This window comes from Pseudomonas sp. S44, from assembly GCF_016624805.1.
Lineage (GTDB): Bacteria > Pseudomonadota > Gammaproteobacteria > Pseudomonadales > Pseudomonadaceae > Aquipseudomonas > Aquipseudomonas machongensis.
In genome coordinates this window covers 1-43,119 of record NZ_JACVTY010000041.1, presented here as the reverse complement: position 1 = coordinate 43,119, position 43,119 = coordinate 1, and the positions used below count along the sequence as shown (strand labels likewise).

33 protein-coding genes and 1 tRNA gene are annotated in these 43,119 nt (G+C 63.1%); 11 read left to right on the top strand and 23 right to left on the bottom strand.

What is annotated here, in order from left to right; all coding sequences use genetic code 11:
• Positions 1-80: 80 nt before the first annotated feature.
• The 16 genes from IAE40_RS23225 to flgB form a co-directional block, all read right to left on the bottom strand.
• Positions 81-1,016 carry a ketoacyl-ACP synthase III gene (locus IAE40_RS23225; protein ID WP_054891892.1) on the bottom strand — a complete coding sequence of 312 codons (936 nt, stop codon included), beginning with the start codon at positions 1,014-1,016 and terminating at the stop codon, positions 81-83.
• Between the two features lie 217 nt (positions 1,017-1,233).
• Positions 1,234-4,764: a glycosyltransferase gene (locus IAE40_RS23220; protein ID WP_200603932.1), complete on the bottom strand. Its 3,531-nt coding sequence runs from the start codon at positions 4,762-4,764 to the stop codon at positions 1,234-1,236.
• 122 nt (positions 4,765-4,886) lie between these two features.
• A complete protein-coding gene (locus tag IAE40_RS23215) occupies positions 4,887-7,607 on the bottom strand; it encodes a glycosyl transferase (RefSeq protein ID WP_200603931.1) in 2,721 nt (906 codons plus the stop codon).
• 56 nt (positions 7,608-7,663) lie between these two features.
• Positions 7,664-11,239: a glycosyltransferase gene (locus IAE40_RS23210; protein ID WP_200603930.1), complete on the bottom strand. Its 3,576-nt coding sequence runs from the start codon at positions 11,237-11,239 to the stop codon at positions 7,664-7,666.
• 116 nt (positions 11,240-11,355) lie between these two features.
• Complete coding sequence (locus IAE40_RS23205) at positions 11,356-12,918, bottom strand: flagellar hook-associated protein 3 (RefSeq protein WP_063545692.1); 1,563 nt, start codon at positions 12,916-12,918, stop codon at positions 11,356-11,358.
• 13 nt (positions 12,919-12,931) lie between these two features.
• Positions 12,932-14,977: a flagellar hook-associated protein FlgK gene (gene flgK, locus IAE40_RS23200; RefSeq protein ID WP_112898870.1), complete on the bottom strand. Its 2,046-nt coding sequence runs from the start codon at positions 14,975-14,977 to the stop codon at positions 12,932-12,934.
• A 12-nt stretch (positions 14,978-14,989) separates the two neighbouring features.
• Positions 14,990-16,183, bottom strand: a complete 1,194-nt coding sequence (gene flgJ, locus IAE40_RS23195; protein WP_065862064.1) for a flagellar assembly peptidoglycan hydrolase FlgJ — start codon at positions 16,181-16,183, stop codon at positions 14,990-14,992.
• An 11-nt stretch (positions 16,184-16,194) separates the two neighbouring features.
• Positions 16,195-17,304, bottom strand: a complete 1,110-nt coding sequence (locus tag IAE40_RS23190; RefSeq protein ID WP_065862324.1) for a flagellar basal body P-ring protein FlgI — start codon at positions 17,302-17,304, stop codon at positions 16,195-16,197.
• Positions 17,305-17,316: 12 nt separating this feature from the next.
• Positions 17,317-18,012 carry a flagellar basal body L-ring protein FlgH gene (gene flgH, locus IAE40_RS23185; RefSeq protein WP_054891899.1) on the bottom strand — a complete coding sequence of 232 codons (696 nt, stop codon included), beginning with the start codon at positions 18,010-18,012 and terminating at the stop codon, positions 17,317-17,319.
• 60 nt (positions 18,013-18,072) lie between these two features.
• On the bottom strand, positions 18,073-18,858 hold the full coding sequence (gene flgG / locus IAE40_RS23180) for a flagellar basal-body rod protein FlgG (protein ID WP_063545695.1): 786 nt from the start codon (positions 18,856-18,858) through the stop codon (positions 18,073-18,075).
• 48 nt (positions 18,859-18,906) lie between these two features.
• The gene (locus IAE40_RS23175; RefSeq protein ID WP_054891901.1) at positions 18,907-19,647 is read right to left on the bottom strand and encodes a flagellar basal body rod protein FlgF; all 741 of its coding nucleotides are present in this window, start codon (positions 19,645-19,647) and stop codon (positions 18,907-18,909) included.
• Between the two features lie 209 nt (positions 19,648-19,856).
• The gene (locus IAE40_RS23170; protein ID WP_054891902.1) at positions 19,857-20,039 is read right to left on the bottom strand and encodes a hypothetical protein; all 183 of its coding nucleotides are present in this window, start codon (positions 20,037-20,039) and stop codon (positions 19,857-19,859) included.
• 72 nt (positions 20,040-20,111) lie between these two features.
• A complete protein-coding gene (gene flgE, locus IAE40_RS23165) occupies positions 20,112-21,470 on the bottom strand; it encodes a flagellar hook protein FlgE (RefSeq protein ID WP_063545696.1) in 1,359 nt (452 codons plus the stop codon).
• Between the two features lie 30 nt (positions 21,471-21,500).
• Complete coding sequence (gene flgD, locus IAE40_RS23160; protein WP_063545697.1) at positions 21,501-22,187, bottom strand: flagellar hook assembly protein FlgD; 687 nt, start codon at positions 22,185-22,187, stop codon at positions 21,501-21,503.
• 16 nt (positions 22,188-22,203) lie between these two features.
• A complete protein-coding gene (gene flgC, locus IAE40_RS23155) occupies positions 22,204-22,647 on the bottom strand; it encodes a flagellar basal body rod protein FlgC (protein WP_054891905.1) in 444 nt (147 codons plus the stop codon).
• Between the two features lie 2 nt (positions 22,648-22,649).
• A complete protein-coding gene (gene flgB, locus IAE40_RS23150; protein ID WP_054891906.1) occupies positions 22,650-23,057 on the bottom strand; it encodes a flagellar basal body rod protein FlgB in 408 nt (135 codons plus the stop codon).
• A gap of 341 nt (positions 23,058-23,398) precedes the next feature.
• Here flgB and IAE40_RS23145 point away from each other — a divergent pair, with 341 nt between their 5' ends.
• Entirely contained in the window at positions 23,399-26,008 is a 2,610-nt protein-coding gene (locus tag IAE40_RS23145; protein WP_200603929.1) for an autotransporter family protein, read from the top strand.
• Positions 26,009-26,123: 115 nt separating this feature from the next.
• On the opposite strand, the gene cheR is transcribed toward IAE40_RS23145, so the two are convergent.
• Together cheR and IAE40_RS23135 are read right to left on the bottom strand one after the other, a co-directional pair.
• Entirely contained in the window at positions 26,124-26,951 is an 828-nt protein-coding gene (cheR, locus tag IAE40_RS23140) for a protein-glutamate O-methyltransferase CheR (protein ID WP_054891907.1), read from the bottom strand.
• A gap of 49 nt (positions 26,952-27,000) precedes the next feature.
• On the bottom strand, positions 27,001-27,930 hold the full coding sequence (locus tag IAE40_RS23135; protein ID WP_063545699.1) for a chemotaxis protein CheV: 930 nt from the start codon (positions 27,928-27,930) through the stop codon (positions 27,001-27,003).
• Between the two features lie 67 nt (positions 27,931-27,997).
• Between IAE40_RS23135 and flgA the strand changes: the two genes are divergently transcribed.
• From flgA to IAE40_RS23115, 4 genes are all read left to right on the top strand, one after another.
• Positions 27,998-28,750, top strand: coding sequence for a flagellar basal body P-ring formation chaperone FlgA (gene flgA, locus IAE40_RS23130; RefSeq protein WP_200603928.1), 753 nt, complete (start codon positions 27,998-28,000; stop codon positions 28,748-28,750).
• A gap of 199 nt (positions 28,751-28,949) precedes the next feature.
• Positions 28,950-29,264, top strand: a complete 315-nt coding sequence (flgM, locus tag IAE40_RS23125; protein ID WP_153774601.1) for a flagellar biosynthesis anti-sigma factor FlgM — start codon at positions 28,950-28,952, stop codon at positions 29,262-29,264.
• A 46-nt stretch (positions 29,265-29,310) separates the two neighbouring features.
• The gene (locus IAE40_RS23120) at positions 29,311-29,778 is read left to right on the top strand and encodes a flagella synthesis protein FlgN (RefSeq protein WP_054891911.1); all 468 of its coding nucleotides are present in this window, start codon (positions 29,311-29,313) and stop codon (positions 29,776-29,778) included.
• Between the two features lie 81 nt (positions 29,779-29,859).
• On the top strand, positions 29,860-30,603 hold the full coding sequence (locus IAE40_RS23115; protein WP_054891912.1) for a flagellar brake protein: 744 nt from the start codon (positions 29,860-29,862) through the stop codon (positions 30,601-30,603).
• 88 nt (positions 30,604-30,691) lie between these two features.
• On the opposite strand, the gene IAE40_RS23110 is transcribed toward IAE40_RS23115, so the two are convergent.
• The 3 genes from IAE40_RS23110 to bkdR form a co-directional block, all read right to left on the bottom strand.
• Entirely contained in the window at positions 30,692-32,032 is a 1,341-nt protein-coding gene (locus IAE40_RS23110) for an MFS transporter (protein WP_054891913.1), read from the bottom strand.
• A gap of 126 nt (positions 32,033-32,158) precedes the next feature.
• On the bottom strand, positions 32,159-33,400 hold the full coding sequence (locus IAE40_RS23105; RefSeq protein ID WP_200603933.1) for a glutamine synthetase family protein: 1,242 nt from the start codon (positions 33,398-33,400) through the stop codon (positions 32,159-32,161).
• A gap of 193 nt (positions 33,401-33,593) precedes the next feature.
• Positions 33,594-34,079, bottom strand: a complete 486-nt coding sequence (gene bkdR / locus IAE40_RS23100; protein ID WP_054891915.1) for a Bkd operon transcriptional regulator BkdR — start codon at positions 34,077-34,079, stop codon at positions 33,594-33,596.
• A gap of 197 nt (positions 34,080-34,276) precedes the next feature.
• Here bkdR and IAE40_RS23095 point away from each other — a divergent pair, with 197 nt between their 5' ends.
• The 5 genes from IAE40_RS23095 (at position 34,277) to IAE40_RS23075 (ending at position 40,015) form a co-directional block, all read left to right on the top strand.
• Complete coding sequence (locus IAE40_RS23095) at positions 34,277-35,509, top strand: 3-methyl-2-oxobutanoate dehydrogenase (2-methylpropanoyl-transferring) subunit alpha (protein WP_063545704.1); 1,233 nt, start codon at positions 34,277-34,279, stop codon at positions 35,507-35,509.
• 1 nt (position 35,510) lies between these two features.
• Positions 35,511-36,569, top strand: a complete 1,059-nt coding sequence (locus IAE40_RS23090) for an alpha-ketoacid dehydrogenase subunit beta (protein ID WP_054891917.1) — start codon at positions 35,511-35,513, stop codon at positions 36,567-36,569.
• Positions 36,570-37,838, top strand: a complete 1,269-nt coding sequence (locus tag IAE40_RS23085) for a dihydrolipoamide acetyltransferase family protein (RefSeq protein ID WP_200603927.1) — start codon at positions 36,570-36,572, stop codon at positions 37,836-37,838.
• Positions 37,839-37,840: 2 nt separating this feature from the next.
• A complete protein-coding gene (gene lpdA, locus IAE40_RS23080) occupies positions 37,841-39,220 on the top strand; it encodes a dihydrolipoyl dehydrogenase (RefSeq protein ID WP_197892949.1) in 1,380 nt (459 codons plus the stop codon).
• Positions 39,221-39,451: 231 nt separating this feature from the next.
• Positions 39,452-40,015 carry a hypothetical protein gene (locus IAE40_RS23075; RefSeq protein ID WP_234465226.1) on the top strand — a complete coding sequence of 188 codons (564 nt, stop codon included), beginning with the start codon at positions 39,452-39,454 and terminating at the stop codon, positions 40,013-40,015.
• Between the two features lie 132 nt (positions 40,016-40,147).
• Here IAE40_RS23075 and IAE40_RS23070 read toward each other — a convergent pair.
• A tRNA-Arg gene (locus IAE40_RS23070) sits at positions 40,148-40,219 on the bottom strand.
• A 628-nt stretch (positions 40,220-40,847) separates the two neighbouring features.
• On the opposite strand from IAE40_RS23070, the gene IAE40_RS23065 reads away from it, so the two are divergent.
• A complete protein-coding gene (locus IAE40_RS23065; RefSeq protein WP_029613963.1) occupies positions 40,848-41,174 on the top strand; it encodes an Arc family DNA-binding protein in 327 nt (108 codons plus the stop codon).
• Positions 41,175-41,262: 88 nt separating this feature from the next.
• On the opposite strand, the gene mgtE is transcribed toward IAE40_RS23065, so the two are convergent.
• On the bottom strand, positions 41,263-42,705 hold the full coding sequence (gene mgtE / locus IAE40_RS23060; RefSeq protein ID WP_054891920.1) for a magnesium transporter: 1,443 nt from the start codon (positions 42,703-42,705) through the stop codon (positions 41,263-41,265).
• Between the last annotated feature and the right edge of the window lie 414 nt (positions 42,706-43,119).

The following is a 43,119-nucleotide window of genomic DNA, read 5'->3' as shown; positions in this document are numbered from 1 at the left end:
AAATCCAAAAAACCACTTAAAAATTGCAACCCCGCTCACCGTATCCGGGTGGGGCGCTTTTGCAGATACCGCGACAACACTCAATCAGTGCGTTCGATGATCGCCGAACCCCACGACAAGCCGACGCCAAAGCCACTGAGAGCAACACGCTTGTGGGTCGAACCCAGCACATGCTTCTCCAGCAGCAACGGAATGCTGGAGGAAACGGTATTGCCGGTCTCGACCATGTCCTTGACGAACTTGCCCTTGTGCGCGCCCTCATCGAAGCGCGCCGACACCGCATCGACGATGGCCGCGCTGCCCTGATGCAGGCAATACAGGTCGATGTCGTCAGCCTTGAGCTGGCTGGCCTCGAGCAACTGGTTCAGGTGCGCCGGTACCTTGACCAGGGCGAAGTTGTAGACCTGACGACCGTTCATGAAGAACTTGCCATCGGTGGTGCGCAGGTGCTCGGCACCGGCACCGTCGCTACCGAACAGCGACTTGCCCAGTTGCCAGGCCGCGCCCTCGCCCATCCAGGTCGCAGTGGCGGCGTCACCGAACAGCATGGTGGTGTTGCGGTCTTCAGGGTCGACGATCTTCGAGTACGGATCGGCGGTGATCAGCAGGCCGTTCTTCAGGCCCGCAGCTTCCATGAAGCCCTTCATCGCGTACAGGCCGTAGACATAGCCCGAGCACCCGAGCGAAACGTCGAACGCCGCAACATGGGTCGCAAGCCCCAGCTTGTGCTGAACGATGGCGGCGGTGTGCGGCAGGCCCTCGGCGTCGCCATTCTGGGTGACGACGATCACCGCATCGATGCTGGCAGGGTCGAGCGAAGGATTGGCGGCGAACAGATTGCGCGCGGCCTCGACACACAGGTCGGAAGTTTCCTGCTCGCTGTCCTTGCGCGGCAAGAACGTGGAGCCGATCTTGCCGAAGATGAAATCCTGATCCTTGCCGAATTTTGCGCCCTGGGCGTAGTTGTCTACCCCTTGAGTCGGCAGGTAACTGGCGATGCTTTTAATGCCAATCATGTGGCTTCCCGTTCAATAACAGCGAAGTAGCCCACGGCGTACGCAACGACGAAACGCCAGGAAACACGGGACGCCCCTGTTCCTGACCACGTTTTGGCTGCGCGACGGCGGCTCCTAGTTTGGACAATATACAGTGAAGATGCGCGAAGTGACTCTCAAGTCACGCGTTTTTTGTCGAATGGACACCGCAGCGTCACATCCTCACTGCGGCCCCCCCTCAATCGGGTAACCAGGCGCGGCGCCAGCTCTCCAGTCGCGTCCCTTCGAGCATCCACTGCCCACGCACCGCCGCCTGCAACGCATCACCCAATGCCGCCGACGCGTCGCGGTCGGACAAGTGCAGACGGATCGCCTGCAGCCACTCGTCGGGCTGGTTGCCCGCACGCGACAGCGGCAAGGCATCGCCTGCGGCAAAGCCCGGCACTCGACTGCAGATCACCGGATGACCACAGGCCGCGTGCTGCAACACGCGCATGTCGCCAGAGCAGGCGTTTTCCATCGAGTCGGCCATGGGCACCAGAGCCAGATCGAGATTCAACGCCGCCAGGGCCTCGCCGAGACGCCCTGGCTCGACCGCTGGGTGCGACTCGCTGACGAACGGCTTCAAGCTACCGGGACACTCACCCAGCACCACCCACTCGACTTCATCCGACAAGGCCGGCACTACCTGTTCGAGCATCTCGTCGTCCTTGCCGGCGATCCAGCCAAGACGTGGCAAGTCTCCTGCGCGTCGCTCGCCCTTCAGGCGGCCCCAGCCGACCGGCAAGGCGCTCTCCAACACCCGGATATCGTGGTGCAGCCCCTGCAGCCGCTCGGCCAGCACGGGGGTCGACACCAGTACCCGGTCAGCGTGCATCAACGCCGCCTGCAGGCGCTGCAGCAGATCCTCGCTGGACTCGAACTGTGCAAGCGCGGGATAACTGTCGAGCACCACCACTTTCAGCGCCCGGGAGAATGCACTCAGCCGACGCAGGGTCAGCAGCCCTGCATCATCCAGCGGTCGCTGCAGGATCACGCTGGTCGGGGCAAAACGCTCCAGCTCCACCGCAGACAACAGCCCGACGGTCGCGGCACCGTCGAGCAACGCGTTTTCGCACATCGCACCCAGCGGATGGATCAGACGCGACAGAGCCTGCTCATCCTGCTCGGCAATGCAAGCCAACACCCGCGGCACCTTGCCGAGCAGCGGTCGCCAGCTCAGATCATTGCTTTGCAGCACGAAACCTTGCCCGGCACGCAGCGAGAAATTGCCGTTGTAGGCCGGGTCATGTGCCAGACGCGGCAACCAGCGTGCATATAACGCGTCGTGCTGCTCTTCGTTGGCCAGCGCATCGCGTGGCGCATCCAGCAGCAAGCGCGCATGCGGCGTCCAGACATTCAGATAGCCGGCCTGATGCAGCTTCAGGCACAGGTCGACATCGGCCCAGGGCGCCAGCAACTCGCTGGCATCGAAGCCGCCTGCCTCGTGGAACAGTTCGCGCCGCAGCATCAGGCACTCGCCACCAACAGCAGCGAAGTTCTGCTCCAGCCCCACGCGCGCCATGTAGCCCGCAGACTGCGCAGGCAGGCCGGCGAACGCCGGTCCCACAGAGCCGTCGATCCCGAGCAGCAAGCCGGCCTGGCGTACCGTGCCGTCACCAACCAGCAACTTGCCACCGACGGCACCGACTTCGGGGCGCTGGGCATGATTGAGCAGCGCCGCTAACCAGTTGCCATCGAGCACCGCGGCGCGGCCGTCGAGCCAGACCAGATAATCACCCCGCGCCTCCTGCGCAGCCGCGTTGCACAACGCAGCCCATGGCTGGCCTGGCATGTAGCGCAGCACCTGGAAGCGCCCATCGCCGATCTGCCCCACCATATCCAGCCATTCGAGCAGTGCCGGGTCTTCACTGCCCGCCTCGATCAGCAACACCTCGAACTGCTCATGGGCGGTGTGCGTGAGCAGGGTTTCCAGGCAGCGCTGGAAGTCGACCAGTTGCCCGCGCAACGGCACCATGATGCTCACGGACGCGACATGCGCATGGCCGTAGTCGATGCGATAACCGCCCGGCACGTCGTCAAGGGCCAAGACCTGCGCCCGTTCATAGCCGCGCAGGCGCAGGTGATGCTCGATGACCATCTGTTCGTCGGCACAGGCCGCCAGCGGCTCGCCATTGCCGATCAACAGAGGCTCGGCGACATGCATGACACTGCCCAACCCGCGCTCAAGCAACAAACTCAACTGAAGGCCAAGTTCGAAGGCTCGCCCGCAGTCGCTGGCGAACCCTGCCGCCAGCGCCTCGCGCCGATAGATCCAGTGCCGCGACAGGCTGCCCGGCATGGCCAGCAGCAGGTCGAGGTTAAGGTCCGGACGCAGCGCCAGCTCGATTTCCCCTCCCTCGCGGCGCAGCCCTTCGTCGGCGTACACCGCCTGGCAGTCATCGGCCGCATCGAGCAAACGCACCGCCAGCGCCAGCAGCCCGCTGGCGACGAAGGTCTCGCCAGCCTCGACCAGCAGGCACCAGTCACTTGCGCTATCGCTCAGCACCGTGTTGATCGTCGCCACCGGCTCACGTGGATCGCAGGCATGCCATTGCACACCGACACGCTGCGGGTCGCACTCACCCAGCACATGCACCTGCAACTGTCGATACAGGCCACGGTCAAGACTCTCCAGGGTATGCAGCAGTGCCTGGCGGTCACCATGATCACGCACCAGCACGGCAAGCTTGGGCGCCTGTGGCCCGGACAACGCCTGCTGCAGGCGCTGTACCTGGGCGGGCAGCGGATAGCGCTGCCGCAGCCAGTCGAGCATACCGTGCCGGTTGCCCGCGGCTTCACGCACGGCTGCGTCCTGGGTCTTGGCGATGAAGGTGTCCAGCTGCTGCCAGAACGATGCGGTACGTTGCACATAACGCTGCAGGCCATCGCCAACGGTGGCCCGGGCCTGTTCGAGGGCGTGCGGCTGGTCGGCCATGGCAAAGCCGACGCAACCGAAGAAGCTGTTCTCGAGCACCTGCTGATCCACGCCATGCCCCGGCATGAACAGCACGGGGCAACCACACAGCACCGCGATCACGCAGGTCATCGACCATTCGTAGGTGTACAGCACCTCGGCATGGCGCAGCACCTCGGCCAACTCCACCAGGCTCAGGGCATTGGCCACGCTGAGCAGGCGAATGCCGGCAGGCAACTGGTCGTAGTCGATCATCTCCAGCGGGTGGCGGTTCTGGTAGAGGTAGGCGCCCTCGCGAGCACAATCGGCAGCGCCGGCGGCGAACAATTCGATGTCAATGGTGGGCAGGCACAGCAGGTCGACGTTGACATCGCCACGGGCCTCGGCAAGGCGTTCGGCGTAGTAGAAGATCAAGTCGGTCGCCGCCGCATTCATGCTCTTGCCGCTGATGAAGCTCTCGAAGTTGAGCATGTAGCGCGCCACCACCGGGCACTCCAGCGGGTTGCCGCTGACCACTTCGGGATAGACCGCGATCGGCACCTTGCCCTCGGCCAGGTGGCGGCGGGCGACGGCCGGGTCGAACAGCGGCGTCTTCAGGTCTGGATTGACCACATCGGTGCCGTAGATGTATGCCTCGCGGCCATTGAGGTTGAGCATGTGGCAGAGGTAGTGCATCGAAACGATACCGGAGGAGGTATCGCGGTAGGCAGGCGCCAGCAGGTAGTAGGGATGCCCCGGCTTGGTGAACATCAGGCGCAGGCGCGTCAGCGCCTGTTCGAGCGAAAGAGCATCCAGCTGCGCAGCGGTCGACATTGGGGGGCGAACTCCAGGATCAGGACAGGCCGCTGACCATCACGGTGGCGGCCTGTCAATAATTTGCCAGCGGGCATGAAAAAGCCGGGCTTAACCCGGCTTTTTTGCAATTAGCGCGCCAGTCACCCCAGCTGTGCCAGCCACTGCGGCGCACCCGCGGCGCTCTGACCGTCGAGCCGCGCAACCCCCTGGAACGCGCCGGGCCATTGCTCGGCCAGCGCCTGCACAGCTTGCCCGGCAGGCACCACCAGCTCGTTGCCCATCAGCCTGGCACGCGGCGTCCACACTACCATCAGACCGTTGCTGCGTACCGCCAGGCACAGGGCCAGGTCCGCCGCACCCGTTGTCGGCAGGCCACCGCACTGCTCGAAGGTCTCGCGGCCGATCATCAGGCAATCGCCGGATACCGCCGGGCAATCACGGACCGACAGCGGCCAGCGCGCCGCGGCGCTGCGTGCCGCCGAGGCACCGGCCCACGGTGCATTGACCTGGCCGCCGTCGAGCAGCTCGTAGCCAGCATGCAGCAGGACCTCGCCGCGCCCCCACAAGCTGGCCCCGACGATCCCCACCTCAGGGCGCTGGGCCTCGTTGAGCAGCGACTCGATCCAGGCCGGAGTGATTACGTGGCAGCGCTCGGACAGCAGCACCAGGTAATCGCCACGCGCCTGCCCGGCGGCCAGCGCCAGCAGTTGCTCGCGCGAGGCATGCGCCTCACCGGCAATCAGCCGCACGCGTGTGCCAAAGGTCTGGGCAATCGCCGCCTGCCCTGCGCTGTCGTGCCCCGGCAAGGCCACCACCACTTCGAAGCGCGGATAACGGGTGCGCTGGAAGATCCCGGTCAGCGACACCTGCAGTTGCGCGGTATCGCCCTCGCCCGCCAGCAGGATGCTGACCAGCGGCGTGGCGGTATGACGGAAATCGATGGTCAGGCCTGCACTGCCCTGGTCGCTGATCTGGGCGCGGTAGCCCAGCTCGGTCAGGTGGCGGTTGAGGACCTTGGCCGCTTCGTCGGTCAATGCCTGCTCGGGCTGCTGACCGATGACCAGGTAGTCGTCCATGTGCGCGAGACAGCCGACACCCTGCTGCTGGACCAGACGCAGCAACAGGTCGTACTCCAGCGCATGACGATAGGACTCGCTGTAGCCACCCAGATCGACCACGGCCTGGCGACGCACCAGCCAGTGCCGCGACATCAGGCCTGGTTGGCTGCGCAGCAGGTCCAGGTCACTGCCCGGACGGGTCACGTCAAGCAGACGGCCTTCGCTGTCGCGCTGCACTTCATCGGCAGCGATCGCCTGGCAGCCCGGCGCCTGGGCCAGCTCGACAGCCAGGCGCAACAGGCCACCGGCCAGCAGCACGTCGCCAGCATCGAGCAGCAGCAGCCACTCGCTGGAAAGCTGTTTCACCACCTGGTTCAGGTGGGTCGCCCAGTTGCCTTCGTTGACCTGGATGAAGTGCAGGGTATCGCGCGCGGTGGTGATAGCCGGGGGCTTGCCGCCCTTGAGCACCACCAGCTTGAAGTTGCGCAGGCCGCTGGCCAGCAGGCTGTCGAAGATGGCCTGCAGCGCCTGGTCGTCGTTTTCCAGGTCCAGCACCACGAAGGCGATCTGCGCAGCCGGGTGGCGCGCCAGGAAGCGCTGCGCGCGAGCACGGTCGGCTTCAGCCGGGGTCGCGGCAGCAATGGCGGCCAACACCTTGCCGGACGGCGTCGTCTCGAGCAATGCGCGGGCATCAGGTGCCGGAACGCTGCGCAGGCGCACCAGCCAATCCTGCATTTCGCGAACATGGTGGGTGTCTTTGGCGCCGGTCAGCAGCGGCACCAGGCGCTGACATACGTCCTGGTTGAACAGGCCCAGGCCCAGCGCTTGCAGGTAGCGCTGCTGCAGGCTGTCGTTGGTGTCGTTCGGATGCACTTGCAGCAGGTCGTGCTGGCGCACCCAGGCGCCTTCGAGCGCATGCAGATGACGCTCGCCAGTCGGCCAGGCATGGCAGAGAAACTCTATTTCGCTCAGACGCTGGAACAGCCTGCCGTTGTAGTACGGCAGCTCGACATACTGGCGCGGCTCGAAGGTCTGTTCAGGGTCGTCGATCACGCTGGCCCAGTCGGAGCTGAACAGCAGCGGCGTCTCGCCCTGATCGTAGCTGCTGCGCACGAAGCGGTTGAGCACCACGAAACCTTCTTCGCCGGCACACACACCCGCCGCTTCATCCCACTGGCGCAGGCTGCGCACGGTCTGGGTCAGGCGCTCTTCGCGGGCGGCTGCGCCCAGGTCGTTGCTCAGCAGTTCGCAGACCACATCGGTCTGCTCGAGGCTGCCGATCTCGCCTTGCAGCAGGATCGCGTAGCCCAGCGCCACACGCCAGCCCGCGGCATCCAGCGCTTGCGGCAGGCCTGCCAGCGCGGTCTGCAGGGTAGCGACACGCAGCACCGCGCGCCAAGCCTGTTGCCCGCTGTGACCATAACGGCGCACGCGCGCCAGAGCGTCCTCTGCGGCCTCGGGCGCGGCGAATGCACCCAGCTTGTGGTAGCTGAGCTTGCAGTTGCCCGCCGCATAGGCCAGGGCATGCCCCTGTACACCCTTCAACTGGGGCTGTGCAGCCAGAGAGGCAGCAGCCTTGCCCAGCGCATCGGCGAGAACGAAGTCGGCATCCAGCGCCAGACAGACGAAAGGCGTTTTCACCCGCTCGAGCAGTTCGCCGAGTTGGCCTGCCGGCTCCAGCGCCAGGCACGCAACGCCTTGACCGGCGTAGTAGTGGAGTGCGCGGGCGCGGTGATCCGCCTGGTCATGCCCAAGCAGGACAACGGTCACGTCGGTGTGCGAGCCGGTTGCGGTATCGATCATAAGGCACCTGTTCAAGTGTTCGGTTCTGCGCAAGGCCTGGGCCCGGCGCCTGGATTTCAGTCAGCCAGCCAGGCGTTGGCCCAGTGCTGCAGATGATGTTCGGTGAGGACGTAGTCGCTCAGTACCGCCTCGCGCAGAGCATCGCCCTGGCGATAGCTGGCAGCCGGGTCGTCGAGGTGCATGCGGATCGCTTCCAGCCACTGCGCCGTGGTGTTGTCTGCCACGCGGGTGCACGGCAGGTAGCCGGCATAAGCCTTGGTGTCGGTGCAGATGACCGGGAAGCCGCAGGCGCCATATTCGAGCAGCCGCAGGTTGCTCTTGCAGTCGTTGAACAGGTTCTGCTCCAACGGTGCCAGGGCCAGGTCAAGGTTGAGGCTGGCCAGCTTGCGCGGGTAGTCACCGAACGAAATGGCCGGGTGAAACTCCTTCACGTAAGGCAGCAGCATCTCGGGGCACATGCCGAAGAACACCCAGTCGACTTCGTCGGCCAGCGTGCGCACCACCTCCAGCAGCAGTTCCAGGTCACCGCGGTGGCTGGTGCCGCCCGCCCAGCCTACACGCGGCCGCGCACTGGTCTGACGCTCACTGCGCAGGCCCGTCCACAAAGAGGCGGCGAGCATGTTGGGGACCACGCGGATGTCGCTGTGCATGCTCGACAGGGCATCGGCCAGCGGTTCGGTAGAGACCACCACGCGATCGCACAGGCCGATGGCTTCGCTGACCAGCTCGCGCATGTTGCGCGGCAGGTTGCGGGCGTGATCGTTCTTCTTCGGCGGATCGATGATGTAGTCGTCCAGCTCGTAGATGCGCCGGGTGTTGGAGAAGCGCTTGAAGCGAGCGATATCGCGCAGGCTGGCCGGGGTGTAGCGGCACTGCAGGATCACCACATCAGGTTTTTCCCGCTCCAGCTCGATCAGGCTCGGTGCGCTGTAGTCGATGCGGCCCTGGATCCAGCCGGCCTTTTCCAGCTCGGCGAACGGCTGCGATACACGATAGTGGCCGATGGCGGAGGTGCTGCTGGGCAGCCCCATCACCGACGGCATGGCGCGCGCAATGAACGGATCCCAACCACCGCGCAGGCCCGGCTCGAAGTTGAAGTTCGGCAGCTTCAGGCTGAGGTTGCGATTGTAGGCAGGATCGAAAGCAACCCATGCCAGCCAGCGCTCATACAGCCGCTCCTGATCGGCCAGCAGGCTTTGCGGTGCGGGCTGTTCCTGAGCGGGCACCGGCACCTGGGCGACCCGCGAGAACGGCGTCCACACCGACAGGTAGCCCACTTCGCGCGCCCGCAGGCACAAATCGGCATCGAACAGCGATACCTCGAACGCCGCGGTATCCAACCCACCCAGCTCGGCGAACAACGCTGCGCGCACCAGCAGGCAGTCAAGGCCCAGGGCGCTCCAGTTCTGCACCAGGCTCAGGCGGTTCATGTAGCCGTCGGCATTCACCGCACAGCTCAGGAACGGCGTGCCGGCAGTGCCATTCATGCCCATCACCAGGCCGGCCGAGAGCACCGAACCATTGTTGTCGAACAGCTTGGGGCCAACCAGGCCGACTTCCGGGCGCTGCCCCAGATGCATCAATTCCTGCAGCCATCGGCCGTCGAACAGCACGCAAGTGGCATCGAGCAGCAGCAGGTATTCACCGCGCGCCTGACGGCTGGCCTCGTTGAGGCTCTGCGCCCGCCCGGTGGCATCCGCCTGGCAAACGCGCAATTGGTCACTGCCCAACCCCTGCAGGCCGCCCAGCCAGTCGCGCACCTCCGAGGATGTCTCGCTGCTGGCCACCAGCAACACTTCGAAATCGGCGTAGGCGGTATGGGCGAACAGCGATTCCACGCAGCGCATCAGCACCGCCAGCTCGCCCGCGGCGTGGATGAGGATCGAGACACTGGCGGCTTGGGGGTGCAGGTAGGTGACCCGCGTCATCATGCTGCCTTCGATACCCGAAACCCGCGCCTGCACGCCCAGGCGCTCGAAATGTGCTTGCAGCACACGCGGGGCCTGCACATGCGCCTGCGCATCGTTGAGCCAGTCGGCGTAGCTGTGGTGACACTGCACCAGCACTTCGGCGATGTGCTCGACCACCTGCAGGCCGTGGGCCTCGACCATGCGCCAGAGCAGGTCGTGGGGAGCGAGCGTGGCGAAGCTGGAATCGAAGCCGCCAAGTTCGCGCAGCGCCTTGGCATCGAAGGCAAGCAGCCGACCGACATAGGGCAGGCTGCGCATCAGGTCGAGGTTGAAGTCGGGTTTGAAGATCGGACACGACGGCGCCAGGTTGTCGTTGGCGCCTTCGTCGATGTACAGGCACAGGCTATCGCCACGCAAGGCCATGCGCTCGGCCATGATCACCAGTGCATGAGGGTGCGCGCGGTCACCGGCGCGCAGCAACAACAGCCAGTCGATGTCCTGGGCGGTGGCCAGCCACTGGCCAAGTTCGGCAAAGTGATCACCCTGGCTGTGCAAGTGCCGGGCATCGCCCTGTACCTGGGCAGCCAGCGCCGCCGGGCCCAGCACCAAGGTACTGCGGGCGGGATAGGACTGCCCCTGCAGGCTCTGCAAAGTGATGCGCAAGGCCTTCTCGTCGCCCGCCTCGGCCAGCACCGCCACCGCGATGCGCGGCTGGCGGGGCCACTGCTCGATGCGTTTGGGCAGCAGGCTGACCTGGCCCGCAGACAACTGGCGCGACGCCAGCCATTCGGCATACAGCTCGTCGAAGCTGATGCTGTCTGTACCGATCTGCTGGCCAAGGTTGGCCATCTGACCGGAGAAGAAGCGGCGCAGGTCCATTTCCTCCCAGACCTGATCGGCCGCCCCGGTGTATTCGGCCAGCGGCAGGGTGCGCACCCAGCCATCGGCCGGCGCTGGCTCGCCAGTGGACTCGGCGAGCATCTGCAGCAGCCATTCGGATTCGGTCCTGGCAGCTTCGACCATGCTGCCCTGGTGGCTCAGGCGCCCCGCGTGCACGCGCTCAAGGCTCAGCACCTGGTCCAGGCTACACAGGTGACCACGACGCAGCAGGCAGGCGTACAGCGCGAGGTCCAGGCGTGCGGCGAAGCCCTGCCCCTCCCCGACCAGCGCCGGCAGGTAGGCCTGCACCTCGTCACGGCGCAGCAGCGCGTGGCTGATCCCGCCAAACAGATTGGGCACGCCATCGGCGACGCTTTCGAGCAGGTCGGTGCCATTGATCACGGCACTGTTCAGGGAAATGACGAAGTTCAGCCAACGCGCCGGCAGCAGCACATCGTCGGCTGCACACAGCAGGCGCTGGCAGATGACCATGCTGACCTTGGCGTGATCGCTGAGCACCCTGGCCTGTTGGCTGATGCAGGTGCCGAACAGCACGTCGTCGTCACAGAGAAACTTGATCAGCTCGCCCGACGATTCCTCCAGGCAGCGCTGCAGGTTGCGGGCAAAACCCAGGCGCTCGGGGTTGCGCACATGACGCAAGGGCACCGTGCAACCGACACGCAGCTCTTCGCAGATCGCCGCGATCTGGTCACCGCGACTGTCGTCGCAGACCACGATCTCCAGGTTCGGGTAATCCTGGCCGATGGCGCTGGCCAGCGTGGCGCGAAAGAACTCGGGATTGAACGCGGGGATGGCGATGCTGACGAGGGGATGTGCGTTCACTAGGACTCACTCAAGCGATTGAACCGCGGGACCGGCTGCCACCCGGTCCGGCGCTGACCGGCGGGTGGCGAGGCAGGCTCGTGGGACGATCACCCCGCGATCACCCGCATCTGGGTTCAGATGTAGTTGACCAGCGACAGGCCGGCGATCTTGGCGTAGGACTGCAGCGAGGCCTGGAGCATGTTGGTCTGCATCTGCAGGCGCAGCATCACCGTGGCCGGGTCGCTTTCGCGGATCGAGCTCTGGGTCTTGGCGTTCTCGTTGCCCAGCGCTTCGTTGGTTTCGGCCTGGACATCCAATGCCGCGCCGCGACCACCGATGGCGCTGATCGACGAGCTCACCTGGTTGGTGGCACTGGCGATGTTGCCGATTGCCGAGTCCAGCGAGGCGAGGAAGTTCTGGCGCGCCTTGGGGTCGCTGTCCATCGGCACGCTCAACGCGGTGCGCAGTTGGCCAATGGTGTTGAGCATGTTCTGATTCTGGTGGGTGTCGACCTTGATCGCGAACGAGTCACCAGCATTGGGTGCACCGGACAACTGGAAGCTCACGCCCGAGGCCGTGGCAGTGTTGCCCGCCAGGGTGCCGGTGGAGATCGGCCGGCTGTTGTCGGTGAGCGGCGCTGCATACAGCTCGAAGTCGGTAGCGCTGGTGAACTTGAGCACCGCGCCGCCACCTGGGAACGAGGCGTTGTACTGCGCCTGGTTGCTGATGGTGGCGTTGTTGACCTGAGTGCCGGACGTGTTGCCCGGGCTGCGCGAGCCAGCGATGGCGTCGGGCTTGGAGCTCAGGTTGAAGGTGTGGCCGGCAATCGCGGCATCCGGGTTGTCGCCCGGCTGCAGGGTGATCTTCAGGCGCAGGTCGACACCGCGGAAGGAGATCGTGCCATTCTCGGCATTCGGGTTATAGGTCCCGCCCTGTGAGGCTTCCAGAGTCACGTCGTTGTTGCCCGAATCGAGGATTCGGTACTGAGTGCTGCTGAGGAACTCGACGCGGTACGGCTCGCCACTGCGGAAGCGGTCGTTGAACGTCGCGCTGCCGGACACCTGGCCGTTGGACAGGCTGACTCGGCCATCATCGACCGCCGGTGCGGTAAGGGTAGTCTGGCTGCGGCTGGTGTTGAGTGCCTGCTCGAAGGCATCGAAACCGGTCTCGTTGGCCGCCAGGCTGAGCATGTCGCCCACCTGCAGTTTCAGCTGGCCCTGGTCGCCCTGGTAGCTGTAGGTGCCGTCGGCGTTGCGCACGTAGGGCGGGGTGTCGCCCTTGGAACCGGAGAACAGGTACTTGCCGTTCTCGTCCTTGCTGTTCATCAGAGAGAACAACTGCTCTTCCAGCGAACCCAGCTCGTCGGCGTTGGCCTTGCGGTCGGCGTCGGTGAAACCGGCGTTGCCCGAGCTGATCGCCAGCTCGTTGACGCGCTGCAGCACCTTGCCGATGGCATCGAGGGTGCTTTCGGAAGTGCTCAGCGAGTTGCGCACATTGGTGATGTTGCTCTTGTACTGGTCGAGCATGTTCTGTTGCTGCTCGAGCTGCAGCAGGCGCGAGGCGCCTACCGGATCGTCGGCTGCAGTACGCACGCGGATGCCGTCGCTGGATTCCTGCTGGGTTTTCACCACGTTGGAAAAGCCGCGCTGATAGTTGGCGCTGCTGGTGTTGTAGAACTGCGAAGTGGAAATGCGCACGGTCTACGGCTCCTTAAAGGCTGTTGATCAAGGTGGCGAAGGTTTCCTGGGCCGCCTTGATGATTTGCGACGACGCGGTGTAGTACTGCTGGAACTTGATGAGGTTGCCGGTCTCTTCGTCGATCGACACCCCAGAGACAGCGTTGCGCCCATCGAGCGCCGACTTCTGCAGGGCATTGGTGGCGTCGGAGTCCATGCTTGCCTGGCCGGCCTTGCCGCCGACGTTGGACACGAGCTTGGCGTAGGCATCGGTCATGCTGATGCCCTTGCCGTCGGCGCCGACTTCCACGGTGGACTTGGTCTGCAGGTCGATCACCGACTTGGCGTTGCGGTTATCGGACGAGCCTGCGCCGGTCAGCGAGACGGTGAAACTGTCACCGTTCTTCGGCGCGCCCGCGACGTCCATCTCGAAGGTGAACGAGCGCTGGGTGGCGCCGTCCATGATCGGGTTACCGGCGCCATCGACCATCGGCACCGAGAGCTGCAGCTTGTTGCTCTGGCCGGGCACGATGGTGCCGGTGCCGATGGAGTTGCCCTTGGCGTCGTACAGGGTGTAGCCCTGGGGGGACGCGGAGTCGTCGCCGAACACCAGCTTGACCGGGGTCGAATACTTCAGGCCGGTCTGCAACTGAGTACGATCGGTGGCGTTGTAGATGTCCAGCTTGGAGGTCAGGTTCGGCTGGGTGATCTGCCCGGTGCCCTTGTTGCCCGAGCCGCTCACTGCACCCAACGGCGCGGACAGCGCCAGGCGCTTGGGATCGGTGAGCACCGACTCGATACCGGCTGCGGCGTTGCGGGTCGGGGTGATCTTGAAGCTGTCACCAGCGGCAACGGCGCCACCATTGAGCGAGAGGCTGAAGCCATCAATCACTTTCGGTGGGTTGTCGTTAAGGTCGAAGTTGCCCATGTCGGTGCCTTCGGGCAGCTTGCGCACGTTGTAGCCGGTGGCACTGGTGAAGGTCACCTGGTAGTCGCTGGTGCCGAGCTTACCGGTGTCCTTGATGGTCACATCGAGGTTGCCGGAGCCTGCACTGTTGCCCTGGCGGGCGATACTGCGCTCGCTGATGGCCTTGGCGCTGTTGATGTCGCCGAACAGCAGCGCGCCGAATTCACCATTCTTGTCGACGCCCTGGCCGAGCTGGCTGTTGATCGCATCGGACACCACCAGTGCCACCCGGCCCAGCTCGTTGAGCGCAGGGTCCAGGGTGTCCTTGCGGTAGCGCAGCAGGCCACCGAGCTCGCCACCGGTGGTGGTGTCGGTGATGTCCATCTTGGTGCTGCCGCGGTTGATCATCAGGCTCATGCGCGTCGGATCGTTGCGGTTTGGCGCGACCTCGAGGGTCTGGGTGGTCTTGCCCAGCACCAATGCCTGGCCGTTGGGCAGGTAAATGTCGTAGTTGCCTTCGCGCTCTACCACCTGGCTGCCGATCAGCTTGTTCAGTTCGCGCACGGCGCCGTCACGCTGGTCGAGCAGATCGTTCGGCTGGCCCTGGATCGCCGACACGCGCGAGATCTGGTCGTTGTACTGGGCGATGGTCGAGGTGAGCTTGTTCACCTGATCGGCGATCGACGCCATGTTGGCGTTGATGTTGCTGTTCTGCTGATTGAGTTGCGTGGACAGGGTGTTGAAACGCTTGGCCAGCGATTGCGCGCTGGTCAGCAGCAACTGGCGAGAGGCATCTTCGTTGGGCTTGGCCGCAGCGTCCTGCATGGCGGTGAAGAAGCTTTTCAGGGCAGCCGTGATACCGGTGTCAGCGCTCGACAGGGCAGTGTCGAGCGGATTGATCTGGTTCAGGTACGAGTTGGCATCGCTGGACAGCGAGGTGGTGGTGCGCAGCTGGTTCTCGAGGAACGAGTTGTACACCCGGCGCACGTCGGCCAGCGTGGTGCCGCTGCCGATGAAGACGTTGCCGTTCTGCTGCGAGCCTTTGGTCTTCTGCACGTTCTGCTGGCGCGAGTAACTGTCCACATCGGCGTTGGCGATGTTGTTACCCAGGGTGTACATCCCCGACTGCGCGGCACCCAGCCCCGACATGCCAATATTGATCAAGCTCGCCATGATTCGCTGCCCTTAAAGTTGCGTGGTGGTCCCGAGCATTGCGTAGCTCGTGTCCGACTTCATCTGTCTTGCGATCTGCGAGATCTTGCTGGCGTAGTTCGGGTCGGTGGCATACCCGGCCTTCTGCAGCTCTCGCACAAACTGTTCTGGGTTATCGGCCGCCTTCACCGCATCTTGATAGCGCGCGTTGTTCTGCAGCAGGCTGACCAGGTCGTGGAAACTGTCCTGATAAGAGTCGTAGGAACGGAACGCGGCCGTCTCCTTGACGAACTGACCGTTGCGGAACTCGCTGGTGATCGCCCTCGCCTCGCCGCCCTGCCAATTGCCGGTGGCCTTGATGCCGAACAGGTTGTGGCTGCTGCTGCCATCGGTGTTGCGCATGACCGATTTGCCCCAGCCGGTTTCCAGGGCGGCCTGGGCCACCAGGTAACGCGGGTCGATACCGATGCGCTTGGCGGCCTGCTCGGCCATCGGCAGCATGGTGGCGACGAACTCGTCGCTGTCGGCGAAGGCTTTCTTCGGCGCCAGCGGCGGCTGGGCCACCGCGCGCCCGAGAATCTGCATGCCACGCCCTGGCGCGGCGAAGGCCTGGGCCGGCTCCCAGTCACCGGTGGCCACGCCACCGGGCGGGATGTCGCCACGGCCCGGCAACGCCGCGGTGTTGGTCGCCGCAGGATTGCCCGCCGACGGCACGATGCCGGCGAGCAGACGGTCGGTGAGCTTGCCCGGCAGCGCCAGACGCCGCGCATTGAGCGCCGCAACGTCGTTGCGGGTGGACGTCGATTCGGTGGCGTGGGCAGGTGCGACCACTTTCGTGCCCCACAGCGCCGGCGCATTGCCGTCGATACGCGGGAACGGACTGGTGTTCGGGCGCACACCCTTGTTCTTCGACAGCTGACGCACCAGTACGTCCTGCAGGCCGATACCGCCGCCTTCACGGGACATGCTCACGGCCAACTGCTGGTCGTACATGTCGCGGTACTGCTTGACCGTCTCGGTATTCATCGGATCGTCGGCAGCCAGCACATCGCCGGCCTTGCGCGAGGCCTTGAGCATTTCGCCGATGAACAGCGACTCGAACTCCTGGGCCACCTTGCGGATGTTGGCATCGCTGTCACGGTCCCCGTGCTTGAGCGAGCTCAGACGGTTGAGGTCGGTGTAGGCGCCGCTGTCGGCGGAACTTGAAACCAGGCTCTTCGGATTCATCGCCAGCGTCCTCAGATCACGATCAGGTCGGCCTGCAAGGCGCCGGCCTGTTTCAGGGCTTCGAGGATCGCCATCAGGTCGCCCGGTGCCGCGCCGACCTGGTTCACCGCACGGACGATTTCATCCAGCGTGGTCCCCGGGCCGAACTTGAACATCGGCTTGGCTTCCTGTTGCGCATTGACCCGCGACCGTGGCACCACGGCAGTCTGACCGTTGGAGAACGGCCCCGGCTGACTGACGATCGGGTCTTCGGTGATGGTCACGGTCAGGCTGCCGTGGGTGACGGCGGCCGGCGATACCTTGACGTTCTGGCCGATGACGATGGTGCCGGTACGCGAGTTGATGATGACCTTGGCCACGGCCTGGCCCGGATCGATCTCCAGGTTCTCGAGGATCGACAGGTAGTCGACCCGCTGGCTCGGGTCCATGGGCGCGGTGACGCGCACCGAACCGCCGTCCAGCGCCTGGGCAACGCCCGGGCCGAGCAGTTCGTTGACCTTGTCGACGATGCGCTTGGCGGTGGTGAAATCAGGACGGTTGAGGTTCAGGGTCAGGCTGTTGCCCTGGTTGAAGCCGCTCGGCACCGCTCGCTCGACCGAAGCGCCGCCAGGGATGCGACCGGCCGACGGCACGTTGACGGTGATCTTCGAGCCATCGCGACCTTCGGCATCGAAACCACCGACCACCAGGTTGCCCTGGGCAATGGCGTAGACGTTGCCATCGATCCCCTTGAGCGGGGTCATCAGCAGGCTGCCGCCACGCAGGCTCTTGGAGTTGCCGATCGAGGACACGGTGATGTCGATCACCTGGCCGGGCTTGGCGAAGGCCGGCAGGTCGGCGTGCACCGACACTGCAGCGACGTTCTTCAACTGCACGTTGCCCGAACCTGGCGGTACCTTGATGCCGAACTGCGACAGCATGTTGTTGAAGGTCTGCAGGGTGAACGGGGTCTGGGTGGTCTGGTCACCGGTGCCGTTGAGCCCGACCACCAGGCCGTAGCCGATCAACTGGTTGGCGCGCACGCCGGAAATGCTGGCGATATCCTTCAGGCGCTCGGCGTGGGCACCGAACGCGAAGGACAGGAGCAAGGTCGCGGCAATCAACTGCCTGGCGTTGAACATGGTCATCCGTACTCAGAAGGGCCAAAGCGGGCTCATGAAGAAGCGGTCCAGCCACCCGGGCTGGCTGGCATCGGCGAAGGAGCCGGTGCCCGAATAGGTAATGCGCGCGTCGGCCACTCGCGTGGACGGCACGGTGTTGTCGGTGGCGATATCATCGGCGCGGATCAGACCAGCGATACGCACCAGCTCTTCGCCGGTGTTGAGGGTCATCCACTTCTCGCCGCGCACGGCGATGATGCCGTTGGGCAGTACATCGGCCACCGTCACGGTGATCGAGCCGGTCAAGGTGTTGCCCTGGCTGGCCTGGCTGGCACCCTTGGTGGCACGCTCGCCCTTGTACCCCGCGTTGAGCGACAGGTCGCCGCCGCCGAACGGGTTGTTGGTGTTGGGGGTGGTGCCGAACAGCGAGGTCAGGCCGATATTGGCGTTGCTGTCCTTCTGGATCTGGGAACCGGCGTTCTTGCTCGCCGAGGTACGCTCGTTGAGGGTGATGGTGATGATGTCACCGACACGAAACGCCTTGCGATCGCCATACATGTTCTGCTCGAACCCGGCCTGGTAGATCGAACCGTTGTTGGCCGCCGACGGCAAAGGTGTACGCGGCAGTACAGGCGCGTAGTACGGGTCGTTGGGCTTTGCCGTCGGCGCAACGCAACCGGCCAGCAACACAGCCCCTCCCAGGGCGACGACGGACAACAGACGATTCATGACGCTTACCTCACGGTGTAACAGGCGCTGCAACAGCGGCCGGGTAGCTAGAGCCAGGACTTACAGTTGCTGGGTGACGAACGACAACATCTGGTCGGCGGTGGAGATGACCTTGGAGTTCATCTCGTAGGCGCGCTGGGTGGTGATCATGTTCACCAGCTCTTCGACGGTGCTGACGTTGGAGTTTTCCAGGGTCTGCTGCAGGGTGGTGCCGAAACCGTTCAGGCCCGGGGTACCGACCTGCGGCGCACCGCTGGCAGCGGTCTCGAAGAACAGGTTGTTGCCAATCGCCTGCAGGCCGGCCGGGTTGATGAAGTCCGCGGTCTGGATGTTGCCGATGATCTGCGCGGCCGGGTTGCCGGTGGTGGTGATCGACACGGTGCCGTCCTGGCCGACGGTGAAGGTCTGCGCCTCCGGTGGCACGACGATGGCAGGCTCCAGGGCGAAACCGTTGGCAGTCACGACCTGGCCATCGGAGTTCAGGTGGAAGGTGCCGTCACGGGTGTAGGAGACAGTGCCGTCGGGCTGCAGGACCTGGAAGAAACCACGACCATTGACCGCGAGATCCAGCGGGTTTTCGGTGGTCTGCAGGCTGCCGGTCTGGAAGTTCTTCTGGGTGCCGACGATGCGCACACCGGTACCGACCTGCAGGCCCGAAGGCAGCTCGCTGTCCTGGGTCGACTGGGCACCAGGCTGGCGCTTGGTCTGGTACAACAGGTCCTGGAACTCGGCACGGTCACGCTTGAAACCAGTGGTCGAGACGTTGGCCAGGTTGTTGGAGATGACCGTCAGGTTGGTGTCCTGTGCGGACAGGCCGGTTTTAGCGACCCAGAGAGCCGGAAGCATTTAGTGTTCTCCTCGTGCGCCTGTTTTACGGCACTCGTTCAAAAGTGATTAGCTGATTTGCAAAACCCGAGCCATGGCTTCGTCGCCCTGCTCGGCTGTTTTCATCATCTTGACGTGCAGCTCGAACTGGCGAGACAGGGCCAGCACCGAGGTCATCTCTTCGACGGCATTGACGTTGCTGCCTTCGAGGAAGCCCGACACCACGCGGACATTGACGTCCGCATCGGCCGGCTGGCCGCTGTTGGTGTGGATCAGGCCGTCGAGGCCTTTGCTGATGCTCTTGATGTCGGGGTTGACCAGCTTGATCCGATCGACCTCGGCCATGACGCGCGGGTCTTCGCCCATGGCGCGGATGCTGATGGTGCCATCGTCACCGACCTCGACCTTCTGCTCGGGCGGAATGGCGATCGGGCCACCGTTGCCGATCACCGGCATGCCATTGCCGGCGCGCAACACGCCGAGGGCGTCGATGTTCAGGCTGCCGGTGCGTACGTAGGCTTCGCTGCCATCCGGGGCCTGCACGGCGATGAAGCCATTGCCACTGACCGCCACGTCCAGCTCGCGACCAGTCTCGATCATCGGGCCTGCGGTAAAGTCGGTGGCAGGCCGCTCGCTCATGGCGAAGGCACGCGCCGGAAAGCTGTCGCCGAACACCGGCATCGAGCGCGCCTGCTCCAGGTCACGCTGAAAACCAGTGGTGGAAACGTTCGCCAGGTTGTTGGCGTGGGCCTTCTGTGCCACCGCATTCTGGGCGGCGCCGGTCATGGCCACGTAAAGCATCTTGTCCACAGTCATCCTCCGCTGCACTGGCGATCGATTGCCGCTCACCGTTGCTGTGCAGGCTGTAAAGCAAGTTCCGAACCAACTTTCTCCAAGGCAAGAAAAAGCCCGTGAATACGGGCCTTTAGCGAATTTCATCGAGGGTGCAACGTCGGTTATCCGGCGCTGCTTTGCCGCTGGCGGCAAGGGGGTGCCAAAGTTCAGCAATAGCAGTGTTGCTAGTCGCGACACCCGCCATTGTTGTAAGGCCCGGCAAATCGCTTCCAGCCCTCCCCCGGCGACCACTGCGAACACACCAGTCGCCCATCCACCTGACTTTCCCAACGCCACCACGGCGCGGTACCGGCCTGGGCCTGGAGCAGACACAGCGCCGCAAGCAGCGCGACAGCCAACTTTTTCATGATCCCTCCTGCAAAAACGACGAACCCCTTCACGGGAAAGGGGTTCGTCCAGACACGCTCAGCCAGCGACCATCAGGTCATCTGGATGATGGTCTGCATGATGGTGCTCTCGGTGGAGATGGTCTTGGCGTTGGCCTGGTAGTTGCTCTGCGCCTTGATCAGCTCGACCAGCTCCTGGGTCAGGTTGACGTTGGACGCTTCCAGCGAGTTGGACTCGACCGAACCGAGGGTGCCGGTCTTCGGCGCATCAATGCCCGGAATACCCGAGGAGAAGGTTTCCTTCCAACGAGTACCGCCAATCTGCTGCAGGCCCTGGTCGTTGGCGAAGCTGGCAATCGCAACCTGGCCGATGGCGCGAGACTGCTGGTTGCTGAAGCTTGCGAACATCACCCCGGTGGAGTCGATCGACAGGCTCGACAGGATGCCAGTGGCATAGCCGTCCTGGTTCTGCGACATGCGCGCGGTCTCGGTGTTGTACGAGGTGGTGCTGTTCATGGCCAGGCGCATGCCGTCGGCATTGCCGTCCGAACCGTTGGCCGCCCAGTTGCCTGCGGCATCCTTCGCGGCCGGGATCCAGCCCTTGAGGCTGAAGGTGTTGTTGGTCACGCTCCAGTTGGCCGCCGGCACCGTGGTGTTGTCGGTGGTCATGGCCTTGATGCTGCCGTCGGAGTTGAAGGTCATGGTGCCGGTCAGCGGCGTGGTGCTGCCCGGGTTCAGCGGGTTGCGACCATCGACCAGGGTGTACATGGTCCACTCGTTGGTGCCGGTCTTGCGGTAGAACTGCTCCATGGTGTGCTCGTTACCCTGGCTGTCGTACACCTTGGTCGGGAAGGACTTGGTGTAGGTCGACTGGTCGGCCGGGTCGAACGGCTTGTTCGGCACCATCACCGGCGGGGTCGCGCCGTTGGACACTTCCAGCGGGATGGTGTCGGCGGAGGAGTTCAGGTTGATGCCCTGGTCGATCAGGGTGGTGGCCTTGGGGGCCAGCGCCGAGGTATCGATCTTCAGGTTGGTGAGGATGCCCTTCTGGATCTTGCCGGTGCTGTCGGCGGCATAACCTTGCAGGTTCAGGCCATCGGAGGTGACCACGTTGTTGTCCTTGTCGGTGCGGAAGGCACCGGCACGGGTGTAGGTCAGCGAGCCGTTGTCGGAGAGGACGAAGTAGCCCTGGCCCTGGATGCCCATGTCCAGCACGTTGCCGGTGTTGTTCACGTCACCCTGGGTGAACTGCTGCGACACCGCCGCCAGGCGCACACCGTTACCGACCTGGTTCTGGCCCACGCCCAGGCGGTTGGCACCGGCGTAGACGTCGGCGAACTCGGCACGCGACGACTTGAAACCTGTGGTATTGACGTTGGCGATGTTGTTGCCGGTAACGTCGAGTTGCTTGTTGGCTGCGTAGAGACCGCTAAGGCCGATATTGAAAGACATGCTTTGCTCCTTCTGCCGAACAGGCCGGCCTTAGATTCCGATGGTTTGTACTTTGGAGATGCCGACCTTGCCGATACCCGCCAGGTTGAGCATCATCTCGCCGCCAGTGCCGCCCACGGTGACACTGGTGACGGTGGCTGGCAGCAGCGTGTACATCTCCTGAGCCTTGCCATCGACGGTGGTCGTCGCGGTAAAGGTGTAATTGCCCGCCGCAACCTTCTCGCCCTTGTCGTTGGTGCCATCCCAGATGAAGTCGGCAGTGCCCTTCTTCTGTTCGCCCAACTGGATGGTCTTGACGACGTTGCCATCCTTGTCCTTGATCGTGACCTTGCCGCTCTCGATGTTCTGCGGCACCACGACCTGACCATTGAAGCTCTTGGTCGGATCGACCAACGCCTTGTCGTTCTGCACGATCACCGAGCGACCGACCAGCGACGACGCCTGCAGTGCCTGAGACGAACCCAGCGAACCGGTAATGGCATTGACCGACTCGTTGAGGGTCTGGATACCCTCCAGGCTGCTGAACTGCGCCAGCTGGGCAACGAACTCACCGTTGTCCTGCGGGTCGAGCGGGTTCTGGTGCTGCATCTGGGTGACCAGCAACTGCAGGAAGGCATCCTTGCCGAGCGCGTTCTTGTCGGTCGGCTCGCTGGTTGGCTTCTTGGTGCCGTTGCTAACACCAGAATTGGCGAGCACATCATTGATATTGACTGCCATGCGTTGCGCTCCTCAATCACTGACCCAGGGTCAGCACCTTCTGCATCATGGTCTTGGCGGTGTTCATCAGTTCGGCGTTGGTCTGGAACGCACGGCTGGCGGAGATCATGTCAGCCATTTCCTCGACCACGTTGACGTTCGGGTAGTAGACGTAGCCGTCCTTGTTCGCCGCCGGATGATTGGGCTCGTAGCGGGCCTCCAGATTGCTCTGGTCCTCGATGATCCCCTTGACCTGCACACCCTGGCCGGCTTGACCCTGGTCGTCGAACAGCGACTGGCCGGCGCCGTTCTGGGCCTGTTCGAAGGTGGTGGCGAACACGGGGTGGCGCGCGCGATAGGTCTGATCGATGCTCGAGGAGACGGTCTCGGCGTTGGCGATGTTCGAGGCGACGGTGTTAAGGCGCGTGTTCTGCGCGCTCATGCCGCTACCGGCGATGTTGAAGACACTGGCAAGGGACATGGTCACTCTCCACGCAGGGCCGATACCAGCCCTTTGAATTTACTGTTGAGCAAGGTGAAGCTGGCCTGGAAGTCGATGGCGTTCTGCGCATAGTTCGACTGTTCGATCTGGGCATCGACGGTGTTCTGATCGATCGACGGCTGCATCGGCGTGCGGTACTTGAGGCTGTCGTCGGCCATGGCCAGGCCTTCGGCCTCGATGTGATGGCCGTTGGTGCGGGTCAGCGAGATACGCCCGTTGCTTTGTTTGTCTGCCTCGGCGGCAAGCACCGAGGAGAAATCCATGTCACGCGACTTGTAGTTGGGCGTGTCGGCGTTGGCGATGTTGTTGGCCAGCACCTCGGCGCGCTGGGCGCGGAAGCCCAGTGCCTTTTCATGGATGCCGAGGGCCTTGTCGAAGCTGATGCTCATGTCGGGGAACCTTCGAAGGTTGACCAGCGTTGCGTTGGCCAAGCTATAGCAAGGCCTGTGCCAACAGGCGCAACCCCAGTAATACCGGGCATCGGCTGTATCAGTGAGCAGCGGCAATGCCAGAAAAGCGGCAAAGTGCTTCCGCCTGGTGGCGGGTGAGCGGCAATTGCAGAGCGGCAAAAGCGGCAATCCAAAAAATTGACGTCAACAGACCAGTGTTATTTTGCCATCACTGCGCGTAGCATTCGCGACCGCGCAGAAATGTGGCATGAGGCCACTGGTTACGGTTTCAGGCACAGCATGGATGCGCACTGTCCCCATTGCTTTCCAAGGAAGAAACCGTGTCCCCGCTGACCTATCGCAAGACCCTGCTGGCCCTGGCAATTGCCGCCTGCGCCCTGCCTGCCCACGGCCAGACCGTCCAGCTTACCGATGCCGGCTTCACCTCAAGCCACCAGAGCTACGCGAATGGGCTCGAGTTCGGCGGCAGCTTCACCAATATTTCCCGCAGTGCGGTCGTGCTCGACGACGCCACCGTACAGGGCGGCTTGACCTTCAACAGCCCGATCAACGACAACGACCGCACCTCCGTGGACATGGTCAATCGCAGCGATGCCCTCACCCTGCGCAACAGCCAGGTGACCGGCGACCTGGTGAACCAGGCCTTCGTCAGGAGCACCAGCCTCGATGGCAATGCGCTGAAAATCAGCAATACCACGCTCGATGGCAACCTGATCAACCAGGGCACGCTCCAGGCCGGCACCGGCATCGGCATCATCAACCGACGAGAGGCCTACGGCATCAACCTGGCCAGCGCCACCGGTCAATCGACGCTGATCAAGGGCGACGTGGTCAATGCCCAGAATGCCAAGATCCGCGCCTATGGCTACAACGCGATCACTCTCAACCTCGCCGGTGCCACCGTGCAGGGCAAGATCATCAACCGCGGCGCCATCGAAAGCAGCGGCCCCAATGCCATCAGCGTCAACGCCACTTCGCGCGGCGGCGCCACCGGCATGCCAACCCGCCTGGACAGCATCGAAAACCACGGCAATATCGTCGCCAGCGACACCAATAGCCAGGCCATCGCGCTCGACGGTGCAACCCTGACCACCAGCCTCGGGCGACACATCGACAACCGTGGCTCGATCTACGCCCTGAGCGGCACCGGCATTCGCATCGGCGATGTCGCGTTCGACGCCCCCGGCCAGCAACCCTGGTACCGTGACCACGGCGACCTGAACATCTTCAACAGCGGCATCATCATGGCCCAGGTGGCCATCGACGCCAGCCACAGCAATCGGCCGGTCGAACTCATCCTGCGCGAGGGCAGCCAGATCACCGGCATGCTGGACGGGCTGAGCAACATCGAGGTCGAAGGTGACAGCGAGTTCCAGGCCCACTACCTGCCCCACAGCACCCCGGACATCCGCCTCAAGCCTGGTGGCTGGATCGAAGTCGGCAACCTGAGCGACGACACCCGTGCAACCTTGTCACTGACCGCGGCCCGCACCGTGATCGACGGCAACCTGTCGATCGCCGGCAACTCGGCGCTGGGCCTGGAGCTATCCAGCGAAACCGACCCGAGCGTGGCGGTACTCAAGGTCAGCGGCACCAGCAAGTTCGAACAAGGCTCGCGCATCGCCCTGCACGCCGACGAAGAAGACTTCCAGCCGTCCGGATCGCGCTACCTGCTGGTCGAGGCCGGCCAGGTACAGCTGGTGGACACCGCAGGCCCCGACCTTGACCCCAACGGCATCCAGGTCACCAGCACCTCGGCACTGCTGCGCGTGCAGAGCAGCGCGGTGGAAGACAACAAGATCTACGCGCAAGTCACGACCAAGCCGGTCGACGAGATCACCGAAATCGTCAAGGAAGGCGGCGGCAACGGCAATGCCCAGGGCGCTATCGGTAACGCCATCAACAATGGCCTCCTGGCTCAACTGCCCAAAGGCGACCCGCTGCTGGCCTACGCCGCCACCGCCGACCAGGCCCAGGTCGCGAGACTGGCCCGCCAGCTGACCCCGGAAGTCAACGGCGGCGCCCGCCATGCGGCCACCGGAAGCCAGCGCATGATCGGCAACGCCATCAGCAGCCGTGCCAGCAGCCTGCGTGGCGCCTCTTCGGGCGAAGGCTTCAGCCAGGCCGGCGTGTGGATTCAATCGCTGTACAGCGACGCCACCCAGAACAACCGTGACGGCGTGGCCGGTTACAACGCCTACAGTCGCGGCATTGCCGTCGGTGCCGATGGCAAGCTCAACGACCAGCTCACTCTGGGCCTGGCGTACAGCTTCCTGGACACCGACGTCAACGGCAGCAGTGGCAACAAGACTTCGGTAGAGAGCCATGCCTTCACCCTGTACAGCGCCTACACCCTGGGCAACTACTTCGTCGACGCCAGCCTGACCTACGGCCTGGGCGACAACGAAGGCAAGCGCGAGATCGCTGATACCCGAGCCAAGGCCGATTACGACAGCGACCAGCTGGCCGTGAACCTGGTCGGTGGCTACACCTGGCACATCAACCCGCGACTGCTGGTCGAGCCGCGTGTGGCCGCGCGCTACAGCCGTGTCGACATCGATGGCTATCGCGAGAAAGGCTCGTCCGCCGCGCTCAAGGTCGAAGATGAACGCTACGAAGCGCTCGAACTCGGCGCAGGTGTGCGGGTGGCGGGCAACTATGCCATTGGCGTCGGGACCCTGGAGCCGCAGTTCAAGCTGATGGGCTACCACGACTTTGCCGCCGACCAGACCAACAGCACCTCGACCTTCCTGCTTGGCAACACGCCATTCGTGACCCGCGGCGCGAGTGCCGTGCGCAACAGCTACGAGGCGGGCATTGGAGCCGACTACAAGCTGGGTGCGGTGACCCTTGGGCTCAATTACGACTACGTGGGCAAGTCGGGCTTCAATGCCGATGTGTTCTCGGCGAAGGTACGGTACGACTTCTGATCGCAACCTCCAACGATCCTGACCTTGCCGCCTGAAGACAAAGGCACAGGCAAGGTCTTGTGTTCGCAGTCCCGAAAACGAAAAGGCCGGTATCTCTCGATACCGGCCTTTTCATTCACTTGGCCTGATAGATGATCCCCGGACTGCACTGAACCATCTGGTAATGATCCGGCAAGCCATTGAGCGCCTCCGAAGCCCCCAGGAACAGATACCCCCCTGGCTTGAGCGTCGCGTGGATACGCATGAGGATGTCTTTCTTCACCTGCGCGGAGAAGTAGATCAACACATTGCGGCAGAACACGATGTCGAACTTGCCCAGCGCCGCATAGCTGTCGAGCAGGTTGAAAGAGCGAAACTCCACCCGACTGCGAATCGCCGGCTTCACCGCCCAGCGCCCCGGCCCTTTCGGGTCGAAGTAGCGCTGCAGGCGCTCCTGCGACAAGCCACGGGCAATCGCCAGGCTATCGTACTCACCGGTCTTGCAGTTATTGAGCATGGCGCCGGAAAGATCAGTAGCGACGATCTGCGCCCCCATCTTCAACTGGCCCAGGTTGCTGCGCTCGAACTCATCGATGGCCATCGAGATCGAATACGGCTCCTGCCCCGACGAGCAGGCCGCCGACCACATGCGCAGGCGCTGACCGGGGTTGCTGCGGATGAACTCGGGAATCACCTTGTTCTTCAGTACTTCGAACGGATAGGTGTCGCGAAACCACAGGGTCTCGTTGGTGGTCATGGCATCGACCACCTGCTCGCGCAGGCCACTGCGGGGCTGGGTCTGGATGCGCTGCACCAGCTCACCCAAGCTCTTGATGCCCTGTTGCTCCATCAGCTTGTTGAGACGGCTGGACACCAGATACTGCTTATTTTCGCCCAGCAGGATGCCACAGGCTTTCTCCAGGAATACCCGGAACTGTTCGAAATCCAAATTACCCGTAGACAATGCTGCCGCCTCTTTTCAATCACTTGCGCCGGGGCTTGCCCCAGCCGTTTCAATGCGTTGCCTTGATCCGATCGACTACGCGCTGGGCCAGGTCGTCCGGCTTGAACTTGGCCAGAAAGTCGTCAGCGCCAACCTTCTTGACCATCGCCTGGTTGAACACGCCCGATAGCGAAGTATGCAGGACGATGTGCAATTTTTGCATGCGCGGATCGTTACGAATCTCGGCGGTGAGGGTATAGCCGTCCATTTCCGGCATTTCAATGTCGGAGATCATCATCAGGAACTCTTCTTCCGGCCGCTTGCCCTCATCCACCAGCTTGCGCAGGTAGTCCAGCGCCTGGCGGCCGTCGTTGAGCGCCACCACCTCCACGCCCACGGTCTGCAGGCAACGGCTGACCTGCTTGCGCGCCACCGACGAATCGTCGACGGTCAGTACCCGCAGCAACACGGCCTTGTCCTGCACCTCGGCATCGACCACGCCGGCGGAGACCGACTCCGAGGACGGCGCCACTTCCGCAAGCACCTTCTCGACATCGACGATCTCGACCATGCGGTTATCTACCCGGGTGACCGCCGTCAGGTAGTGATCACGCCCGGTACCCTTGGGTGGTGGGTGGATCTCTTCCCAGTTCATGTTGACGATGCGCTCGACCGAATGCACCAGGAAACCCTGGGTCTTGGTGTTGTACTCGGTAATGATCACGAAACTGTTGCGGGTCTCTTCTTTCAGGCCCGGCAGCCCCGTCGCCATCGACAGGTCGAGGATGGGGATGGTCGCCCCACGAATGTTCGCCACACCGCGCACCACCGGATGGGACTTGGGCAACAGTGTCAGCTCCGGGCACTGCAGCACTTCCCGGACCTTGAACACGTTGATGCCGTAGAGTTGATCGCCATTGAGACGGAACAACAGCAGCTCGAGGCGATTCTGTCCAACCAGTTGCGTGCGCTGGTTGACCGAATCCATAACGCCAGCCATGCCAGACTCCTTCTATTTTTCTGCTCGCTTGCCAACAAGTCGGCACGGGCTTTGCTTTTTTGAGCGTATGTATACGAAAACGACATTTTTCCGACGACTGACGCGCCTGCTGGCCATCCCCCTGGCCATTGCATGCCTGATCGCATCCGGCGCCCGCACGCTGGCGGATTCGTTTACCTTGCCTGAACAGCTTATCGGTGTCACCCAAGGGTTTCTTGAATTCACCGTCGAAGACTACATGACGCGCACCCAGACCGTGGGGCGTTATGACATCCAGGTCAACAATCTTGACCCACGCCTGCGTATGCCGGTGTGCAGCCAGCAACTGGACGCCGCGCTGGAAAGCCCGGCACAGCCGCTTGGGCGAGTGACGGTGCGGGTACGTTGCGACGGTACTTCGCCCTGGACAGTGTTCGTGCCGGCACAGGTCAAGCTGTTTCGCGACGTGGTGGTCATGACCCGCCCGCTCAAGCGCGAAAGCGTGATCGGTGAAGGTGACGTGGCCCTGCGCGAGCGTGACGTCAGCACCCTGGGCCAGGGCTTTCTGAGCGAACTCGACCAGGCCGTGGGCATGAAACTGCTGCGCCCGACCGTCCTCGACCAGGTCCTGACGCTGCAGCAACTGGAACAGGCGGATGTGATTCGCAAGGGCGACCACGTGGTGATCACCGCCCGCAGTGGCGGCCTGAGCGTACGCATGCCAGGCGAAGCCCTGAGCAAAGGCGGCCTGACCGAACAGATCCGCGTGCGTAATCTCAACTCCCAGCGCGTGGTCAAGGCCACGGTGGTCGGGCCGGGCCAGGTCGAAGTGGCGATGTAGAAAGAAGCCGCCGGCGGATCCTCGCCGACGAAATATTGCAGGGCCCCGGGACTGGCGGCGATGAACCGCTTTTCCTAAACTGTGTCAGAAATCGGGATACGCGGGTTTGCTGACGGACGGCAAAACATTTGTGCCTAAAGTTTGTTTCGGGTTAGCCGAAACAAAGGCAAGCGTCCTATTTACCCAGAGGTTTCTGATCATGGTCATCGACTTCAGTCGTTTGAATAACTCTCCGTCCATAACGGGCGGCGTTCGCGGCAATGCCACATCGGGCAACACCGAAAAAACCGGTGCTGCCAGCGATGCAGGCAAGCCTGCCAGCGTCAGCGGAGAAGCGGTACACCTCAGTCAAGAGGCCCAGCAGTTGCAGAAGATCAGCGACAAGCTGCGCGATCAACCAGCAGTCGACAGCGCCCGTGTGGCCCAGTTGAAGCAGGCGATCGCAGACGGCAGCTACCAGGTCGATGCCGGCCGGGTCGCCAGCAAACTGCTTGATTTCGAAGCGCAGCGCTAACCTTACGGTGCGCTGACTTCCAGGACGCCAGAGCCAAGAGCCAGCCATGCACGACACCACACTGCTGCAACTGATCGAAGACGACATCGCGCCGACCCAGGAACTGCTCGACCTGCTCCAGAAGGAAACGGTCGCCCTGCACGGTCGGGACATGCAGGTGCTGGAGACCATCCTCGCCCGCAAGCAATCGCTGATCGTCTTGCTCGAGCAGCAGGGCATGCGGCGCAATCACCTGCTCAACGGGCTCGGCCTCAGCGCCGACCGGGCAGGTGTGCAGGCCGTTGCTGCACAATCGCCCAACGGCGAGATCATCCTGCAGCAACTCGATGTGCTGACCCAGTTGATGGACACCTGCCAGAAGGTCAACGAGACCAACGGCCGGGTCATCCAGGTGCAACAGCACGCCACGGCCAACCAGATCAGAATCCTCAACGGCGGCGACTCTCCGTCGCTGTACGATAGCCGTGGCACCACCTCCCCCATGGACAAGCCCCGGGCGATCAGCCAGGTGTGATTATTCCTATTCAAGGCACGGAACATACTGGCAAAATGCCGTTACTTGCGTGTGTCGTTTTTGCCTGGAGATTGATTACCCGTGTTCAATGAGTCCGATGCTCCTCAGCCACCAAAAGTGCTGACCACTCCTCTGGAGATTTCGGCGAACCTGCGCCAGCTGATGGACAGCCACGATCCGCTGATCATCAGCTTCCATGAGCGCAGCCAGCGCTTCCAGAGTTACGTGGTACAGGTGGACCGGGACGCCAACGTTCTGGCACTGGACGAAATGATCCCGCGTGATGGCGAGAAATTCATCGAGAACGGCGAACCCTTCCGTGTCGAAGGTTTCCACGATGGCGTACGCATTGCCTGGGAGTGCGATACTCCGCTGACCATCGGCGAAGTCGATGGCCACCGCTGCTACCGCGGCCCGCTCCCCACCGAAATGACCTACCACCAGCGCCGCAATGCCTTCCGCGCAGCGCTGAAACTGTCGCAACTGGTCGACATCATCCTCGACGGCACCCACCTCAAAGGCAACGGCGCGCTGCGCGGCAAGCTGCTCGACGTGTCCGCCACCGGCTGCAAGCTGCGCTTCGACGGCAATGTCGAAGACCGCCTGCAACTGGGCCAGGTGTACGAGCGCTTCAAGGCGGCCAATCCCTTGGGCCTGACCGACGTCATGGTGGAATTGCGCCACCTGCACTTCGAAGAGCGGATCAACACCACCTTCGCCGGCGTGCGCTTCCACAACCTGAATGGGCAAAGCCAGCGCAAGATCGAGAGCTTCGTGTATCAGTTGCAGCGCGAAGCACGGCGGTTCGACAAGGACGACTACTGATCGTCCAGCTCAAATGAAAAACGCCACCGATCGGTGGCGTTTTCGTTCTGGTCCGTGGGGCCCCGCGACAGGGCCGGCACAGCCCGCGTCAAACCGACTTGTCTGCCTCGGCCTGCGGCGCCTTGGCAGCTGTGCCCTTCTCTTCCTCGGCCTCGGTATCCTCCGCCGCCACCGGTGCCTGCATCACGTCCTGCACGGTCTGCTCGTCGACCCGCGGGTCGAGCGCAGCCGACAGAGGCGAACCTGCCGCCGGCATAGCCACGTGGCCCAGCGGTGCATCCTGCACCTGGTGCAGCCCGGTGACCGCCTTCGGCCGAATACGCCACACCAGCACCAGGGCAAAGAAGGTGAAGAAGGCATAGAGCATCTGTGCGCCCAACGCCTTCATCAGAACGCCCGCCACCAGCGGACCGATGCTCGCCCCCACGCCATAGGTGACCAGCAGCATCGCCGTCAGCGATACCCGTCGCTCGCTTTCCACGTGGTCATTGGAGAACGCCACGGCCAATGGGTAGAGGCAGAATTGCAGCAACGAAACGATGAAGCCTGCCGCGAACAACAACTCCAGCGGCACACTGGGCAACAGCGCCAGCGGCAGCGAAACCACCGCCAGGCCGATCGATACACTGCGGATCAGCACTGCCCGATCGTAACGATCCGACAGCCAGCCCAGAGGCCATTGCACGAGAAGCCCGGCAAAAATACAGCAACCCATGAACAGACCGACCTGCTCGGTGCTCAGCCCCTGGCGCGCCGCATACAGAGGGGCCAGACCATAGAAGGAACCGACGATCAGGCCCGCGCCAAGCACAGTACTCAACGACTGCGGTACCCGCTTGATGAAGAACTTCGGCTCCATCGGCGCCGGCCGCAGCGGCGCCGGGTGAATGCGCCGGGTCATCGCCACCGGCACCAGGCACAGGGCGAAGCACATGGCGACCAGCATCAGCAGCTCAGGCCCCAGTGCCGGATGCACCACCAGGATCAACTGACCCAGCACCAACCCGAGGTAGGACGCGATCATGTAGCCGCTGAATACCGCACCGCGCTGCTTGGCATCGGCCTGTTCGTTGAGCCAGCTCTCGATGACCATGTACTGGCACATCATGCCCAGGCCCACGATCATCCGCAGGCCGATCCAGGCGGGCACGAAGTTGGTCATCCCATGCCCGAGCACCGCCGCGCCGACAATGCCGGCACAGGTGGCATACGCACGAATATGCCCGACCCGGGCGATCAATCGGTGACCGACCTTGCCGCCCACTGCCAGGCCGAAATAGTTGGCCGCCATCAGCGCACCGACCCAGAGGCTGTCGACATGGTCGGCAGCCAGGCGCAACGCCAGGTAGGTACTCAACAGGCCTGAGCCGATCAGCATCATCAGGGCGGCAAAGTACAACGAGCGAAATGACTTCCAGATCTGGCGCATGCGTCCCCGCGGGCTCCTTGGGCAGGTGTGGTGCTGCTGGCAAGCATAAGGGCAATTTCCCGGACGCGGGCCCCTGGCAATGAAAAAAAGCCAGGAGCGGCGCGCCGGGCAAAGCTTCTGTCGCGATCAGGCCTGCGCGGCCAGCACCCTACGCTCCCACGGCGTGATCTCATTGAAGAAATCAGTCAATTCCAGGGTCTTGGTGGCGACGTAGCCTTCGATGAACTCCTCGCCAAACAGTTCCCGCGCCAACGTGCTGCGACGCAAGCGCTCGATCCCCGCGTGCAGCGTGCAGGGCAGACTCAGGTGCTCGGGCACCACGAACTCGCCCTGGATCGCCGGCGTGGGCTGCAGCTTGTGGTCGATACCATGCAGCCCGGCCGCGAGACTTGCGGCGATCGCCAGGTAAGGGTTGGTGTCGGCGCCAGGCAGGCGGTTTTCCACACGTCGCGCCACCGGCGAACTGGCCGGGATGCGCAGGCCGGCAGCGCGATTATCCTCTGACCAGCAAGCATTGTTCGGCGATGCGTACGGGTGGCACAGACGCTGGTAGGAATTGACGTTGGGCGCGAACAGCGCGGTGAAGTCGGCCATGCACGCCTGCAAGCCGCCGATGAAATGATGGAAGGTGTCGGTTGCCCTGCCCTCTTCGTCACTGAACACGTTACGGCCGGTGCCGATCTCCACCAGGCTCTGGTGGATGTGCATCGAACTGCCAGGGGTATGCGCCAGCGGCTTGGCCATGCAGACCACGGTCAAACCGTGCTTGAGCGCAACCTCCTTCAGCAGGTGCTTGAACAGGAAGGTCTGGTCGGCCAGCAGCAACGGATCACCGTGCAACAGGTTGATCTCGAACTGACTGACGCCCATCTCGTGCATGAAGGTGTCGCGTGGCAGGCCCAGTGCTGCCATGCATCGGTAGACCTCGCTGAAGAAGGGGCGCAGGCCATTGTTGGAGCTGACGCTGAAGGCCGAATGGCCCAGCTCGCGACGCCCGTCCCTGCCCAGCGGTGGCTGGAACGGCTGGCCCGGATCACTGTTCGGGGCGAACACGAAGAATTCCAGTTCGGTGGCCACCACCGGCGCAAGCCCCAGCGCCGCATAACGGGCGATCACCGCCTTGAGCAGGCCACGGGTCGAAAGCCCCGAGGGCGTACCATCGAGCTCGACCGCATCGCAGATGGCCAGTGCCCGAGGGCTGTCGCTCCAAGGCAGGACATGGGTTTGCCCAGGGTCGGCGACCAGCGCCAGGTCGCCATCATCGCTGCCGTAGAACTTCGCCGGCGGGTAGCCGCCCATGATGCATTGCAGCAGCACGCCACGCGCCATCTGCAGGCGCCGGCCTTCGAGAAAGCCTTCGCCGGTCATTACCTTGCCGCGCGGGACACCGTTGAGGTCGGGGGTGACGCATTCGATTTCGTCGATGCCGGTCAGGCGCTCGGTCGTCATGACGCTGGTCCTTGTTGTTGTAGGCATGCCGCGAACGGCGACAGCCACAACATAGGCCGGGGGTGTTTAAAATATCAAGCACCCTGTAGAGCGATAGGGCCTGAACTGACAACTACTCGCGCAAGGTCATGCCATTGGCCGGTAACGGCAACGCGGTCTTGTAGCGCACCTGCTTCAGCGCAAAGCTGGAGCGGATATTCGCCACCCCCGGCAGCCGCGTCAGGTAATCGAGAAAGCGCTCCAGCGCCTGGATGCTCGGCAACAGCACGCGCAGCAGGTAATCCGGATCGCCCGTCATCAGGTAGCACTCCATCACCTCGGGTCGCTCGGCGATCTCCTCCTCGAAGCGATGCAATGACTGCTCCACCTGCTTCTCCAGGCTGACATGGATGAACACGTTGACATCCAGGCCCAGCACTTCGGGCGACAACAAGGTCACTTGCTGGCGGATGACCCCCAGTTCCTCCATCGCCTTGACCCGGTTGAAACAGGGCGTCGGCGAGAGGTTCACCGAGCGCGCAAGCTCCGCGTTGGTGATCCGTGCGTTCTCCTGGAGGCTGTTGAGAATGCCGATATCGGTACGATCAAGTTTACGCATGAGGCAAATTCACCTGATTCTTGTGTTTATTCAGAATGATTATCTGCGCCGCGCGACAAAGGCAATGAACTTGAGAGAAAAATTCTCCGGCCCAGCCTCTAAGATGTAAATGACGCTGACCTACCAGTCACAAGCCAGTAGGCAGCGGCGGCCGCTTCAGAGCTCACAAAAACAACATTCGAGCGAGCGTAAAAAGCATGAACGAGTACGCCCCCCTGCGTTTGCATGTGCCCGAGCCCACAGGCCGGCCAGGCTGCCAGACCGACTTCTCCTACCTGCGTCTGAACGATGCCGGTCAAGTCCGTAAACCACCTATCGACGTAGAGCCCGCCGACACTGCGGACCTCTCCTACAGCCTTGTGCGCGTGCTCGACGAGCACGGCAATGCTGTCGGCCCCTGGGCCGAAGGCATCGACCCGCAGGTGCTGCGCCAGGGCATGCGCGCCATGCTCAAGACGCGCATCTTCGACAGCCGCATGGTGGTCGCCCAGCGCCAGAAGAAGATGTCCTTCTACATGCAGAGCCTGGGCGAGGAAGCCATTGGCAGCGGTCAGGCATTGGCCCTGAACCGCACCGACATGTGCTTCCCCACCTATCGCCAGCAGAGCATCCTGATGGCCCGCGACGTGTCGCTGGTGGAAATGATCTGCCAGCTGCTGTCCAACACCCGCGACCCGCTCAAGGGCCGCCAATTGCCGATCATGTACTCGGTGCGCGAGGCGGGCTTCTTCACCATCAGTGGCAACCTGGCGACCCAGTTCGTGCAGGCGGTCGGCTGGGCCATGGCGTCGGCGATCAAGGGTGACACCAAGATCGCCTCGGCCTGGATCGGTGACGGCGCCACAGCCGAATCCGACTTCCACACCGCCCTGACCTTCGCCCACGTCTACCGCGCCCCGGTGATCCTCAACGTGGTCAACAACCAGTGGGCGATCTCCACCTTCCAGGCCATCGCCGGTGGCGAGTCGACCACCTTCGCCGGCCGCGGCGTGGGCTGCGGCATCGCCTCGCTGCGGGTCGACGGCAACGACTTCATCGCCGTGTACGCCGCCTCGCGCTGGGCCGCCGAACGTGCCCGCCGTGGCCTGGGCCCGACGCTGATCGAATGGGTCACCTACCGCGCCGGCCCGCACTCCACCTCGGATGATCCATCCAAATACCGCCCTGCCGACGACTGGAGCCACTTCCCGCTGGGCGATCCGATCCTGCGCCTCAAGCAGCACCTGATCAAGGCCGGCCACTGGTCCGAAGAAGAGCACCAGGCCGTCAGTGCCGAGCTCGAAGCCGAGGTGATCAAGGCACAGAAGGACGCCGAACAGTTCGGCACCCTCGCCAATGGCCATATCCCCAGCGCCGCCTCGATGTTCGAGGACGTGTACAAGGAAATGCCCGATCACCTGCGCCGGCAACGCCAGGAACTGGGGGTTTGAAATGAACGATCACAACAACAGCATCAACCCGGAAACCGCCATGGCCACCACTACCATGACCATGATCCAGGCCCTGCGCTCAGCCATGGATGTCATGCTCGAGCGCGACGACGACGTGGTGGTCTACGGCCAGGACGTCGGCTATTTCGGCGGCGTGTTCCGCTGCACCGAAGGCCTGCAGACCAAGTACGGCAAGTCGCGGGTATTCGATGCACCGATCTCCGAGAGCGGCATCGTCGGCACCGCCGTGGGCATGGGCGCCTATGGCCTGCGCCCGGTGGTGGAAATCCAGTTCGCCGACTACTTCTACCCCGCCTCCGACCAGATCGTCTCGGAGATGGCTCGCCTGCGCTATCGTTCGGCCGGCGAATTCATCTCGCCGCTGACCCTGCGCATGCCCTGCGGCGGCGGCATCTACGGCGGCCAGACCCACAGCCAGAGCCCCGAAGCGATGTTCACCCAGGTCTGCGGCCTGCGTACGGTGATGCCATCCAACCCCTATGACGCCAAGGGCCTGCTGATCGCCTCGATCGAGTGCGACGACCCGGTGATCTTCCTCGAGCCCAAGCGCCTGTACAACGGCCCGTTCGACGGGCACCACGACCGCCCGGTAACCCCCTGGTCGAAGCACCCGCACAGTGCCGTGCCGGACGGCTACTACAAGGTGCCGCTGGACAAGGCGGCGATCACCCGCCCCGGCAACGATGTCACCGTACTGACCTACGGCACCACGGTCTACGTGGCCCAAGTGGCCGCCGAGGAGAGTGGCGTCGACGCCGAAGTCATCGACCTGCGCAGCCTCTGGCCGCTGGACCTGGAAACCATCGTCGCCTCGGTGAAGAAGACCGGGCGTTGCGTGGTGGTCCACGAGGCCACCCGTACCTGCGGCTTTGGCGCCGAGCTGGTTTCGCTGGTCCAGGAGCATTGTTTCCATCACCTCGAAGCGCCGATCGAGCGCGTCACCGGCTGGGACACCCCCTACCCCCACGCACAGGAATGGGCCTACTTCCCAGGTCCTTCGCGGGTAGGTGCGGCATTGAAACGGGTCATGGAGGTCTGAATGGGCACGCACGTCATCAAGATGCCGGATATCGGTGAGGGCATCGCGCAGGTCGAGCTGGTGGAATGGTTCGTCAAGGTCGGCGATGTGATCGCAGAAGACCAGGTGGTGGCCGATGTCATGACCGACAAGGCCACGGTTGAAATTCCTTCGCCGGTCAGCGGCAAGGTCTTGGCCCTGGGTGGCCAGCCCGGTGAGGTCATGGCGGTCGGCAGCGAGCTGATCCGTATCGAAGTCGAAGGCAGCGGCAACCACATCGACGCACCGCAGGCCAAGCCGGCCGAGGCGCACGCCGCGCCAGCGCCAGCCCAGACGAAGATCGAGCCGCAGCCTGAAAACCGTCCGCAACCAGCGACGAGCCACACCGCCGCGCCCATCGTCCCGCGCGAGGCGCATGAGAAACCGTTGGCTTCACCTGCCGTGCGCAAGCGTGCGCTGGATGCCGGCATCGAGCTGCGCTACGTGCACGGTAGCGGCCCGGCCGGGCGCATCCTGCACGAAGACCTCGACGCCTTCATCAGCAAGCCACAGACCGCCCTCGGCCAGGCGCCAGCTGGCTACGGCAAGCGCACCGACAGCGAGCAGGTGCCGGTGATCGGCCTGCGCCGCAAGATCGCCCAGCGCATGCAGGATGCCAAGCGCCGCGTCGCGCACTTCAGCTATGTCGAGGAAATCGACGTCACCCAGCTCGAAGCCCTGCGCCAGCAGCTCAACGCCAAGCATGGCGAAAGCCGTGGCAAGCTCACACTGCTGCCCTTCCTGGTGCGCGCCATGGTCGTCGCCCTGCGCGATTTCCCGCAGATCAACGCCACCTACGACGACGAGGCCCAGATCATCACCCGCCACGGCGCCGTACACGTGGGTATCGCCACCCAAGGTGACAATGGCCTCATGGTGCCAGTACTGCGTCACGCCGAAGCCGGCAGCCTGTGGAGCAACGCCAGCGAGATCGCCCGCGTGGCCCATGCCGCGCGCAGCAGCAAGGCCAGTCGGGAAGAGCTGTCCGGCTCGACCATCACCCTGACCAGCCTCGGCGCCCTGGGCGGTATCGTCAGCACGCCGGTGGTCAACACCCCCGAAGTGGCGATCGTCGGCGTCAACCGCATGGTCGAGCGCCCCGTGGTGATCGATGGCCAGATCGTGGTGCGCAAGATGATGAACCTGTCCAGCTCCTTCGACCATCGCGTGGTCGACGGGATGGACGCCGCCCTGTTCATCCAGGCCGTGCGCGGCCTGCTGGAACAGCCCGCCTGCCTGTTCGTGGAGTGAGCATGCAACAGATCCTCGATACCACCCTGCTGATTATCGGCGGGGGCCCCGGCGGCTACGTGGCCGCCATCCGCGCCGGGCAACTGGGCATTCCCACCGTGCTGGTCGAAGGGCAGGCACTGGGCGGTACTTGCCTGAACATCGGCTGCATCCCATCCAAGGCGCTGATCCACGTGGCCGAGCAGTTCCACCAGACCAGCCGGTATGCTGACAGCTCGGCACTGGGTATCAGCGTCTCGACACCGCATCTGAACATTGCCCGCAGCGTCGAATGGAAGGACGGCATCGTCGACCGCCTCACCAGCGGTGTGGCTGCCTTGCTGAAGAAACATGGGGTGAAGGTGCTCCATGGCTGGGCGAAGATCCTCGACGGCAAGAACGTCGAGGTCGACGGCCAGCGCATCCAGTGCGAACACCTGTTGTTGGCGACCGGCTCGAGCAGTGTCGAGTTGCCGATGCTGCCGCTGGGCGGGCCGGTGATTTCCTCTACCGAGGCCCTGGCACCGAAAAGCCTGCCGCAACACCTGGTGGTGGTTGGCGGCGGCTATATCGGCCTGGAGCTGGGCATCGCCTACCGCAAGCTCGGTGCTCGTGTGAGCGTGGTAGAGGCGCGTGATCGCATCCTGCCCACCTACGACGCCGAGCTGACCGCACCGGTGGCCGAGTCGCTGAAAAAACTCGGCATCGCACTGCACTTGGGACACAGCGTCGAAGGCTATGAACATGGCTGCCTGTCGGCACGCGACGGTGCAGGCCAACAGCTGCGCCTGGAAGCCGATCAGGTACTGGTCGCCGTTGGCCGTCGACCACGCACTCAGGGCTTCGGCCTGGAGAGCCTGGCGCTGAAGATGAACGGTGCGGCGATCGCCATCGACGAGCGCTGCCAGACCAGCATGCGCAACGTCTGGGCGATCGGCGACGTGGCCGGCGAACCGATGCTCGCACATCGGGCGATGGCCCAGGGCGAGATGGTCGCCGAACTTATCGCCGGCAAGACCCGCCGCTTCGAGCCCACCGCGATTGCTGCGGTGTGCTTCACCGATCCGGAAGTGGTGGTGGCTGGCAAGACGCCTGAGCAGGCCAGCGCCGAAGGCCTGGACTGCATCGTTGCGCAGTTCCCCTTCGCGGCCAACGGGCGAGCCATGAGCCTTGAGTCGAAAAGCGGGTTCGTGCGCGTGGTTGCACGTCGCGACAACCATCTGATCCTCGGTTGGCAAGCCGTCGGGGTGGCGGTTTCCGAACTGTCCACAGCCTTCGCCCAATCGTTGGAAATGGGCGCGCGGCTGGAAGACGTGGCCGGCACCATCCATGCCCACCCGACCTTGGGCGAGGCCGTGCAGGAAGCGGCATTGCGAGCTTTGGGGCATGCCTTGCATATCTGATCAGCACTGAAGCGGCGTTGGCCGTTTTGACCCGCAGCGCCTTGGGGTGCTGCGGGTCTTTTTTTGCAACAGCGGCTGTTGCCGATACCGGCAATGCGCTTCCTCCGATGGGCAATCCGCTGCCCAGGTGATACCTGTTGCTCGGCTACAACCCCCGCCACGCTTGGCTTGAGCCAAATGGCACAGGTTTTGCCCCTTGCACAACGCGATTACCATCCAAGGAGGAAACACATGATGATCAGCCTCAACGGGCTGGGCTGGCAGACTGCATTGCAGCAGCCAAGCCGGGTCAACCATGACGCTGTGCAGGCCGATTTCATGCCGCAGCGTCAGGCAATGACCACCAGCAACACAGCAGCGCAGCAGAACAATCAAGGCAGTACCTCGCAGCAAGATGCCGAAGACGCTCGTCAGGAAGCTTTCGCCAAGCTCAAGGTGGCCCTGCAGAACCCTGACATTGGCGCACGTCAGCAGGCCAGTTCGTCGAAACCTGCAGCCAGCAATGCGCTGCAGGAGTTCCGCGACTACATGTCCAAGTCGCCAGCGGAAAAGATCAAGGAGAAGATCCTGCAGGAGCTCGGCATGACCGAGGAGGACTACAACGCCCTGCCTCCCGAGAAGAAACAGAAGATCGACGAGCAGATCGCCCAACGCATGAAGGAAGACGTCGAACTCAAGACCCAGGCCAAGCTGCAACAACAGGCTGAACGCGCAGCAGCCAACACGGCCGACATGGCCCAGGGGAGTGAGGCCAGCAAGCAGCAGGAAGACAAGGAAAAGGCGCAGTCCGTCTGAGTGGCATGACCGCGATGGCCGGTGCAACGCTGGCCATTACGGCAGGCTGCTGCGCAGGCAAAAACGCCTGCAGCCGAATCATCGGATAGCAGTGGCAAGCGGGAGCGAGGGAAAGGCGAGAAAGGAAGGATGTGTCCCCTGCTGGAATCGAACCAGCATCTAGCCCTTAGGAGGGGCTTGTTCTATCCGTTGAACTAAGGGGACATCACGGCGCGCATTCTACGCAAATTCAGTGGGTTGGAGAAGCCACCCGACGCGGCGCAGGCTGTCGGCGGCGAGCATGGTAACCAGCGCTCGACCGTTTGTCATGCCCAATACTGGCATTTCCATGTAGTCCCTTTCCGCGATTTCTCAGCGCCTCCAAGCTGCGCGGCGATTCAATTGCATATTAATGGCATCGCCAGGGAATTTTTTGCGCAGGCGCGGTCAAAACGTCAACGTCGGGCGCTTCGGCCTGATGGGGAACGCTTGCGTCATGTTGCATAGCCACTATGCTCAAGGATAGGGAAATCTTGCGGGTTTGATGATTTTCCCCAGGTCTTGTCGAACTTTACAAGATTTTGACAGCAAAGGCCTGACAACAGGGCGAGATGGGAAAGAGTAAAACTTTTCAAACCAGTACTCATTTCTGATAATTGGTACTGGCATAAAGCCTTTACCCGGATCACTATTTGTCACAGAATTGACGCCAAGGAAACGGCGACCATGAGGCAAGATGAGCATCCAAAATCACATCACGGTTGAACATTTTGTCGTCGCGACGGTCGAACCCACTACCGTGCGGCCAATTTGAGAACCGCTTCCCCTGAACCAGAACAACCGGTCAATTTATATGCGCCCAATGAAACAGGCTATCTACTCCAGCCGCACCGCTGACAAGTTCGTCGTCCGCCTGCCTGACGGGATGCGTGAGCGCATTGCCGAGGTAGCGCGCAACCATCACCGCAGCATGAACTCCGAGATCATCGCCCGCCTGGAGCAAAGTCTCATCCAGGAAGGTGCACTGGGCGACGAGCTGAGCATGCGCCTGGACAGCCCTGAGCTGTCCCTGCACGAACGCGAATTGCTGCAACGCTTCCGTCAACTTACCCACCGCCAGCAGAACGCGCTGGTCGCCCTCATCGCTCACGATGTGGAAATGGCTGCCGACGCCTCCTGAGGTTTCCAACGCCCACGAAAAAAGCCAGCGCAAGCTGGCTTTTTTCGTTTGAGCTGAATCAGCCCGCCCGGAGGGCTACCCCTGCCCGTCAGAGCAGGAACAGTGTCGCCAGACCGAGGAAGATGAAGAAGCCGCCACTGTCGGTTACGGCAGTGATCATCACGCTCGAACCCATCGCCGGGTCGCGCCCCAGGCGCACCAGTGTCATGGGGATCAATACCCCCATCAACGCCGCCAGCAGCAGGTTCAGGGTCATTGCCGCAGTCATCACCACACCCAGCGACCAACTGCCATAGAGCAGGAACGCCACTACCCCGATCACCCCGCCCCAGATCAGACCGTTGATCAGCGATACCGCCAGCTCCTTGCGCATCAGACGACGGGTGTTGCCCGGCGATACCTGGTCCAGCGCCATGGCGCGCACGATCATGGTGATGGTCTGGTTACCCGAGTTACCACCGATACCGGCGACGATAGGCATCAGCGCCGCAAGGGCTACCAGCTTTTCGATCGACCCTTCGAACAGTCCGATCACCCGCGAGGCAACGAACGCGGTGATCAGGTTGATGGCCAGCCATGCCCAGCGGTTGCGCAGCGAACGCCAGACCGAGGCGAAGATATCTTCTTCCTCGCGCAGGCCGGCCATGTTGAGCACTTCGCTTTCGCTCTCTTCACGAATCAGGTCAACCATCTCGTCGATGGTCAGACGGCCGATAAGGCGATTGCTCTTGTCGACCACCGGTGCAGAAACCAGGTCATAACGTTCGAATGCTTGCGCAGCATCGTAGGCATCTTCCTCGGGCGTGAAGCTGACAGGGTCGGTCGCCATGACCTCCGCCACCTTCTTGTCCGGGTCGTTGACCAGCAGACGCTTGATCGGCAGCACACCCTTCAGAATGCCGTCGTAATCGACCACGAACAGCTTGTCGGTGTGCCCCGGCAGCTCCTTGAGCCGACGCAGGTAACGCAGTACCACTTCCAGGCTGACGTCTTCGCGGATGGTGACCATCTCGAAGTCCATCAGCGCACCGACCTGCTCCTCGTCGTAGCTCAGGGCCGAACGCACGCGCTCACGCTGCTGGGCATCGAGGCTTTCCATCAGCTCATGGACAACGTCACGCGGCAGCTCAGGCGCCAGGTCAGCGAGTTCGTCTGCGTCCATTTCCTTTGCCGCAGCCAGCAGCTCGTGATCGTCCATGTCGGCGATCAACGTCTGACGTACGGCGTCGGAAACTTCGAGAAGGATGTCGCCGTCACGATCCGAGCGCACCAGCTGCCAGACCGTCAGACGATCTTCCAGGGGCAAGGCTTCGAGAATATAGGCGATGTCGGCGGGGTGCAGATCATCGAGCTTGCGCTGCAGCTCGACCAGGTTCTGGCGGTGGACGAGGTTTTCCACCAGGTCGTTGTGCTGACCTTCCTGACGATGAGTCAGGTCCTCAACGACGCGCTGGCGCTGCAGTAGCTCGATCACCTGGGCGAGGCGATCCTGCAGGCTCTCTTGGACTTTCTTTACTTCGACTTCGGTCATAGGCGAACTCCACTCCCAGCAGCGGAGCACGCCGGGAGAATCAATCGGTCAGATCTGGCTTGATAAAGCGGATTAAGGGGTAACTACTGGGTAAGTCCATGGTGGTATTCCACAAGCCCCGGCGGGGCTGACGGGCGCAATCATACACTGCTCAAGCTGTCTGATCGCTTAAATTTTTGGCTGGAACAATCGTTTGCGCGATAAAGCTGTGACAACGCTCGAAGCCAACAGTGCGACGGCGCACAACAGCGAAAAAGCACATCGATGTGCAGCAGGGGTTTATATGGAGTCTAGCCGCGTTGCACTGACAGATTCGTGAACGGCAGAAAAGAAAAAGCCCGCTACAGGAGCGGGCTTTTTGGTGTGGCGGACTCAGGAGGATTCGAACCTCCGACCGCTCGGTTCGTAGCCGAG

Bases quoted from the DNA above. Each gene is read 5' to 3' on its own strand.
- IAE40_RS23215 (WP_200603931.1), bottom strand. From the start codon at position 7,607: ATGATCGATACCGCAACCGGCTCGCACACCGACGTGACCGTTGTCCTG.
- IAE40_RS23085 (WP_200603927.1), top strand. From the start codon at position 36,570: ATGGGCACGCACGTCATCAAGATGCCGGATATCGGTGAGGGCATCGCG.
- IAE40_RS23120 (WP_054891911.1), top strand. From the start codon at position 29,311: ATGCACGACACCACACTGCTGCAACTGATCGAAGACGACATCGCGCCG.
- IAE40_RS23190 (WP_065862324.1), bottom strand. From the start codon at position 17,304: ATGTTCAACGCCAGGCAGTTGATTGCCGCGACCTTGCTCCTGTCCTTC.
- flgJ (WP_065862064.1), bottom strand. From the start codon at position 16,183: ATGAATCCGAAGAGCCTGGTTTCAAGTTCCGCCGACAGCGGCGCCTAC.
- IAE40_RS23220 (WP_200603932.1), bottom strand. From the start codon at position 4,764: ATGTCGACCGCTGCGCAGCTGGATGCTCTTTCGCTCGAACAGGCGCTG.
- IAE40_RS23105 (WP_200603933.1), bottom strand. From the start codon at position 33,400: ATGACCGGCGAAGGCTTTCTCGAAGGCCGGCGCCTGCAGATGGCGCGT.
- flgC (WP_054891905.1), bottom strand. From the start codon at position 22,647: ATGTCCCTTGCCAGTGTCTTCAACATCGCCGGTAGCGGCATGAGCGCG.
- IAE40_RS23135 (WP_063545699.1), bottom strand. From the start codon at position 27,930: ATGGCTGGCGTTATGGATTCGGTCAACCAGCGCACGCAACTGGTTGGA.
- IAE40_RS23225 (WP_054891892.1), bottom strand. From the start codon at position 1,016: ATGATTGGCATTAAAAGCATCGCCAGTTACCTGCCGACTCAAGGGGTA.
- lpdA (WP_197892949.1), top strand. From the start codon at position 37,841: ATGCAACAGATCCTCGATACCACCCTGCTGATTATCGGCGGGGGCCCC.
- bkdR (WP_054891915.1), bottom strand. From the start codon at position 34,079: ATGCGTAAACTTGATCGTACCGATATCGGCATTCTCAACAGCCTCCAG.
- flgG (WP_063545695.1), bottom strand. From the start codon at position 18,858: ATGCTTCCGGCTCTCTGGGTCGCTAAAACCGGCCTGTCCGCACAGGAC.
- flgE (WP_063545696.1), bottom strand. From the start codon at position 21,470: ATGTCTTTCAATATCGGCCTTAGCGGTCTCTACGCAGCCAACAAGCAA.
- IAE40_RS23065 (WP_029613963.1), top strand. From the start codon at position 40,848: ATGCGCCCAATGAAACAGGCTATCTACTCCAGCCGCACCGCTGACAAG.
- IAE40_RS23090 (WP_054891917.1), top strand. From the start codon at position 35,511: ATGAACGATCACAACAACAGCATCAACCCGGAAACCGCCATGGCCACC.
- flgH (WP_054891899.1), bottom strand. From the start codon at position 18,012: ATGAATCGTCTGTTGTCCGTCGTCGCCCTGGGAGGGGCTGTGTTGCTG.
- flgD (WP_063545697.1), bottom strand. From the start codon at position 22,187: ATGGCAGTCAATATCAATGATGTGCTCGCCAATTCTGGTGTTAGCAAC.
- flgB (WP_054891906.1), bottom strand. From the start codon at position 23,057: ATGAGCATCAGCTTCGACAAGGCCCTCGGCATCCATGAAAAGGCACTG.
- flgA (WP_200603928.1), top strand. From the start codon at position 27,998: ATGTATACGAAAACGACATTTTTCCGACGACTGACGCGCCTGCTGGCC.
- flgK (WP_112898870.1), bottom strand. From the start codon at position 14,977: ATGGCGAGCTTGATCAATATTGGCATGTCGGGGCTGGGTGCCGCGCAG.
- mgtE (WP_054891920.1), bottom strand. From the start codon at position 42,705: ATGACCGAAGTCGAAGTAAAGAAAGTCCAAGAGAGCCTGCAGGATCGC.
- IAE40_RS23075 (WP_234465226.1), top strand. From the start codon at position 39,452: ATGATGATCAGCCTCAACGGGCTGGGCTGGCAGACTGCATTGCAGCAG.
- flgM (WP_153774601.1), top strand. From the start codon at position 28,950: ATGGTCATCGACTTCAGTCGTTTGAATAACTCTCCGTCCATAACGGGC.
- IAE40_RS23110 (WP_054891913.1), bottom strand. From the start codon at position 32,032: ATGCGCCAGATCTGGAAGTCATTTCGCTCGTTGTACTTTGCCGCCCTG.
- IAE40_RS23170 (WP_054891902.1), bottom strand. From the start codon at position 20,039: ATGAAAAAGTTGGCTGTCGCGCTGCTTGCGGCGCTGTGTCTGCTCCAG.
- IAE40_RS23095 (WP_063545704.1), top strand. From the start codon at position 34,277: ATGAACGAGTACGCCCCCCTGCGTTTGCATGTGCCCGAGCCCACAGGC.